General features: G+C 70.2%; 53 protein-coding genes and 1 tRNA gene (2 of these 54 cut by a window edge). 20 read left to right on the plus strand and 34 right to left on the minus strand.

The features are described from left to right. Nucleotides 1-84 carry the 5' end (the start) of a D-alanyl-D-alanine carboxypeptidase/D-alanyl-D-alanine-endopeptidase gene (gene dacB / locus JYK18_RS09340; RefSeq protein ID WP_307795838.1) on the minus strand. 2,046 nt of this gene lie to the left of the window's left edge, so the window shows 84 of its 2,130 coding nt (coding positions 1-84); its start codon is at nt 82-84; the stop codon falls past the left edge of the window. A 154-nt stretch (nt 85-238) separates the two neighbouring features. Between dacB and JYK18_RS09345 the strand changes: the two genes are divergently transcribed. Then, a complete protein-coding gene (locus tag JYK18_RS09345; RefSeq protein WP_206801704.1) occupies nt 239-757 on the plus strand; it encodes an inorganic diphosphatase in 519 nt (172 codons plus the stop codon). Between the two features lie 50 nt (nt 758-807). Here JYK18_RS09345 and JYK18_RS09350 read toward each other — a convergent pair whose 3' ends face one another. After that, on the minus strand, nt 808-2,466 hold the full coding sequence (locus JYK18_RS09350) for an MDR family MFS transporter (protein WP_206801705.1): 1,659 nt from the start codon (nt 2,464-2,466) through the stop codon (nt 808-810). Between the two features lie 119 nt (nt 2,467-2,585). Continuing rightward, the gene (locus JYK18_RS09355) at nt 2,586-3,365 is read right to left on the minus strand and encodes a hypothetical protein (protein WP_206801706.1); all 780 of its coding nucleotides are present in this window, start codon (nt 3,363-3,365) and stop codon (nt 2,586-2,588) included. An 87-nt stretch (nt 3,366-3,452) separates the two neighbouring features. Between JYK18_RS09355 and JYK18_RS09360 the strand changes: the two genes are divergently transcribed. Further along, nucleotides 3,453-3,773: a helix-turn-helix transcriptional regulator gene (locus JYK18_RS09360; RefSeq protein WP_206801707.1), complete on the plus strand. Its 321-nt coding sequence runs from the start codon at nt 3,453-3,455 to the stop codon at nt 3,771-3,773. A 63-nt stretch (nt 3,774-3,836) separates the two neighbouring features. Next, nucleotides 3,837-5,045, plus strand: coding sequence for a pentapeptide repeat-containing protein (locus JYK18_RS09365; RefSeq protein ID WP_206801708.1), 1,209 nt, complete (start codon nt 3,837-3,839; stop codon nt 5,043-5,045). A 21-nt stretch (nt 5,046-5,066) separates the two neighbouring features. On the opposite strand, the gene glyA is transcribed toward JYK18_RS09365, so the two are convergent. The 6 genes from glyA to JYK18_RS09395 all read right to left on the minus strand — a co-directional run bounded on the left by glyA (nt 5,067) and on the right by JYK18_RS09395 (nt 9,707). Then, entirely contained in the window at nt 5,067-6,335 is a 1,269-nt protein-coding gene (gene glyA, locus JYK18_RS09370) for a serine hydroxymethyltransferase (RefSeq protein ID WP_206801709.1), read from the minus strand. Between the two features lie 116 nt (nt 6,336-6,451). Beyond that, a complete protein-coding gene (locus tag JYK18_RS09375) occupies nt 6,452-7,021 on the minus strand; it encodes a dihydrofolate reductase family protein (protein WP_206801710.1) in 570 nt (189 codons plus the stop codon). A gap of 64 nt (nt 7,022-7,085) precedes the next feature. Continuing rightward, on the minus strand, nt 7,086-7,520 hold the full coding sequence (locus tag JYK18_RS09380) for an uL11 family ribosomal protein (RefSeq protein ID WP_206801711.1): 435 nt from the start codon (nt 7,518-7,520) through the stop codon (nt 7,086-7,088). A 34-nt stretch (nt 7,521-7,554) separates the two neighbouring features. Then, complete coding sequence (locus tag JYK18_RS09385; RefSeq protein ID WP_206801712.1) at nt 7,555-8,079, minus strand: gamma carbonic anhydrase family protein; 525 nt, start codon at nt 8,077-8,079, stop codon at nt 7,555-7,557. A gap of 20 nt (nt 8,080-8,099) precedes the next feature. Further along, nucleotides 8,100-9,365: a M14 family metallopeptidase gene (locus JYK18_RS09390; RefSeq protein ID WP_206801713.1), complete on the minus strand. Its 1,266-nt coding sequence runs from the start codon at nt 9,363-9,365 to the stop codon at nt 8,100-8,102. 265 nt (nt 9,366-9,630) lie between these two features. Further along, a tRNA-Thr gene (locus tag JYK18_RS09395) sits at nt 9,631-9,707 on the minus strand. Nucleotides 9,708-9,809: 102 nt separating this feature from the next. Between JYK18_RS09395 and JYK18_RS09400 the strand changes: the two genes are divergently transcribed. After that, complete coding sequence (locus JYK18_RS09400; RefSeq protein ID WP_206801714.1) at nt 9,810-11,453, plus strand: hypothetical protein; 1,644 nt, start codon at nt 9,810-9,812, stop codon at nt 11,451-11,453. Between the two features lie 22 nt (nt 11,454-11,475). Here the strand turns inward: JYK18_RS09400 and JYK18_RS09405 are convergent, their stop codons facing one another. From JYK18_RS09405 to topA, 4 genes are all read right to left on the minus strand, one after another. Continuing rightward, nucleotides 11,476-12,669 (minus strand): DNA polymerase III subunit delta', encoded by a 1,194-nt coding sequence (locus JYK18_RS09405; RefSeq protein WP_206801715.1) that lies wholly within the window; start codon nt 12,667-12,669, stop codon nt 11,476-11,478. After that, nucleotides 12,666-14,720: a dTMP kinase gene (locus tag JYK18_RS09410; RefSeq protein ID WP_307795839.1), complete on the minus strand. Its 2,055-nt coding sequence runs from the start codon at nt 14,718-14,720 to the stop codon at nt 12,666-12,668. The genes JYK18_RS09405 and JYK18_RS09410 overlap by 4 nt, the downstream gene beginning before the upstream one ends. A gap of 97 nt (nt 14,721-14,817) precedes the next feature. After that, nucleotides 14,818-15,369 carry a hypothetical protein gene (locus JYK18_RS09415; RefSeq protein WP_206801716.1) on the minus strand — a complete coding sequence of 184 codons (552 nt, stop codon included), beginning with the start codon at nt 15,367-15,369 and terminating at the stop codon, nt 14,818-14,820. Nucleotides 15,370-15,490: 121 nt separating this feature from the next. Next, the gene (topA, locus tag JYK18_RS09420) at nt 15,491-18,340 is read right to left on the minus strand and encodes a type I DNA topoisomerase (protein WP_242579039.1); all 2,850 of its coding nucleotides are present in this window, start codon (nt 18,338-18,340) and stop codon (nt 15,491-15,493) included. 244 nt (nt 18,341-18,584) lie between these two features. Here topA and JYK18_RS09425 point away from each other — a divergent pair, with 244 nt between their 5' ends. Next, nucleotides 18,585-19,433 (plus strand): serine protease, encoded by an 849-nt coding sequence (locus JYK18_RS09425; RefSeq protein WP_206801718.1) that lies wholly within the window; start codon nt 18,585-18,587, stop codon nt 19,431-19,433. Nucleotides 19,434-19,664: 231 nt separating this feature from the next. On the opposite strand, the gene JYK18_RS09430 is transcribed toward JYK18_RS09425, so the two are convergent. From JYK18_RS09430 to JYK18_RS09445, 4 genes are all read right to left on the minus strand, one after another. After that, nucleotides 19,665-20,294 (minus strand): hypothetical protein, encoded by a 630-nt coding sequence (locus tag JYK18_RS09430; RefSeq protein ID WP_206801719.1) that lies wholly within the window; start codon nt 20,292-20,294, stop codon nt 19,665-19,667. A gap of 65 nt (nt 20,295-20,359) precedes the next feature. Beyond that, a complete protein-coding gene (locus JYK18_RS09435; RefSeq protein ID WP_206801720.1) occupies nt 20,360-20,986 on the minus strand; it encodes a hypothetical protein in 627 nt (208 codons plus the stop codon). 126 nt (nt 20,987-21,112) lie between these two features. Further along, nucleotides 21,113-21,721, minus strand: a complete 609-nt coding sequence (locus tag JYK18_RS09440; protein ID WP_206801721.1) for a hypothetical protein — start codon at nt 21,719-21,721, stop codon at nt 21,113-21,115. A 134-nt stretch (nt 21,722-21,855) separates the two neighbouring features. After that, entirely contained in the window at nt 21,856-24,150 is a 2,295-nt protein-coding gene (locus JYK18_RS09445) for a sodium-translocating pyrophosphatase (RefSeq protein ID WP_206801722.1), read from the minus strand. 297 nt (nt 24,151-24,447) lie between these two features. On the opposite strand from JYK18_RS09445, the gene JYK18_RS09450 reads away from it, so the two are divergent. Beyond that, on the plus strand, nt 24,448-27,201 hold the full coding sequence (locus tag JYK18_RS09450; protein WP_206804131.1) for a DEAD/DEAH box helicase: 2,754 nt from the start codon (nt 24,448-24,450) through the stop codon (nt 27,199-27,201). Here the strand turns inward: JYK18_RS09450 and JYK18_RS09455 are convergent. The 8 genes from JYK18_RS09455 to ssd all read right to left on the minus strand — a co-directional run bounded on the left by JYK18_RS09455 (nt 27,168) and on the right by ssd (nt 33,311). Continuing rightward, complete coding sequence (locus tag JYK18_RS09455) at nt 27,168-27,806, minus strand: bifunctional DNA primase/polymerase (RefSeq protein ID WP_206801723.1); 639 nt, start codon at nt 27,804-27,806, stop codon at nt 27,168-27,170. The genes JYK18_RS09450 and JYK18_RS09455 overlap by 34 nt on opposite strands. A gap of 382 nt (nt 27,807-28,188) precedes the next feature. Then, a complete protein-coding gene (locus JYK18_RS09460) occupies nt 28,189-28,542 on the minus strand; it encodes an Rv3654c family TadE-like protein (RefSeq protein ID WP_206801724.1) in 354 nt (117 codons plus the stop codon). After that, nucleotides 28,529-28,873, minus strand: coding sequence for a TadE family type IV pilus minor pilin (locus JYK18_RS09465; RefSeq protein ID WP_206801725.1), 345 nt, complete (start codon nt 28,871-28,873; stop codon nt 28,529-28,531). Before JYK18_RS09465 ends, JYK18_RS09460 begins: the two co-directional genes overlap by 14 nt. Further along, nucleotides 28,870-29,040 carry a DUF4244 domain-containing protein gene (locus tag JYK18_RS09470; RefSeq protein WP_206801726.1) on the minus strand — a complete coding sequence of 57 codons (171 nt, stop codon included), beginning with the start codon at nt 29,038-29,040 and terminating at the stop codon, nt 28,870-28,872. The genes JYK18_RS09465 and JYK18_RS09470 overlap by 4 nt, the downstream gene beginning before the upstream one ends. 24 nt (nt 29,041-29,064) lie before the next feature. Beyond that, the gene (locus JYK18_RS09475) at nt 29,065-29,718 is read right to left on the minus strand and encodes a type II secretion system F family protein (protein WP_206801727.1); all 654 of its coding nucleotides are present in this window, start codon (nt 29,716-29,718) and stop codon (nt 29,065-29,067) included. Next, nucleotides 29,715-30,446 carry a type II secretion system F family protein gene (locus JYK18_RS09480; protein ID WP_206801728.1) on the minus strand — a complete coding sequence of 244 codons (732 nt, stop codon included), beginning with the start codon at nt 30,444-30,446 and terminating at the stop codon, nt 29,715-29,717. Before JYK18_RS09480 ends, JYK18_RS09475 begins: the two co-directional genes overlap by 4 nt. Then, a complete protein-coding gene (locus tag JYK18_RS09485) occupies nt 30,440-31,591 on the minus strand; it encodes a TadA family conjugal transfer-associated ATPase (RefSeq protein WP_206801729.1) in 1,152 nt (383 codons plus the stop codon). Before JYK18_RS09485 ends, JYK18_RS09480 begins: the two co-directional genes overlap by 7 nt. A 214-nt stretch (nt 31,592-31,805) precedes the next feature. Further along, on the minus strand, nt 31,806-33,311 hold the full coding sequence (ssd, locus tag JYK18_RS47485; RefSeq protein ID WP_206801730.1) for a septum site-determining protein Ssd: 1,506 nt from the start codon (nt 33,309-33,311) through the stop codon (nt 31,806-31,808). A gap of 713 nt (nt 33,312-34,024) precedes the next feature. Between ssd and JYK18_RS09495 the strand changes: the two genes are divergently transcribed. The 6 genes from JYK18_RS09495 to JYK18_RS09520 all read left to right on the plus strand — a co-directional run bounded on the left by JYK18_RS09495 (nt 34,025) and on the right by JYK18_RS09520 (nt 42,457). Continuing rightward, nucleotides 34,025-34,834 carry an HAD family phosphatase gene (locus JYK18_RS09495; RefSeq protein WP_206801731.1) on the plus strand — a complete coding sequence of 270 codons (810 nt, stop codon included), beginning with the start codon at nt 34,025-34,027 and terminating at the stop codon, nt 34,832-34,834. Between the two features lie 561 nt (nt 34,835-35,395). After that, nucleotides 35,396-37,246 (plus strand): glycoside hydrolase family 3 protein, encoded by a 1,851-nt coding sequence (locus JYK18_RS09500; protein WP_374195047.1) that lies wholly within the window; start codon nt 35,396-35,398, stop codon nt 37,244-37,246. Nucleotides 37,247-37,250: 4 nt separating this feature from the next. Next, nucleotides 37,251-38,507, plus strand: coding sequence for an exo-beta-N-acetylmuramidase NamZ domain-containing protein (locus tag JYK18_RS09505; protein ID WP_206801732.1), 1,257 nt, complete (start codon nt 37,251-37,253; stop codon nt 38,505-38,507). 12 nt (nt 38,508-38,519) lie between these two features. Next, entirely contained in the window at nt 38,520-40,256 is a 1,737-nt protein-coding gene (locus tag JYK18_RS09510; protein ID WP_206801733.1) for a serine hydrolase, read from the plus strand. A 279-nt stretch (nt 40,257-40,535) separates the two neighbouring features. Beyond that, complete coding sequence (locus JYK18_RS09515) at nt 40,536-41,495, plus strand: MurR/RpiR family transcriptional regulator (protein WP_374195001.1); 960 nt, start codon at nt 40,536-40,538, stop codon at nt 41,493-41,495. Next, on the plus strand, nt 41,492-42,457 hold the full coding sequence (locus JYK18_RS09520; protein ID WP_374195002.1) for an N-acetylmuramic acid 6-phosphate etherase: 966 nt from the start codon (nt 41,492-41,494) through the stop codon (nt 42,455-42,457). Before JYK18_RS09515 ends, JYK18_RS09520 begins: the two co-directional genes overlap by 4 nt. Before the next feature lie 19 nt (nt 42,458-42,476). On the opposite strand, the gene JYK18_RS09525 is transcribed toward JYK18_RS09520, so the two are convergent. Then, the gene (locus JYK18_RS09525) at nt 42,477-43,202 is read right to left on the minus strand and encodes an oxidoreductase (RefSeq protein ID WP_206801734.1); all 726 of its coding nucleotides are present in this window, start codon (nt 43,200-43,202) and stop codon (nt 42,477-42,479) included. Then, nucleotides 43,199-43,693 (minus strand): phosphoribosyltransferase, encoded by a 495-nt coding sequence (locus JYK18_RS09530; RefSeq protein WP_206801735.1) that lies wholly within the window; start codon nt 43,691-43,693, stop codon nt 43,199-43,201. Before JYK18_RS09530 ends, JYK18_RS09525 begins: the two co-directional genes overlap by 4 nt. A 91-nt stretch (nt 43,694-43,784) precedes the next feature. On the opposite strand from JYK18_RS09530, the gene JYK18_RS09535 reads away from it, so the two are divergent. Next, a complete protein-coding gene (locus tag JYK18_RS09535) occupies nt 43,785-44,366 on the plus strand; it encodes a GNAT family N-acetyltransferase (RefSeq protein WP_206801736.1) in 582 nt (193 codons plus the stop codon). Nucleotides 44,367-44,519: 153 nt separating this feature from the next. Then, entirely contained in the window at nt 44,520-46,511 is a 1,992-nt protein-coding gene (acs, locus tag JYK18_RS09540; RefSeq protein ID WP_206801737.1) for an acetate--CoA ligase, read from the plus strand. Between the two features lie 21 nt (nt 46,512-46,532). On the opposite strand, the gene JYK18_RS09545 is transcribed toward acs, so the two are convergent. Together JYK18_RS09545 and JYK18_RS09550 are read right to left on the minus strand one after the other, a co-directional pair. Next, complete coding sequence (locus tag JYK18_RS09545; protein WP_206801738.1) at nt 46,533-46,982, minus strand: nitroreductase/quinone reductase family protein; 450 nt, start codon at nt 46,980-46,982, stop codon at nt 46,533-46,535. After that, the gene (locus JYK18_RS09550; protein ID WP_206801739.1) at nt 46,979-47,545 is read right to left on the minus strand and encodes a PadR family transcriptional regulator; all 567 of its coding nucleotides are present in this window, start codon (nt 47,543-47,545) and stop codon (nt 46,979-46,981) included. Before JYK18_RS09550 ends, JYK18_RS09545 begins: the two co-directional genes overlap by 4 nt. A gap of 152 nt (nt 47,546-47,697) precedes the next feature. On the opposite strand from JYK18_RS09550, the gene JYK18_RS09555 reads away from it, so the two are divergent. After that, nucleotides 47,698-48,129 (plus strand): DUF6319 family protein, encoded by a 432-nt coding sequence (locus JYK18_RS09555; RefSeq protein WP_206801740.1) that lies wholly within the window; start codon nt 47,698-47,700, stop codon nt 48,127-48,129. Between the two features lie 63 nt (nt 48,130-48,192). Here JYK18_RS09555 and JYK18_RS09560 read toward each other — a convergent pair whose 3' ends face one another. Next, nucleotides 48,193-48,531, minus strand: coding sequence for a cupin domain-containing protein (locus JYK18_RS09560; protein WP_206801741.1), 339 nt, complete (start codon nt 48,529-48,531; stop codon nt 48,193-48,195). After that, nucleotides 48,528-48,992: an OsmC family protein gene (locus tag JYK18_RS09565; RefSeq protein WP_206801742.1), complete on the minus strand. Its 465-nt coding sequence runs from the start codon at nt 48,990-48,992 to the stop codon at nt 48,528-48,530. Before JYK18_RS09565 ends, JYK18_RS09560 begins: the two co-directional genes overlap by 4 nt. Nucleotides 48,993-49,064: 72 nt before the next feature. Here JYK18_RS09565 and JYK18_RS09570 point away from each other — a divergent pair, with 72 nt between their 5' ends. Then, nucleotides 49,065-49,697 (plus strand): GntR family transcriptional regulator, encoded by a 633-nt coding sequence (locus JYK18_RS09570; protein WP_206801743.1) that lies wholly within the window; start codon nt 49,065-49,067, stop codon nt 49,695-49,697. On the opposite strand, the gene JYK18_RS09575 is transcribed toward JYK18_RS09570, so the two are convergent. Beyond that, complete coding sequence (locus JYK18_RS09575; protein WP_206801744.1) at nt 49,682-51,001, minus strand: MFS transporter; 1,320 nt, start codon at nt 50,999-51,001, stop codon at nt 49,682-49,684. The genes JYK18_RS09570 and JYK18_RS09575 overlap by 16 nt on opposite strands. Before the next feature lie 103 nt (nt 51,002-51,104). Here JYK18_RS09575 and JYK18_RS09580 point away from each other — a divergent pair, with 103 nt between their 5' ends. Beyond that, nucleotides 51,105-51,794, plus strand: a complete 690-nt coding sequence (locus tag JYK18_RS09580; protein WP_206801745.1) for a DUF2848 domain-containing protein — start codon at nt 51,105-51,107, stop codon at nt 51,792-51,794. Nucleotides 51,795-51,854: 60 nt separating this feature from the next. Here the strand turns inward: JYK18_RS09580 and JYK18_RS09585 are convergent, their stop codons facing one another. Beyond that, nucleotides 51,855-52,439 carry a hypothetical protein gene (locus JYK18_RS09585; protein ID WP_206801746.1) on the minus strand — a complete coding sequence of 195 codons (585 nt, stop codon included), beginning with the start codon at nt 52,437-52,439 and terminating at the stop codon, nt 51,855-51,857. 43 nt (nt 52,440-52,482) lie between these two features. Further along, a complete protein-coding gene (locus tag JYK18_RS09590; protein WP_307795840.1) occupies nt 52,483-53,943 on the minus strand; it encodes a peptide MFS transporter in 1,461 nt (486 codons plus the stop codon). Between the two features lie 231 nt (nt 53,944-54,174). Between JYK18_RS09590 and nhaA the strand changes: the two genes are divergently transcribed. The 3 genes in view from nhaA to JYK18_RS09605 are tightly spaced (at most 40 nt apart) and all read left to right on the plus strand, a layout consistent with a single transcriptional unit that may run on beyond the window. Next, nucleotides 54,175-55,386 (plus strand): Na+/H+ antiporter NhaA, encoded by a 1,212-nt coding sequence (nhaA, locus tag JYK18_RS09595; RefSeq protein WP_206801748.1) that lies wholly within the window; start codon nt 54,175-54,177, stop codon nt 55,384-55,386. Between the two features lie 40 nt (nt 55,387-55,426). Beyond that, nucleotides 55,427-55,927 carry a phage holin family protein gene (locus JYK18_RS09600; RefSeq protein WP_206801749.1) on the plus strand — a complete coding sequence of 167 codons (501 nt, stop codon included), beginning with the start codon at nt 55,427-55,429 and terminating at the stop codon, nt 55,925-55,927. Between the two features lie 8 nt (nt 55,928-55,935). After that, a protein-coding gene (locus JYK18_RS09605; RefSeq protein ID WP_206801750.1) for an alpha/beta fold hydrolase crosses the window boundary here: on the plus strand, nt 55,936-56,710 show its 5' portion. Its footprint extends 167 nt past the window's final position; only the first 775 of its 942 coding nucleotides appear in the window; it begins with the start codon at nt 55,936-55,938; the stop codon falls past the right edge of the window.

Here is a 56,710-nt window from a genome sequence, read left to right on the forward strand (position 1 = left end):
CCCCGGCGAGTCGTCGTGATCGGCCGAGGGCCACTGCTCCTCGGCGGGCCATCCCGGCTCGTCCGGCCTGGTTCTGTCCGGCACGCACCCCTCCTCCGGTGTCCCCCAGCTCACACCAAGAACCCATCGGTGCGGGTCCGTGGTCACGCGTGGTCCACACTAGTGGTGTCAAGCCAACGAACCGGTGAGCCGCCCGCCTTTGCTCGGGCTTGCCCAAACAAGATCAGCGAGGATCGGCGTGGAGTTCGACGTCACGATCGAAATCCCCAAGGGGGAGCGCAACAAGTACGAGGTGGACCACAAGACCGGGCGCATCAAGCTGGACCGCACCCTGTTCACGGCCACCCAGTACCCGGCCGACTACGGCTTCATCGACGACACCCTGGGCCAGGACGGCGACCCCCTGGACGTGCTGGTGCTCGTGCAGGAACCGACCTTCCCCGGCTGCCTGATCCGCTGCCGCGCGATCGGCATGTTCCGGATGACCGACGAGAAGGGCCCGGACGACAAGGTCCTCGCGGTCCCGTCGGACGACCCGCGCCTGGAGCACCTGCGGGACATCCACCACCTGAACGAGTTCCACAAGCTGGAGATCGAGCACTTCTTCCAGGTCTACAAGGACCTCGAACCGGCCAAGAGCGTCGAGGGCTCGACCTGGGCCGGCCGCGTCGAGGCCGAGGCGGAGATCCAGCGCTCCTACGAGCGCGAGAAGGACCACCTCGCCAAGCTCGAAGCCGAGGGCGGCGAGCAGCACTAGTACCACCCGGAAGCGGGGCGTCACCGACAACGGTGGCGCCCCGCTTTCCGTCAGTGGGCCAGTGCGGGCACCGGCCGCGACTCTTCCTCTTCCTGCCGCAGCTCCAGCGCCGACTTGTCGGCCAGCGGCGTCTCCCGCAGGAACCACAGCAGCGCGAACCCGGCCGCCAGCAGGACCCCGCCGACCACGAAGACCGTGCTCATCGCGCTGGAGAAGCCTTCGAGGATCGGCCGCGCGAGCACCGGGTCCAGTCCATTCAGGAACGACGTGTCGTTCAGGTCCAGCTGCCCGCTCGACAGCTTCGCCGCGAACTCCGCGTTCGCCGGGTTGGCCAGCGCCGCCGCATAGGCCGGGCTCGACATCACCTGGGCCACCGCCGCCACGATCCGGTCCCCCACCGACCCGAACAGGATCGACAGGAACACCGCGGTCCCGGCCGTCCCGCCGATCTGCCGGAAGAACGTGGTCGACGAGGTCGCCACGCCCAGGTCCGACGGCGCGACGTCGTTCTGCGCGGCCAGCTGCAGGGTCTGGAAGGCCCCGCCGAGGCCAAGACCCATCAGGAACGCCATCGCCATCACGATCGCCAGCGGGGTGTCCACGCCGATCGTGCTGAACAGGAACATCGCCACCGACATCAGCCCGAGGCCGAGCACGCCGAAGATCTTGTAGCGCCCGGTCGAGGCCACGATCCGGCCGGAGAGCAGGCTCGCCACCATGATCCCGGCGGTCAGCGGCAGCAGCTGCAGCCCGGCTTCGGTGGGCGTCGCGCCCTTGACGATCTGCAGGTACAGCGGCAGCGACATCATCGCGCCGAACATCCCGGCGCCCTGCACGAAGGTGACCACCGTGCTCAGCGCGAACGCCGAGCGCCGGAACAACCGCAGCGGCAGCAGCGCCGCGTCCCCCATCCGGCGTTCGTTCCACACGAACGCGACCAGCCCGGCGACGCCGACCAGGTACATCAGCACCGAGGTGGCCGAGCCCCAGCCCCACTCGCGGCCCTGCTCGGCGACGATCAGCAACGGCACCAGCCCGACGGTCAGCGTGGCCGCGCCGAGGTAGTCGACGCGCTGCTCGACCCGGGTGTGCGGGATGTTCAGCACCTTGGTGACCACCACCAGCGCGATCAGCGCCACCGGCACGTTGATCAGGAACACCCAGCGCCACCCGGCCAGCCCGGCGAACGAGTCCAGGCCGGCGAAGGCCCCGCCGACCACCGGCCCGAGCACGCTGGAGATGCCGAACACCGCCATGAAGTAACCCTGGTAGCGACCGCGTTCCCGCGGTGCGGTGATGTCGGCGACGATGGCCAGCGCCAGCGACATCAGGCCACCGGCGCCCAGGCCCTGGAACGCGCGGAAGGCGGCGAGTTCGTACATCGAGCCCGCCATGCCGCTGGCCAGCGAGCCGACCAGGAACAGCGAGATCGCGGTCAGGTACATCGGCTTGCGGCCGTAGAGGTCGGACAGCTTGCCGTAGAGCGGGGTGGAGATGGTCGCGGTGATCAGGTAGGCGGTGGTCGCCCACGCCTGCAGGGTCTGCCCGTGCAGTTCGTCGGCGATGGTTTTCATCGCCGAGGACACGATCGTCTGGTCGAGCGCGGCGAGGAACATGCCCATCATCAGCCCGGAGAGCACGGTGAGGATCTGCCGGTGCGACAGCCCTCCCCGAGCCCCGGGCCCGGTTTCTTCGACGGAATCGGCCATGTCTCGCTCCTCGGATCGTGCCCCCAGCGGGCCTACTTGCTTGCATCATTCAACTACATGCCTGACGCAAGTATTCCGAGATCCTGTTGTAGCGTGCAACTAAATTTCTGTGCGCTCCGTCACCAGGGGCGGATCGTCCGATCCTCCGGCAGCGCCACCTGCCCGGTGACAAAGTGGCTCCACAGCCCGAAATCAAGCGGTTTGCCCGGTTTCGCGCTGGTTTCGGCAAAGCTGTGCGTGCGACCACCCTCCGTGATCGTCGCGCCGAAGGACACCTGGAAGCGCGTGGTCGCGGCCCGGTCCTGCGGAGGCACGGTGGACGGGTTGGCCAGTTCGTCGGAGCCCCAGCGGTAGTCGGCGCGGTACTTCCCGACCACCGGCTCGAAGGTGTTCTCCAGCACCAGCCCGCCCGCGGGCACGGTGATCAGCACGCCGCGCCGGCCGTTGGCGTACTTCGTGTTGAACACGGCGACCTCGGCGACGGTCGACGGGTACAGGTCGGCCTGGCCGGAGCCGACCTTCGAACCCGGCGGGCAGGCGGCCGGCCCGCCGGCCTCGAAGGTGGCGCGGTCGCAGGTCGGGAACGCCTCCGGGGTGAACCGGATGGACTTGTCGAAGAGGAACACGAACTGGCGCATCGCGGCGGGCTTCTCGCCGCTCGCGGTGTGGCTGGTGCGGTCGTAGAAGATCTCGATCCCGTCGCGCGTGCCACCGTCGGGGCGCACGGTGACGTCGAGGTGGTCGATGTTCTCCGGACCCGCGACGTCGGGCTCGGCGACGGGCGCGGGCCCGCCGGGGGTCGGGTGCGGGAACTTCGGCTGAGCGGCTTCCGCGGGCAGAAGACTGCCCGCGGCGGTGGCGAGGGTGGCGAGAACGAACAGCTTGATCGTGGATCGCATGACGCCTCCTGTCGTCTTTTCGAGACCTCTCGAATAGAACACGGCGCCGGTAGAGTCTTCGTGAACCGTCGAAAAGAAGGAGCCCGCTTGCCGCTCGGACGCTGGACGCCGCTCACCCACCCGGAGATCGACGAGGTGGTGCTGGACGACGTGCTGCAAGCCCTCGCCGACCCCACGCGGCGCCGGATCGTGCGCATGCTGCTGGAGGACGGCGACCGGGCGTGCGGCACGTTCGGGCTGAAGGTGGCGCCGTCGACGCTGAGCCACCACTTCCGGAGCCTGCGGAAGGCGGGCCTGATCCGGCAGGAGGACGTGGGGCGGCAGCGGATGAACACGCTGCGCCTGGCCGAACTGGACCAGCGCTTCCCCGGCCTGGTGGACCGGATCCTCGCCGCGGCAGGCGAATGAAAACGGCCGCCGCGGCTGAGTGAACGATGTGACCTTCAGGCGCGAGTCCGCGACTGATCGACCATGAACGACAGAAAGTCACGCGCGCCGCTCCCGGTTTGGCTGGTGCCGCTGGCCACCGTTCTGGTGCTCGCGGTCGCCGCGGTGGTGTTGTTGTGGTTGTGGCGGTGGATCGACGGCCTGGCCATGGCCAACTCGAAGGACCGGGCCACGGCTCAGCTGGACGCGGTGAAGATCGCGGCGTCGATCGTGGTCGCCGGTGGCGGGGTGTTCGCCCTGTACTTGGCAGCGCGGCGGCAGCGGACCCAGGAAGAGGAGTTGCGCGTCCGCCACACCGAACTGGCCCAGCGCGACCGCACGCAGCTCCACGCCGAACAGGACGCCAGGGCGCGTCAGGTGACCGAGCAGTACACCAAGGCAGTAGAGCAACTCGGCCACGAGCGGGCCGCCGTCCGGTTGGGCGGGCTGTACGCGCTGGAGCGACTGGCCCAAGAACACCACGACCAGCGACGGCCGGTGGTGAGCGTGCTGTGCGCTTACCTGCGCATGCCCTACCTGGATCCCGAGGAGGCCGGCGCTGATCTCGATACGCGGCTGCGGGAGCGCGAGGTTCGGTTGACCATCCAGCGCCTCCTGCGAGAGCACGCTCACAACGTCCCGGAACTGGGCAGTGACCCGGACCCGGCGTACTGGGGGAACGACATCGACGTGGACCTCACGGGCGCCACCCTCATCAACTTCGATCTCGCAGAGCGGCGCGTGCACCCCTCGACCAAATTTACTCGCGCGAAGTTCCTCGGCGACGCCCACTTCAGAGAGACGACCTTCACCAGCGACGCCGATATCGATGAGGCCGAGTTCACTCACCTAGCGTTCTTCCAGGAAGCGAAATTTCTCAGGCTAGCCGACTTCTACCGCACCAAGTTTCGCGGGGACACCAGCTTCGGCGGCACCAGATTCAACGAGAGCAGTTACTTCGTCGAAGCAACGTTCGAGGGAACGGCTAGCTTCAGCAAGGCGGAGTTCGTCTTCCTAGCCGATTTCCACGATGCGGTCTTCGAGGATGGGGCCTGGTTTGACTACGCAGCGTTCGTGAATGGCGCCGGGTTCAGCAACACGGCATTCGCCCAACATCCCGACTTCAACGACGCGAAGGTCAAGGCAGCGGACGACGCTCTCCACATCTGGCCGAAAGGATGGGCACCCGGCGCGCCGGCTCCGGACGAGGAGCGAGATGGTGAGTGGGCCACCCTCGCCGCCGCGGGTGGGTGATCGCGGCGGCGAGGTGAAGGCTCAGGCGGTGTAACCCGGAATCGGGTAGTCCGCGAGGAATTCGCGGATTTCCGCGGCGACTGAATCCACAGTAGACGGTTCATCGGCGGCCGCCGCGGTGATGGTGCGGTCGATCCACTCGGCCACCCGCACCTGGTGCTCCGGCCGCAGGCCGCGGGTGGTGATCGCGCCGGTGCCCAGCCGGATGCCCGACGGGTCGAACGGCTTGCGCGGGTCGAACGGCACCGTGTTGTAGTTCAGTTCGACGCCCGCCCGGTCCAGCGCCTGCGCGGCCGGCTTGCCGCCGATCTTCTTGTTCGTCAGGTCCACCAGCAGCAGGTGGTTGTCGGTGCCGCCGGACACCAGGTCGTAGCCGCGCTCCACCAGCGCTTCGGCGAGCGCCTTGGCGTTGTCCACGATCGCGTGCGCGTACGCACCGAACTCCGGCGTCGAGGCCTCGCCCAGCGCCACCGCGATCGCCGCCGTGGTGTGGTTGTGCGGGCCGCCCTGCAGACCGGGGAACACCGCCTTGTCCACGGCCTTCGCGTGGTCGGCGTCGGACAGGATCATCGCGCCGCGCGGGCCGCGCAGCGTCTTGTGCGTGGTCGTGGTGATCACCTGCGCGTGGCCGACCGGCGACGGGTGCGCACCACCGGCCACCAGCCCGGCGATGTGCGCGATGTCGGCGACCAGCACCGCGTCCACCTCGCGCGCGATCTCGGCGAACGCCGGGAAGTCGATCGTGCGCGGGATCGCCGTGCCACCGCAGAAGATCAGCTTCGGCCGGTGCTCCCGCGCCAGCTCGCGCACCTGGTCGAGGTCCACCCGGCCGGTCTCCTTGCGCACGCCGTAGCGCACCGCGTTGAACCACTTGCCGGTGGCGGACACGCTCCAGCCGTGGGTCAGGTGGCCGCCGTCGGGCAGCGCCATGCCGAGCACGGTGTCGCCGGGCGAGGCGAAGGCGAGGTAGGCGGCCAGGTTCGCCGGGGAACCGGAGTAGGGCTGCACGTTCGCGTGGTCCACGCCGAACAGCGCCTTCGCCCGCTCGATCGCCAGCAACTCCACCGGGTCGACGTTCTGCTGGCCCTCGTAGTAGCGCTTGCCGGCGTAGCCCTCGGAGTACTTGTTGGTCAGCACGGTGCCGGTGGCTTCGAGCACCGCCTGCGAGACGTAGTTCTCCGAGGCGATCAGGCGGATCTTCTCGTGCTGGCGGCGGGCCTCGGCCTCGACCAGACCGGCGATCTCGGGATCCGCGGCGGCGAGCGTGGGCAGGGCGGGCTGGTGCGTCATGGTCTCTCCAGACGGTGCTCGACCCGACCCAGGCGCGCGGTGCGGGCCTTCACGTTTCGCTTCCCGGTGGTGCTCCACCTCAAGGCGCCAGTCGCTGCTGCGCCGCGAACTCTATCTCAGCGGCGCAGCACCGGCCGGTAGACCAGTTCCTGGGTGCGGCCGTCCAGCGTCCGGCTCTCCAGCAGGTCGAGGTCGAAGTCCGCGGCCCGCTCGAAGACCGGGTCCACCCCGCTCCGGCCGGTCAGCGCCGGGAAGATGGTCACCTGGACGCGGTCGACCAGCCCGGCGGCCATCAGCACCCGGTTCAGCGACAGGCTGCCGTGCGAGCGCAACGGCACGTCGGACTCCTCCTTGAGCCGGGTGACGATCTCGACCGCGTCACCGCGCGCGATGGTCGCGTCCGGCCAGTCGAAGGTCTCCCGAAGCGTGTTCGACACCACCGTGGCCGGCAGGTCGCGCATCCGCTCGACCCAGGGGTCCATGGTCTCCTCGCCGTCAGCCAGCATCCGCGCGGTCGACCGGAACGTGGTGGCCCCGAAGACCATGCGCTGCTCCTCGCGGTACAGGCCGAGGCGGTGGTCGAGCAGCTCGGGGCCCTGCTTGCCCCAGTAACCGCCCCAGCTGCCGGTGTTGGCCCCGAAGCCGTCGAGGCTGGAGAAGACGTCGAAGGTGTAGGTCGCGGTCATGGTGCGCTCCTCGCGTGGGGTGGTCTCTCACCATGGCTACGAACAGCCTGGCCCCCGTTCGACATCACCGCGAAGGGAATTCCTCGACCTTCACCCCCATGGACCGCGCGGTGCCGGCGATCGTGCGGATCGCCGCCGCCACGTCACCGGTGTTGAGGTCCGGGAGCTTGCGCAGCGCGATCTCCTTCGCCTGCTGGTGGCTCAGGATTCCGGCGGTCTCGTGCCCCGGTCGCGCGGAACCCTTGCCGCCCAGTGCTTTCCGGATCAGGAAGGCGGTCGGCGGGGTCTTGTAGACCAGTTCGAACGAGCGGTCGTCGAACACCGAGACCACCACCGGCACCACGTCGCCGCGCTGGGCCGCGGTGGCCGCGTCGTAGGCGCGCTTGACCTCGACCAGGTTGACGCCGGTCTGCCCGAGCATCTTGCCGAGGTCGACCACCGGCGCCTCACCGGCCGGGAGCTGCAAAGTGGTGCTGAACTGGAGTTTCTTCGGTGCCATTCACCGGACGCTAAGGGCTCCGGTCACTGGAGGGTCAACCCTCGACGGGCTCGATCCCGTCGGCGTGGCGGCGGGCCAGCTGCCGGTAGATCTCGGCGTTGTACTCGACCCAGCCGCGCGCGGAGTCCGAGAGCGGCACGAACTTCTTCGCCGGGCTGCCCATCGCGATCACCTCGGGCGGGACCACGGTGTTCGGCGTGACGGTGGAACCCGCCGCGATCAGCGCGCGCTCGCCGATCTGGGACTGGTCGAGAATGGTCGCGCCGTTGCCGATCAGCGCCTGCTCGCCGACCGTGCAGTCGTGGACGAGGCACATGTGCCCGACGGTGACGTTGCGGCCGATCTCGCACACGCCGTCGTTGACGTGCACGACGGAGTTGTCCTGGATGTTGGCGCCCTCGCGGATGATGATCTTCCCGAAGTCGGCGCGGATGACCGCGCCGTACCAGATCGACACGTCCTTCTCGACGGTCACCGCGCCGATCAACGTGGCGGTGGGGGCGATCCAGGCGTCGGGGTGCACGGTGGGGCTCACGCCCTCGAAGGAGAACAGCGGCATGAGCCCCACCATATGTGCGATCAGACCGAGGCGTTGATCAGGATGTCAACGGCCTTGTCGTTGCGGGCGGTCTGCGCCGGGATCACCTCGTCGGGCGGGTAGAACCCCGGGTTCGAGCCCTTCGGGTACATCTCGAAGGTGTAGCTCAGGATCTTGTGGGCGTACCACATCCAGTCGTCCACCGAGCCGTCGGTGATGTACAGGTCGCTCGCCTGCTGCGGGGTGTACCCGTTCGTCGCGGCCATCTGCTGGCCGAGGCTCTTGAACTTCTGCGCCTCGGCCGCGGTCATGCCCGGCGCGGTGTCGGCGTAGGTGTAGCCGAACGGCCACAGGACCAGCTCCGAATAGGTGTGGAAGTCGATGTGCGACTTGATCTGCTGCACCCCACCGACCCGGCGGGTGCCGACGAAGTCCGCCACGGCCTTGACCTCCGGCGCGGAGAACGCCGCCGTGCCGCGGTAGGTCTCGCTGGACGGGCTGCCCGAGGAACCACCGCAGCAGCCCCACTTGTGACCCCAGTTGCGGTTCGGGTCGGTGCCCTGGCCCTGGCGGTTCTTGCGCCACATCTTGTAGCTGCCGCCGGCGATGTCGTACTCGGAGCCGTCCGGGTTCACCGTCGGGACGACCCAGATCTCCTTGCTGTCCACCATGTTCTTGACGTTGGTGTCGGTGGCGTAGTTGTCGGTGAACCGCTTGACGATGTGCAGGCACATCTCCGTGGTGAGGTGCTCGCGCGCGTGCTGGTTGCAGGTGAACAGCACCTCGGGCTCGGCCTCGTCGCTGCCGACGTTGTCGCTGATCTTGATCACCGGCAGGGTGCGTCCCTGGTACGAGGTGCCGATGCTGGACACCTTCGCCAGGCTCGCGTGGTCGGTGACCGTCTGCTGCAGTTCCGAGACCACCTCGGCGTAGGTGTGGTACTTCTCGTCGCCCGCCGGGAAGTCGGCGGCCGCGGTGGTCACGTCGGCGCTGCGGTTGGCCCGGTACTGCTCGAACCCTGGCCGCTTCTCGACCTTGAAGCCGAGCCCGCGCAACTGCTGCGCGTCGGCGCCGGTGCCGATGATGGTGGTGGTCTCGCCCGCGGTGACCACGTCCACGCCGGTGGCGGAGACCTTCGTCCGCAGTTGCGGGGAGTTCGTGCCGAGTACCTCGTAGAAGTCCATCTGCGTCGCGGCTTCGGCCGCGGCGGTGTCCGGTGCCGCGCCCACCGAGGGGCTCGCCGCAACCGCTGCCGCGATCAGTGCGGCCGCCGACAGGGCGGCTGCCACGCTTCTTCTCTTGCGCATCTGCTCTCCTCGTCGTCAAGCCCGGAACGGGGCCTGTCGACCCACCTTGCTCACCCTGGGGGGTCGGCACAATCCGTAGCGCTACGGATCAAAAGGCCGTAACTACCCGTAGCCCGGATGAGATTGCCAGTGATTAACCAAGTCCTGGCACCTACGGAAGACGGTTGACTTCGCCCCCTCGATCGGGTGAACCTCAGGCGGGCGCGGAAAGGAGCGCGAACGCAACCAGGGCCTCTCCGGATTCCGGAAAGACCCTGGTCAACGGTGGAGCCGCCTAGGGGAATCGAACCCCTGACCTATTCATTACGAGTGAATCGCTCTGGCCGACTGAGCTAAGGCGGCAGGACCGGTTCCCAGTGTAACGGTAACCTCCGGCGTCACTTCACCACCCCGCCGTCGTTATCCCGGGCACCAGCGCCTGCCCAGCTCAGGAGGACCCCGCCGATGCGGTCGAGTCTGCCCCGGACGCTCGCCCTGCCCCTGACGGCAGCGGTGCTCGTCCTGTCCGCCGTGCCCGCCATGGCCCAGACCACCATCCCCACCACGCCGATCCCCCAGCCGAACGACCCAGGCCAGGCGCCGATCACACAGCCGCCGAACCCGGCACCGCTCGGCCACGCGGTCGGCGACGCCGGCACCGGGCTGGGCGTGCTGCGCCTGCTGCCGAACGCGGTGACGACCAACGCCATCCTGCCCGGCGTCGGCGAGCAACTGCCCAAGCAGGCGGCGCTCGAAGCCGGCATGGGGCTGGCCAGCGCGCAGGCGAACTCCGAGTCCTACCTGTCCTACGAGCGGTCGGTCGCGCAGTCGTCGCCGTTCGGCATCTCAATCGCGGGCAACTCGCCGCAGGCGCCCGGCACGCTGGTCCAGACCGCGCTCCCGGACAACCCGGAACCCCGCACCGGCGGCTTCAACGCCCCGAAGAACCCGCTCCTCAACGTCGGCCTGCTCAACGGCAGCGCGCACGCGCGCTGGAGCGCCACCAAGGGCCCGTGCGTCGGCACCATCGCGGACGCGGCCACCGAGGTGGCCAGCCTGTCCGTGCTGAACGTGATCCCGTCCCTGCCCAGCGTCGGCCTGCCCGACCTGAAGCTGCCCGACGGCGCCAAGCTCGCGGAGGGCTTCGAACCGGGCAAGGGCCTGCAGGCGCTCGGCGGGCTGCTCTCCGGCGGCGGGCAGACCAACGCCGACGGCACCAACGCGCTGCTGAGCCTGCCGAACACGCTGTCCGCGCGGTCCACCGTGCGGCTGGTGGACATGCCGGGCTCGAAGAACAAGGCGGTCGAGTCCACCTCGACCATGCAGGCGGCCAACATCAACCTGCTCAAGGGCACCCCGCTGGAGCTGACCATCAAGGTGGCCAGCCAGCCGACGCTGCGGGTCACCTCGACCGGCAAGCGCGAGACCTCGAAGGTGGAGTACACCGCGCCGGTGCTCACCGTGGAGCGCCAGGGCAAGGTGCTGTTCACCCTCGACGCGGCCAACCCGACCAAGGACCTCCCGATCGGCCTGCCGCTGGAGGCGCTGACCCAGCAGTTCGGCCCGGTGGAGAGCGTGCCGGTGGTCGGCGGGCTGGTGTCCACGCTGACCAAGGGCGTGCAGCCGGTCGGCGACACCGCGGGCAAGGTGCTCGACCTCGGCGTGCTGCGGCTGGGCATCGCGCAGCTCGACGACAAGAAGCTCGACATGACCGACCCGTTCAAGGGCTTCCAGCTCGGCGCCGCGGCCCGGCTGCTGGACCTCCAGGTGCTGCCGACCAAGGCGCTGAAGCAGTCGCTCGGGGAGGCCGGTGGCGCGCTGCCGTCGTCGCTGGCGCAGCTGACCCTCGGCGAGCAGGTGGCGCGGGCCTACGCGCCGGAGAACGGCGTGGAGTGCGGGAGCACCTCGACCCAGCCGCCCGCCGGCGGCGAGGCGCCCGGTGTGCCGAAGAAGCTCGCGCAGACCAGCGCCGCGTACGCCACCGTGCCGCTGTTCTGGAGCGGGACGGCGTTGCTGCTGATCGGGGTGGTCATGGTCGCCGCGATCCCGCGCCGCACGCGGAAGGCCGCACCGGCCGCGTTCAAGCCCTCACCGCGACCGCGGAAGTGAGCACGCGCCCTGCGCCGGGGCCTCAGCCCTGGCGCAGGGTGGTGACCATGGCCTCGATGGCGATGCGCGGCTTCACGTTCCACTCGATCGCGTCGCGGCACTCCAGCACGGCTTCGAGCCGCCGCAGGGTCGACTCCGGGGACCACTGGCGCGCGGCGGCGGTGATGTCGTTGGCCCGGTCGGGATGGGTCAGCGAGGCGCCGGACCGGCTCAGCGTCACCAGCACGTCCCGGTAGAACCCGGCCAGGTCGATCAGCGCCAGGTCGAGCGTGTTGCGCTGGGTACGGGTGGCCCGCGACTTCTGCTTCTTCTCCAGCGCCTTCACCGCGGCCTCCGCGGCCCGCTTCGCCCCGGCCACACCACGGCCGGTCGCGTCGCCGCCCATCGCGGTGCGCAGCTCGGACTTCTCCGACTCGTCGCGGACCTTGCTCTCCTCGGTCGCGTCGGCCTCGGCGACCTTGATCAGCCCGTCGGCGCAGGTGAACACGTCCGACGGGGTCCGGAGGCCGAGCGGGATGCGCAACACGGACTCACGCCGCTCGCGCGCGTTCTCGTCGGTGGCCAGCCGCCGGGCGCGGCCGACGTGCCCACCGCACACCGAAGCCGCCCACTCCGCGCGGTCCGGCGGCACGCCGTCGCGTTCGGCCAGCACCCGCGCGATGGCCGCCGCGGTGGGCGTCCGCAGGTTCACCAGACGGCACCGCGAGCGAATGGTCACCGACACGTCTTCGGGGTGGTCGGACGGCGCGCACAGCAGGAACACCGTGCGCTCCGGCGGTTCCTCGACCGCCTTCAGCAACGCGTTCGCCGCGCCCTCGGTCAGCCGGTCGGCGTCCTCGATGATCACCACCTGCCAGCGCCCGGTGGTCGGCCGGCGCGCGGCCGCCTGCACCAGGGCCCGCATCTCGGCCACCGAGATCGACAGGCCCTCCGGCACCACCAGCCGCACGTCGGCGTGCGTGCCCGACAACGCCGTCCGGCACCCGGGGCACTCCCCGCAGCCGACCCCGGCGATGCACTGCAACGCGGCGGCGAAGGTGCGCGCGGACACCGACCGGCCCGAGCCGGGCGGTCCGGTGAACAACCACGCGTGCGTCATCGCACCCGCCGCGGCCGTCTCGCCGTCGACGATCTTCGCGGCCGCGGCGGCCGCCGCGGACAACACCTCGACCGCGGGCTCCTGGCCCACCAACTGCGACCAGACGCCGGAAGTCACGGCGCGCCCTCCTCCTGCAACGCGGGCGCCAGCCCCGCGTACGGCCCCACCAGCACCGCGCGCACAGCGGTCTGCACGCGCTCGCCGACCTCTTCCTCGCTGCCTTCGGCGTCGACCACCACGTACTGCTCCGGGTTGGCCGAGGCCAGCTCGGTCAGCACGTGCTGCACCCGCCACTGCTGATCGGTCACGTGCTGCGGCGCCGGCTCGGTGACCACGTCGGGAGCCGCGTCCAGCAACACCGTCACGTCCGGGCGCAGCTGCCCGGTCGCCCAGTCGGCCAGCCCTTCGAACTCCTCCGCGTCCAGCCCGGCCACCGCGGACAGGTGCGCGAGCGGCGAGTCGACGAACCGCTCCATCACCACCACCGAACCGGCGTCGAGCGCGGGCTGCACGTCCCGTTCGACGATGTCCGCGCGGACCGCCGCCGCGGCCAGTGCCTGCGCCCGTGCCCCGGACAGCGACGCCCCGGACAGCAGGGCTTCGAGCCGCTTCTCGTCCAGCGCCGGGTCCGCTGCGAGCACCACCGTGCGCGGGCCCTTGCCCAGCCACTCGGCCAGTTTCGCCGCGTGGCGGGCGGTGTCGGTGGCGGTGGTGCCCTCGACCGCGATGAGCAGGCCGTTCACCCGGCGCGGACGGCGGCGCAGCGCGTTGCGCAGGTCGGACAGGATCGGCTCGCTGCGGCGCGAGTCCATCTGGCGGTAGGCGATCACGCCGACCAGCGCGGCCAGCAGGCCACCGCCGAGCATCACCGGGCGCGTGCCGTCGACGATGATCTCGCCGCCCCACACCGGCACCTTGCGCGGCTGCACCAGGCCGACCAGCAGTGGCACCAGCGCGATCGAACCGCCGAGCACCACCTTGAGCATGGACTGGTAGATCGCGTTGATCCGGCCGCGGATGGCGTCGTCGATCTGCGAGCCGATGATCGTCACGCCGGTCAGGAACGCCGCACCGGCGCAGGCGCCGACCACCGCCACCACGATCATCGACACGGCCAGGTGCGGGGACAGCGCGACCAGGATCAGCGCCAGCCCGGCGAGCACGATGGCGATGCCGAACAGCCGGTCGTGCGGCAGCCGCCGCGCCAGCTTCGGCGCGCCGACCATGCCGGCGATCAGGCCGAGGAACACCGAGATGAGCAGCAGGCCCCAGGCGGACTCACCGCCGAGCAGGCTCAGCGCGTAGGTCTGCGCGGACCCGACCACGGCCCCACCGGCGGCGAACGCGCCCATCATGCCGATCAGCAGCCCGCGCACCAGCGGCGTGGTGCGGATGTAGCCACCGGCTTCCTTGATCATCTGGAAGAAGCCGGGCTGGTCGTCGGCGGGCTTGGCCAGTTCGCTGCGCCGGGGCGCGGCGTGCACGTTCCGCAGGGACAGCTCGGGGATCCGCGTGGCGATGCTCAGGCTGCTGATCAGGTAGAACAACGCGGCGATGATGATGCCGAGCTTGATCACGCCGTTCGCGCCGAACAGGTCGTCCGGCAGGTGGAAGGTGGTGCGCACACCGGTGATCACGGTGAAGATCCCGGCGCCGAAGAGCACCGAGACGCCGTAGGTCATCACCAGGCCGAGCTGGTTGGCCGTCTCCACCTGCTCCGGGCGGCGCAGCAGGTTCGGCACCGCCGCGTCCTTCGACGGGATCCACATGCTCGCCGCGCAGTTCAGCAGGAAGATCGCGGCGTAGATCCACCACAGCGTGTCCACCAGCACGATGGACAGCAGCAGCCCGGCGCGGAAGATGTCGGCGACCACCATCACCTTGCGGCGGTCGAACCGGTCCGCGAGCAGCCCGCCCAGCGGCGCGAACAGCAGACCGGGGATCAGGCTGGTGAAGATCACGCTGCTGAAGGCGAAGTTCTTCGCGATGTACCCGCTGGCCATGTTGCTGGCCAGTGCGGAGACCGCGAGCAGTTGCAGCCAGTCCGCGGTGCTGCAGAACCCGGTCACGCCCCAAAGCCGGCGGAACGGCTTGATCGCGAGCACCCGGCGCGCGCGATAGATCGTCGACGAGTTCGTCGACGGTTTCGCGTCCGCCTCCGCGGTCACGCCCGTTCCCTCACTGTTTGCCCCACCTCGCACAACGGATCCCCCGGCCTCGCGGGCCAGGGTATCCCCAATCGGCTGAGAGGGAGCCAGCGAGGGGTTAGCTGAAGATGCCGCTGATCCCGCTGACCAGGCTGGAAACCAGCTGGATCGCGATCACCACGAACAGGATCAGCAGCACCACGGCGATGGCCACCCCTGCCGAACCGCGGGAAGCGGGTGTCCTGGGCACGGCCGAGCGCGGCACCCGGGCCTTGGCCGACTGGCGAGCGCCGCGCAGGCGCTGGCGGAGCAGCTGCTGCGGCCGGGCGGGCCAGGTCCGCTGGCGCGGGATCACGCCCATCGGGGCCGGCGCGCCGCTGGGTGGCGTGGGCGCTTCCTTCGCCGCCGGTGGTGCTTCCGGTTCGGGTTCCGCCTGCTCGGGCGCGGCCTCCGGGGAGGTGCGCGGGCCGAACAGCTCGGGCTCGTTGGCCATCGCCGCCCGCACCATCTCCTGGACGGCGTCGGCGTCCGGCTGGATCGGCTTGGCGATCTCCACCTGGTACACGTCGTCGCGCACGGCACCGGCCAGCCCGGTCATCGGATCGGCGAACGCCGAAGGCGGTGCCGGGGGTTGCGTCCCGTCGCCGTCGTACAGCCTGTCGTCGCCCAACGCGCGCTCCTCGTGGTCCCTGGAAAGCGGTCCTTTCCAGGGTATCCACGAACGAGCAAGCTGAATCCGCCCAATGGCTGAGGCTTGTCGTCACGCTGCGCTGTCTTGCCCGGGGGCTACCTCAGCTCTTGGACTTCGCGGTGGTCTTCTTCGCCGGCGCCTTGCGCTTGGCCGGTGCCTTCTTCTTCGGCGCCGGACCCTTCGCCCGCTTCTCGGCGAGCAGCTCCGAAGCCCGCTCGGCGGTCAGCGACTCGATGCTGTCCGTCTTGCGCAGGGTCGCGTTGTACTCGCCGTCGGTCACGTACGGGCCGAACCGGCCGTCCTTGACCACCATCGGCTTCTTCGAGATCGGGTCCTCGCCGAGTTCCTTCAGCGGCGGCTTCGCGGCGGCCTGGCGTCCCCGGCGCTTCGGCTCCGAGTAGATCTTCAGCGCCTCTTCCAGGGTGATCGAGAAGAGCTGCTCCTCGGTCTCCAGCGACCGCGAGTCGGTGCCCTTCTTCAGGTACGGCCCGTAGCGCCCGTTCTGCGCGGTGATCTCGTCCCCGGACTCCGGGTCCTTGCCCACCACCCTCGGCAGCGACAGCAGCTTGAGCGCGTCCTCCAGGGTCATCGACTCGATCGCCATCGACTTGAACAGCGAACCCGTGCGCGGCTTCGGCTGCTTCGCCTTGGCCGCCTTCTTCTGGGCCGCGGTGGCGCCCTCCGGCAGCGGCTCCGGCTCCGGCAGCACCTCGGTCACGTACGGGCCGAAGCGGCCCTCCTTGGCCACGATCTCGTGCCCGCTGACCGGGTCGACACCCAGCGAACGCCCCTCCTGCGGGGTGGCGAACAACTTCTCCGCGATCTCCGCGGTCAGCTCGTCCGGCGGCAGGTCCTCGGGCAGGTTCGCGCGCTGCGACTCGCCTTCGACCTCGCGCTCCAGGTACGGCCCGTAGCGGCCGACGCGGACCACCACGGTCCGGCCGTCGGCGTCGCTGAACAGCGGGATCGAGTTGATCTCGCGGGCGTCGATGTCCTCGACGCTGCCCTCGACCAGCTTCTTCAGCCCGCCGAGCCGGCCGATCGAGCCGTCCACGCCCATGTCGCCGCCGAAGTAGAACTTCGACAGCCACTGCGTGCGCTGCTCGTCACCGGCGGCGATGCGGTCGAGCTCGTCCTCCATGCCGGCCGTGAAGTCGTAGTCGACCAGCCGCTCGAAGTGCCGTTCCATCAGGCCGATCACCGCGAAGGCCACCCACGAGGGCACCAGCGCGGAGCCCTTCTTCCAGACGTACCCGCGGTCCTGGATGGTCTTGATGATCGAGGCGTAGGTGGACGGGCGGCCGATGCCCAGCTCTTCGAGCTTGCTGACCAGGCTCGGCTCCGAGTACCGCGCCGGCGGCGAGGTGGTGTGGCCGTCCGGGCTCAGCTCGGTGGCGGTCAGCGCCTGGTCCTTGACCAGCTGCGGCAGCCTGCTCTGCTTGTCGTCGGCCTCGCCACCGGTCTCGGTGTCGACCGCCTCGACGTAGGCCTTGAGGAACCCGGCGAAGGTGATCGTGCGGCCCGACGCGGAGAACACGCACTCCTCGCCGGAGGTCGCGTTGCCGGTGATCCGGACCGAGATGGTGGTGCCCTTGGCGTCGGCCATCTGCGAGGCGATGGTGCGCTGCCAGATCAGCTCGTAGAGCCGGAACTCGTCGGCCTCCAGCTCCCCGGCGACCTGCCCCGGCGTGCGGAACACCTCGCCGGCGGGCCGGATCGCCTCGTGGGCCTCCTGCGCGTTCTTCACCTTGCGCGTGTACTGCCGCGGCTTGTCGGCCACGTGGTCCTTGCCGTACAGCTGCGCCGCCTGGCTGCGGGCCGCCTGGATCGCCGTCTCCGACAGCGTCGTGGAGTCGGTACGCATGTAGGTGATGTAGCCGTTCTCGTACAGCCGCTGGGCGGTGCGCATGGTGCGCTCCGAGGAGAACCGCAGCTTGCGCCCGGCCTCCTGCTGCAGCGTCGAGGTCATGAACGGCGCGTAGGGCCGCCGGGTGTACGGCTTCTCCTCCACGCTGGACACGGAGAACGCCTGGTCGCGCAGGGCCTGCGCGAGCTGGTTCGCCCCGGTCTCGTCGAGGATGCGCACGTCGGCGGCGGCGGACTTGAGCTGCCCGTCCGGGCCGAAGTCGCGGCCGGTGGCCAGGCGCGAGCCGTCCACCGAGAGCAGGCGCGCCGGGAAGGTCTGCGGCGAGGCGTCCGGGCCGGCGTCCATGGTCGCCGAGATGTCCCAGTAGGACGCCGAGGTGAAGCGCATCCGCTCGCGTTCGCGCTCCACCACGATCCGGGTGGCCACCGACTGCACGCGGCCCGCCGAGAGCTTCGGCATGACCTTCTTCCACAGCACGGGCGAGACCTCGTAGCCGTAGAGCCGGTCCAGGATGCGGCGGGTCTCCTGGGCGTCGACCAGGTCGGCATCCAGTTCGCGGGTGCTGTCCGCGGCGGCGCGGATGGCCTGCTCGGTGACCTCGTGGAAGACCATGCGCCGGACCGGCACCTTGGGCTTGAGCGTCTCCAGCAGGTGCCAGGCGATGGCCTCGCCCTCGCGGTCGGGGTCCGTCGCGAGGTAGAGCTCGTCGACGTCCTTGAGCAGGCCCTTGAGCTCGGTCACCTTGGACTTCTTGTCCGGGGTGACCACGTAGAGGGCCTTGAAGTCGTTGTCCACGTCCACGCCGAGGCGGGCCCACGACTCGCCCTTGAACTGGGCGGGCACGTCGGCGGCACCACGGGGGAGGTCACGGATGTGCCCGACCGAGGATTCGACGACGTAGCCGCCGCCGAGGTAGGGGGCGATCTTGCGGGCCTTGGTCGGCGACTCGACGATCACCAGGCGCCGCACGGCCCCGTTGCTTCCGGCGCCGCGCCCCGTCGCCCGGCCGCCCGCGGAGCCACCAGTGCCCGCAGTCTTCTTCGTCCGTGTCGATCCAGCCACGCTGTTCCGCTCTCCGCTCATCCCTCGTCGCCGTCACCGCGACGCCTGTTCGACCCGCCAGTGTGCACGCCGATGCCCGTTCGTGTCCGCACAGGTGGCGCAACACGCCGTTGACCGCACGTCCAGCGCATCGGCGCCGGGGTCGATGACGTTTCTCTTTCCAGAGCTAACACACCTCGTCCACCGGAATATTCATCGGCCCCCTGCGTAACCGATCGCCTACCCTCTGCGGTGACCACCTCACCGATCCGGAAAGGCCGCCAAGATGATCCGACGCCTGCTGGGCGCCACCCTCACCGCCACAGCCGGGTTCGCGCTGGTCAGCGCCGTGCCCGCGGCCGCGACGACCGCGGTGGACTTCGCCGGGACGGTCGCGCTGTCGAACTGCTCCGGCTCGGTCGTGAAGACCGCCTCGGCGGCCGCGGACGATCCGGCGCTCGTCCTGACCAACGGCCACTGCCTGGAAGAGGGCTTTCCCCAGGCCGGCGAGGTGATCGTCGACCAGCCGTCCTCCCGTACCTTCTCCCTGCTCAGCCCGGACGGCGCCAGTTCGGTCGGCGAGTTGCGGGCCAACCGGCTGGAGTACGCCACGATGACCGGGACGGACGCCGCGCTCTACCGGCTCGACGTCAGTTACACCCAGATAGAGCAGTCCTACGGGATCAGCGCGCTCGAGCTGGCGGGGCGGACGGCGGAGGGTACGCCGATCAACGTGGTGTCCGGCTATTGGAAGAAGGTGTACAGCTGTTCGGTGGATGCCTTCGTGCCCGAACTGAGGGAAGCGGACTGGTCCTGGCGCGACTCCATCCGGTACACCCCGGAGTGCGACACGATCGGCGGGACCTCGGGCTCCCCGATCGTGGACGCGGGTACGGGGAAGGTCATCGGCGTGAACAACACCGGCAACGAGTCGGGTGAGCGGTGCACCATGAACAACCCCTGCGAGGTGGACGAACAGGGGAACGTGACGGTGCGGCAGGGGCGGAACTACGGGCAGCAGACGCACCAGATCCCGGGCTGCCTGACCGCGGGGAGCCGGATCGACCTGAACCAGGCGGGGTGTGAGCTGCCGAGCCCGTCCTCGCTGCTCAAGTCCTCGCTGCTCAAGCCATAGCGACCCGCGCGGCAGCGGCCCGCTGCCAAGCCACGACTCGCCCACGCGCGACAGTTCGCTCACGCCATGACCTCGCCCGGGCGCAGCAGCCCGCTCACGCCATGACCTCGCCCAGGCGCAGCAGCCCGCTCCTCGAGCCATGACCTCGCCTCGGTGCGGCTGCCCGCTCCTCGAGCCATGGCTTCGCCGGGCGACGCTCGACCCAACCATCGCGGGCCGGGCGATCGCGCCTCAAGCCATGACTGACCGCGCGTAGTCCTCGGGAGGCGCGCCGCCCGGCCACAGCGCTTCCGCGCCGGGCGGCGGGTCGCCGATCAGCTCGGTCAGCGTGTCCAGCCGCCGCCTGCCGGTGACCCGGACGGCCGGTCCGCCCCCGCGCGGCCCGACCACCGGGCCCGGCACACCCGCCGCGGCCAGCGCGGCGGTCAGCGGAGCGTGCGTCTGCGGCGCTTCGACGTCCATCGGCAGGAAGTACCCGCGCTGCTCGGCCCGCCCGCCCGCGAGCGCCCACAGCCGCAGCATGCCGCCATCGAGCCGGAACCCCGGCGGCACCACCTTCTCGTCCCCGTCCAGCCAGGCGTTGGCCATCGGCAGCAGGTCGACCTGGAAGGCCGTGCGGACCAGCGGACTCCCGCAGTCGGCCGTGGTCAGCGTCACCCGGACACCCCGCCAGGCGAACTCGGCGGCCAGCAACCGCGCCCGCCACGCCTGTTCGACCACCACCTGCAACCGCGCCGCCGTCCGCCCGAACGCGGTCGCCTGCCCCTGCGCGCACAGCACCCCGGCCAGGTCGGACAACCTGGGCCCACTCGCTTCCACCGAGAAGAACGAGATCTGCCGCACCGCGACAGCGTAGAACATCCGTTCGAATATGAACAGTAACCGTGTGTTCGGCCGCGCCTCCGGCACGGCGGCGATCTCGTGCGTCAGGCGGTCGGCGGAGCCGGCGTCGCCAGGCTCGGCGAAGTGCCTTCCTCGGTCAGCGAACTGCAGGTCGGCGCGCGACGGCTGGCGTCGAGCAGGCGTGGCGCCGAAGAAAGCCCGCTGAGCAGGTCGGCGTTGGCGATCTCGTCGAGCGCGTTGCCCGCGGAGCTGATCGCCTCCTGCCCCTGCCGGGTACCCGGCCCGGAGCTGTCCAGCTCCTGCTTGGCCTGCACCACGCGCTCACGGATCCCGGTGTAGCTGTCGACCGCCGCGCGCTTCGCCTCGTCGCCACCGGGCGCGGGCGAAACGGGCAGGCCGTTGAGGTTGAGCAGCGTGCGGTCGAGGCCGCCGACCAGGGTGCCGAGCATCTCGCTGGCCGTGCTGGCGGCCGACTGCGGACTCGTCGGATCCACCCTCGGCATGCCCGCCATCGTCTCCAGCAGGCCGACCACGGCCCCGCAGTACTGGTTGGCCCAGGTCACCTCCGGGTCACCCTCCGGCGCCGACTGCGGCTGCGCGCCCGGCCCGACCTGGCTCCCCGTCCCGATCTCACCCGCCGGCTGCCCACAGGCGCCCAGCAGCACACCAACACCCACCACCGCGGCGAAAACACCCATCCGGGGCCGCAACGCCTACACCTCCTGTGACACCGGGGGCAAAGCCGTGTTCGACGGTACAGCGCCCGGGGGCATGCGCAACCCATTGGGGGCTCGGTTGGCAATTTTCTGCCTGACCGAGCCCCCGGTAACGACCGCTCAGCCGTTGAGCTTCTGGCAGTTCGGCTGGTTCTTGCCTGCCGCCTCGACCTCGGCGGTGCCCTTCGCCGAGGACATGCCGGTGCTGGCCTTCTGCAAGCCCTTGCCGACGTTCTGCAGGCTGGTCGCCGCTTCCTTCACCGCGCTCGCGTCGTCGGCGGGCGCCGCGTCGAGCTTCTCCTTGGCCGCCTTGGCCTCGTCGCGCACCGGCTTGAACAGCTCCAGCACCGAGGTCTTGGCGTCCTCACCGGCCTGCATCGGCGCCTTGTCGAGCTTTTCCAGGTCGTCGACCACCGGGCCGACGCTGCCCTCGATCTTGCCGAGGAAGTCCCCCACCGCGCTGCGCGCACCGGCCAGGTCACCCGGCTGCATGTCCGGCGGCTTCAACTGGCCGAGGTCGGCCAGCGGCCCGAGCGCACCGCAGAACTCGTTGACCCAGGCACCGGTGTCCCCGTCCGCCGCGGCGGGGGACGACGGCGCGGCCGACGGCGGCGCGGCGGGCGGGGCCGCCGCGTTGTCGGCGGGCTTGTCGTTGCCGCAGGCGGTAAGCGTCAGCGCGCACGCCAGTCCGGCGGCGGCCACGGCGAGGCGTGAAGCCTTCAGCCCCATCTGTGCTCCTTCGTTCGTGTGCGGACGAGCGCGCCGAGCGTACTCCGTTCAGCACAACGCATTGCTCCGCATCACCCAACGAAAACGGGCCCGCCCACACGCCGTTGTGTGGGCGGGCCCGTGACCGGGTTGCGTCAGGACGCGTTCGCGGCCTCGGCGCTGGCGGGCGTGTCGGCGATGGAGGTGCTCCGCCGCTTCGACACCACGATCGCCACCACGATGATCGCCACCGCGACCAGCGAGATGGCGATCCGGATGCCCATCGACGCGTCCTCGCCGATGGAGAACTGCACGACCGCGGGCGCGATCAGCAGCGACACCAGGTTCATCACCTTGATCAGCGGGTTGATCGCCGGGCCGGCGGTGTCCTTGAACGGGTCACCGACGGTGTCACCGATGACGGTGGCGGAGTGGGCCTCGGAGCCCTTGCCGCCGTGGTTGCCGTCCTCGACCAGCTTCTTCGCGTTGTCCCAGGCCCCACCGGAGTTGGCCAGGAACACCGCCATCAGCGTGCCGGTGGCGATGGCGCCACCCAGGTAGCCGGCGAGCGCGCCGGTGCCGAGGCCGAAGCCGACGGCGATCGGGGCGAACACCGCGAGCAGACCGGGCGTGGCCAGCTCCCGCAGCGAGTCGCGGGTGACGATGTCGACCACGCGGCCGTACTCGGGACGGGTGGTGCCCTCCATGATCCCCGGGATGTCGCGGAACTGGCGGCGCACCTCGTAGACCACCGCACCGGCCGCGCGGGAGACCGCGTTGATGGCCAGCCCGGAGAACAGGAACACCACCGCGGCGCCGAGCAGCACGCCGACCAGCGTGTTCGGCTGGACGATGTCGCTGATGAACCACTTCATCGCGTCCGCGCTCGCGCCGGAAACGCCTTCCAGCGCCTGGCGGATCGAGTCCTGGTACGAACCGAACAGCGCGGTCGCCGCGAGCACCGCGGTGGCGATCGCGATGCCCTTGGTGATCGCCTTGGTGGTGTTGCCGACCGCGTCCAGCTCGGTCAGGATGCCCGCGGCCTTCTCATCCACGTCACCGGACATCTCGGCGATGCCCTGCGCGTTGTCCGAGACCGGGCCGAAGGTGTCCATCGCGACGATGACGCCGACCGTGGTCAGCAGGCCGGTACCGGCCAGCGCGACCGCGAACAGCGCGACCGAGCCACCCAGCAGGTAGGCGCCGAACACCGCGCCGCCGATCACGATGGCGGTGTAGACGGCCGACTCGAACCCGACCGACAGACCGGACAGGATCACCGTGGCCGCACCGGTTTCCGAGGTCTGGCCGACGTCCTTGACCGGCTTGTACTCGGTGCCGGTGAAGTAGCCGGTCAGCCACAGGATGACGCCGGCCAGCACGATGCCGATGATCACCGCAACGGTGGCGATCACCGCGGGGTTGCCGGTGTTGCCGGCGAACTCGGTGCCGAAGTCGGCGAAGCTGCCGGGCAGGAAGACGAACGCGGCGATGGTGGAGAGCACCGCGGAGATCACCGCGGAGATGTAGAACGCCTTGTTGATCGTGGTCAGCCCGCTCTCGCCGACCTTCGCCTTGGTGATGTAGACACCGATCACCGCGGTGATCACGCCGATGGCGGGCACGATCAGCGGGAACAGCAGCCCGTCCACCCCGAAGGCGACACTGCCCAGGATGAGCGCGGCGACCAGGGTCACCGCGTAGGACTCGAACAGGTCCGCGGCCATCCCGGCGCAGTCGCCCACGTTGTCACCGACGTTGTCGGCGATGGTGGCAGCGTTGCGGGGGTCGTCCTCGGGGATGTTCTGCTCCACCTTGCCGACCAGGTCCGCGCCCACGTCGGCGGCCTTGGTGAAGATGCCGCCGCCGACGCGCATGAACATGGCGATCAGCGCGGCACCGAAGCCGAAACCTTCGAGCACCTTCGGCGCCTGGCCCGCGTACACCAGCACGACGACCGCGGCGCCGAACAGGCCGAGGCCGACCGTCGCCATGCCGACCGCACCACCGGTGCGGAAGGCGACGCGCATGGCCTTCTCCCTGCCGCCGTCCTCGCGCGACGCGGCCGCGACCCGGAGGTTCGCCTGCGTGGCGAGCCACATGCCGAGATAACCGATCGCGAACGAGAACCCCGCACCCACGAGGAAGAAGATGGAGCGCCCGATGCGCTCACCGATGTCCTCCGCGGGCAACGCGAACAGCAGCAAGAACACGACCACGCCGAAGATGGCGAGTGTGTTGCGCTGGCGCTTGAGGTAGGCGGCCGCGCCTTCCTGCACCGCCTTGGCGATCTCCTGCATCTTCTCGGTGCCCTGGCCGGCGGCCAGCACCTCCTTGAGCAGGAAATAGCCAACGACCAGTGCGGCAAGGGCGACCACGGCGACCACAGCCACGATGCTGTAGTCACCTCCGGAGAGCGTTAAGCCCTCCGCGAGGAACTGCCGGGACATTCGTCCTCCTGGAAATGTCGCCTGTAATCGGCGGTGACCAGGCTCGAAGAAAGCCGTGTCGACGCCGACATGGGATCTACACCACAAGTGGTGTGCTGCGCCGGAGTGTATTGGTACTGAGAGAGGCGTCGGCAAGGCGTCCCGGCGAGAACACGCTGCGTGAAGGCCGTGAGCTTGATCACTTGACCGTTCTTGTTGCCCCCCAACGGAGTCGCGAAAGCTGTCGGTGGCCTGTGCGAAGCTCGTCGAGTGCGACCAGCGACGAGCGGTGACCGAGGGCGACACCTGCTGCGCCGGATCACCGCGGGCATTCCCGAGTCCAGGAACCCGGTCACGCACGTCGCCGAGCTCCCGGCGCGGCCGCCGGGCTACCGCGACTGGCCGTCGTGGGCGCCGGAGGCGGTCACCGGGCGGTTCGTCGCGGCCGGGGTCGAGCGCCCGTGGGCGCACCAGGTCGACGCCGCCGACGCGGCGTGGTCGGGGCGGCACGTGGTGCTCGCGACCGGGACCGCGTCCGGCAAGTCGCTGGCCTACCAGCTGCCGGTGCTCTCCGCGCTGACCGCCGACGAGAAGGCGTGCGCGCTGTACCTGTCCCCCACCAAGGCGCTGGGCGCCGACCAGCTCCGCACTGTGTCCTCTTTGGACATTCCGGGGGTGCGCGCGGCGTCGTTCGACGGCGACACCCCGATGGCCGAGCGCGACTGGGTGCGGGCGCACGCGCGCTGGGTGTTCTCCAATCCGGACATGCTGCACCGCGGCATCCTGTCGGCGCACACGCGCTGGTCGCGGTTCTTCCGCAAGCTGTCCTACGTGGTCGTCGACGAATGCCACACGTACCGCGGGGTGTTCGGCTCGCACGTCGCGCTGCTGCTGCGGCGGCTGCAGCGCGTGGCGCGGCACTACGGCAGTTCGCCGGTTTTCGTGCTCGCCTCGGCGACCACGGCTGAGCCCGCCGGCTTCGCCGAACGGCTCACTGGCGTCGAATGCGTGCCGGTCACCGAAGACGCGTCCCCGCGCGGCGCGCGTACGGTCGCGCTGTGGGAGCCGCCGCTGCTCGATGAGCTGGCCGGGGAGAACGGGGCCCCGGTCCGCCGCTCGGCCGGCGCGGAGGCTTCGCGCATCCTCGCGGAGATGGTCGTCGAAGGCGCCCGTTCGCTCGCTTTCGTGCGGTCGCGGCGTGGCGCGGAGCTGACCTCGCTCGGCGCGCGGCGCATCCTCGCCGAGGTCGACCCGATGCTGCCGGAGAAGGTGGCCGCGTACCGCGCGGGTTATCTGCCGGAGGAGCGGCGCGCGCTGGAGAAGGCCCTGATGTCGGGTGAGCTCCTCGGGGTCGCCACGACGAACGCGCTGGAGCTGGGCGTCGACATCGCGGGGCTGGACGCCGTGGTGCTGGCCGGTTATCCCGGCACGCTCGCTTCGTTCTGGCAGCAGGCCGGACGAGCGGGGCGCTCGGGTGACCAGGCGCTGGTGGTCTTCGTCGCCCGCGACGATCCGCTCGACACGTACTTGGTACACCACCCCGCCGCCGTGCTGGACCGACCGGTCGAGACGGCGGTGCTCGACCCGGGCAATCCGTACGTGCTGGCTCCGCAGCTGGCGTGCGCCGCCGCCGAGCTGCCGCTGACCACCGACGAACTACCCGCCTTCGGCGGCGAGGGCGCCCGCGCGGTGCTCGACGAACTGGTCGCCGACCGGGTGCTGCGGCGCCGCTCGAGCGGTTGGTACTGGACTTCGCGGGACCGGCCCCAGCACCAGGTGGACATCCGCGGTTCCGGCGGCGAGCCGGTCGCCGTGGTGGAAGGCGACACCGGCCGCCTGCTCGGCACGGTCGACGCCGGCTCGGCGTGCAGCACGGTGCACCCGGGGGCGTTGTACCTGCACCAGGGCTCGTCGTACGTGGTGGACGAGCTGGACCTGGAGTCGGGGTTGGCGATGGTGCACGCCGAGGAGCCGGAGTGGAGCACGTCGGCCAGGGAGGTCGTGGACATCGCCGTGCTGGAAACCCACGAACGGCAGAAGTTCGGCGGGGTGACGGTCTGCCTGGGTGAGGTCGCGGTGACCTCGCAGGTGGTTGGGTACCTGCGCCGCCTACCGTCGGGTGGGGTGCTGGACCAGGTGGCGCTGGACCTGCCTGAGCAGGTGCTGCGCACCCGAGCCGTCTGGTACACCATCGCCGAGGACCTACTGACGGGTGGCTCGGCACGGACCTCCGCTCGATCTCCGCAGGACGCCGGATCGCCGCAGCTCTCTGATGAGTCGCCGCGCGCCTCCGCCGAGCCGCAGGTCTCCGCCGGGCCGCGGGTCTCCGCCAAGCCGCAGGTCTCCGCTGGATCGCCGCAGGTCTCCGGTAAGTCGCCGCGAGGCGCCGGTGAGGACCAGGAGTTCCCCGGCGGTGACCGGGAAGTCAGTGGTGGGGACGCGAAGCCTTCCGGCGAGGGCCAGAAGCTGTCCAGCGGGGACTGGGAACTCCCGAGTGGGGACCAGGAACTTTCCGGTGGGGACTCGGAGCGTTCCGGTGGGGACCCTTCCGGCGGGGGCCAGTCGAAGCCTTCCGGCGGGGACCGGGTGGAGTCTTCCGGTGGGGACGGGGAAGTTGAGTGCAGGGCACCGGGTCGCGCCGGGGTCGAACCGGCGCGGGTCCCCGGTGCCCTGCACGCCGCCGAGCACGCGGCGATCGGCCTGCTACCGCTGTTCGCTACGTGCGACCGATGGGACATCGGCGGTGTGTCAACCGCGCTGCACGCTGACACCGGGGAGGCGACGGTGTTCGTGCACGATGGCCATCCCGGGGGTGCGGGATTCGCCGATCGCGGTTTTGCCGCGTTGGTCCCATGGCTGGCCGCTACGCGGGAGGCGATCGTCTCCTGCGAGTGCCCGGCGGGATGCCCGTCCTGTGTTCAGTCGCCCAAGTGCGGGAATGGGAACGAACCACTGGACAAGGCGGGGGCGGTGACCGTGCTGGATCTCGTGTTAGGGGCTGTTGGTCGTCACGAGTTCCCGCGTGGTCACGGGGTCGATCAGGCCGCCGACGGTTCGGCGACGGCCAGCTGAACACGCGCGCCCTCGAGCGCGCGGGAAAGCACGTCGTGCACGACCGCCGCGTCCGGCAGTCGCCAGCCCCAGACCTCGGGCTTGACCCGCCAGTGCACGACACCGTGCTGGAACGGGGTCGGCGGGAGCGGGATCCAGCTGCCCTCGCCGTGGTACCGGACCGACTCGCGACCGGCCAGTTCAGCCGGGCACCCGGTGGCCGAGGCGGTGGTGAGGAACAGCCACCGCCCGTTCGGCATGGCCACGATCGGTGCCGGCTGGCCGAGCGCGCGGAGCAGGCAGGCCGCGCGGCGGCCCAGCTCGTCGTCCACCTCGACCGCGTCGACCACGGTGCCGGTGGCGACCAGGAGGCTGTACGGCGCCTCGGTCCACCAGGCGGCGACCCGGTGCGGATGGGCGCCGACCTCGTCACGCCAGTTCTGGTGCACCGGAACCGGCGTCTGCCACTCGGCGTCGGCCCCGGCCTGGTCGGTCGCCGACTCGGGAACGGCCGGGTAAGTGCCCGGCAGCACCGGCCAGCCACGCCCGGCGAGTCCGATCGCCTCGGCGCGCAGTTCGATGCGGAAAGCGCCGCGCCAGCTGTCCGACCAGTCTGTGTCCAACATTTCCTGCCTGCTCTCCTAGCTGCTTCAACCGCGTGAGCGGCTCTGCAATCAAATAAACGGCAAGTTGCAGAACGCCGGAAGTACTCACGCGACGGCCGGTGCGAATCGGACGACGAATGAATCCCAGGCCACCGGAGAACCGAAGATCTCCCGATTCGGGACCTCCGCGACGCCCGCTGTTCACCTGAAGCGGACATTTCCACGCTCTACCAACGGTTTTCGCGAACCAGACGACGATCCGGCAGCACACAGTGATACGTGCGCGCAACAGAACGTGATACCGCTCACCGCGCCTGGCCGACCGTTGCTCGTGGCTGCGGGTGACCGTTCGCCGTACGCGCGAGCAGTGGGACCGTTCATCCCTGCCGTTCGTCGCAGGAGCTCACGACGAGCTGTCGATCGGCCCAGCCCGCGCCCTGGCCGAAGCGGCCGGGAACCGGGCCAGCGGACCGGGCAGCACGGCCCGCGTCTCGACCAGTGCGTCCCACCGGTCGAGCCGGCATCCGACCAGCTCGACCCGCATTTCCGTGACCACCTGCCCGGCCTTCGCGCAGGCGATCTCCACCCCGTCCACGGCCGCTCCGGCTGCCGCCAGCGCCGCCAGATCAGCGGCAGCCGCCGCCCGCTGCCGGGCGAGCACCGCGGCCCCGAGGCCGTACAGCGCGGTCGCCACCAGCACCAGCGCGGCGACCGCGGACGCCGCCCAGACGGTGGCGGCACCGTCATCCCGGCGCACTGGCCACCGCCGGTTCGTACAGCGCGTAGGCGCGACCGTTCAGCCGGAGCCCCGGTAGGAACCTGGCCCCGGCCGCCACCTCGACGGTGACGGCGTCCCCCTCCAGTCGCACGGCGAACTCGGCACCGGCGGGCCCGATCTCCCGGACCGCCCGCTCGACCGTCTCCGGCTGCCCGCGGGCGACCAGCCGGGCCGCTTCCCTGGCCGCGTCCGCGCACCGCAGCTGGTCGGCCATGGCCACCAGTCCCCCGATGAGCAGGAAGAAGAAGGCGGTCAGCGCACCGATCGCGATGGCGGCCTCGACGGTCACCGCGCCGCGGTCGACGCTCATGTCCGTTCCTCCAGCGAATCTTCGACCACGGAAGTCAGCAGGCCCTCGACCGTCCCGTTGGTGAGCACCACGTACAACAGCCCGGCCAGCGCGATGAGGGCCACGGTCACCAACGCGAGCTCGATGGTCACCGAGCCGGCGTCCGGATGCGCCTCGTTCAAGATCATTGGTTGGCTCCTTTCTTCTGAAGTTCAGGGAAGGGTCAGTTGCCCGGCGAGGCCCGCGAGCACGGGCAGCACGCCCCAGCAGAGAAAGGCGGGCAGGAAGCACAGGCCGAGAGGAGCGGTGACGAGCACTCCGGCGCGTTGCGCCCTCGCCTCGGCCTGGTCCTTCATCGCCGCTCGGACGCGCTCGGCCATCACCTCGGCAACCCCGGCCAGTGCCGAGCCCGACCGAGCCGTGCGACGAGCGGCCCTCGCCAGTTCGGCGGTTTCGGGGCACGCACCGGCCGCCGACCAGGCCTCGGCCGGATCCGCACCGAGCGCGAGCAGCTCGGCCGTCGATCGCAGCGTCGCGGCCACTTCACCGGGCGCGCCGACGGCGACCGCCCGGATCGCGACCGGCACCGGCAGCCCGGCTCGCAACGCCGCGGCGAGCAGATCCCAGCCGGCAGCGAGCCGACGAGCGTCAGCGGCCGAAGGTGCGCGTGGCCGTCTGGCGAGCAGTCGTGTGACCACCACCAGCACGGTCACCAACACCGCGCCCCAAAATCCGGCCACCGCCACTCCCAAGCCCACCACGGCGAGTTCGGGCACCAACCGGGGCAGCGGCTTGGCCTTGCGCGGCATCCCGCTCGGCCACAGCGCGACGGCTCCGGCCATCAGCGCCACCGCGGCGGCCGTCATGACGCGATCCTGGTCAGCCGAGCTGTCCAGACCACGCCCGCGGCGAGCAGACCCGCGCCGAACAGCAGCAGCAACTGCCCCAGGCCGGTGCTCGCGAGCAGGTGCAGCGGTCGCGCACCGAGTGCCTCGCCGAGCAGGATCCCGAGCACCGGCAACGCGGCGAGCACCACCGCGCTCATCCTCGGTCCAGACATCGCGGCGTGGGCCTGCCGGGCGAACCGCAGGCTCGAGTCGATGTCCCGGCGAACCGCGCTGAGCACGCCGGCCATCGGCAGACCGTGACGGTGGGCGAGCCGCCAACTGTGGGCCAACTGCCCGACGTCGTCGTTTGCCGGGGCCGTGTCGTCACCGAAATGCACGGCGCCGGCTACGGCTCGCACGGCCTTGGCCACCTCGGGCGGTGAGTCCACGGCGGCCACTTCGGCTGCGGTGGCGGGGTCGGCTCCGGCGTTGAGTTCGGCGGCCATCGTGCGCATGGCCTCGGCCATGCCTTCGGCTTCCGCGATCTGCGTTCGGCCCGTTCTGGTCGAGCGCCAGAAGTACCGGCCCGCCGCGGCGAGCACGACCACTGCCACCGGCCCGGCCGGACCCAGTGCGAGAAAGGCGGTCAGCAATGCGATCACGCAACCGATGACTGTCGCGAGTAGACGGTTGCGGGGTCGGTCGGTGGCCCGCCCGGGCCAGGTGAGCAACGCGGCCGCGGCGAGCAGCAGGACAAGGGTCAGCATCGTCGGCCTCCGGGTCTGGGGAGGAGGGAACGCAGAGCCGGTCCGTGCTCGGTCCACATGCCGTCCTGCCAGGCGGTGTCCACCTGGAGGCCGTCGACACTTCGGCGCACCACCGCGATCTCGGTGAGGCGGCGGGTGTTGTCCCGGCCGCGGACCATGTGCAGCACCACCCGGATCGCGGCGGCGACCTGGCTGTGCACGGCGTCGCGGGAAAGTCCGCCCAGCGCTGCCAGTGCTTCGAGACGCGCCGGGACTTCGCTCGGCGAGTTGGCGTGTAGCGTGCCGGAACCGCCTTCGTGACCGGTGTTCAGGGCGGCGAGCAGCTCGCAGACTTCGCGGCCGCGCACTTCGCCGACGACCAGCCGGTCCGGTCGCATGCGGAGGGCTTGGCGGACCAGCTCGCGCAGGGTGACCTCACCGACGCCCTCCACATTGGGCGGACGCGCGACGAGGCGGACGAACTGGGGGTGGGAGGGCTGCAGTTCGCCGGCGTCCTCGACGCAGACGATGCGTTCGGTCGGCGGAATGGTGGCGAGGAGGGCGGACAGCAGCGTGCTCTTGCCCGCTCCGGTGCCGCCGGTGACCAAAAAGGCCAGTCGGGCGGCGACGATCTCGCGGAGTACCGCGGCGCCTGTCGCGCTGAAGGTGCCGAGGCGTTGCAGTTCGGCGAGGTCGTGTTTGGCCGGGCGGAGCACGCGGAGGGAAAGGCAGGTGCCGTCCGGCGCCAGGGGCGGGAGCACGGCGTGCAGGCGGACGCGCCCGTGTGGACCGGGGATCCAGCCGTCGACGAACGGCTGCGCGTCGTCCAGTCGACGTCCGGCGGTCATCGCCAGACGCTGGGCGAGGCGCCGGACGGCGTCCTCGTCGACGAAGGTGACCTCGGTTCTGTGGAGGCCGTCGGCGGCCTCGACCCAGACTTCGCTGGGGTGGGTGACGAGGACGTCGGTCACGTCGGGGTCTTTGAGGAGTGGTTCGAGTGGGCCGGCGCCGATGAACTCGTGGCGGACCAGGCGCAGGGTCTCGAGCAGTTCCTCGTGACCGGCGATGCCGGTGGCTTCGGCACGCACGGCCTCGGCGAGCGCGGTCGTGCTGGTGCCCTCACGAGCGAGGCGACGGCGGACGCGGTCTACGAGTTCGGTTGTCATGACGGCGCTCCCGTGTCGGGTGGGGCGGGGATCGCGTTCGGGTGGGTGGGTTTTGTGGGCGGCGGTTTGGGGGTCGGTGGCGGTTTGGGGATGGGGGGTGGTTTGGGGATTCGGGGTGGCATGGGGACGGGCGGGCGGAGGGGGTCGGGAGTGGTGAGGGGCTTGGTGATGGGGTGCTTGCTGGGGGCGGGTGGGTTGGGGCGGGATGGGGTGGTCATGGGGTGAACTCCTGGCGTGGGAGAGCGGCTAGTGCGGAAGCGGCGACGGTGAGCAGGGGGCCGCGGGGTCTGGGGTGGAATGCGCCGCGGTTAAGGCGGAATTCCTGGCGGTATTCGGCTAGGAGCGGGATGTCGAGGGCGGCGGCGACCTGTTTGGCGGAGGGGCCGGAGCGAGCGGGGCCTCGGGCGACGAGGCGGATTTCGGCGCCGGTGCCGCGGAGGAGGGCGACCACGCGTTTGGCGGCGATGCAGGCTCGGAAATTCAGCGGGACGACCACGAGCGCCAGGTCAGCACGGGCGGCGGCTTCGGCGGAGCCGTTGCCGAGGTGGCGCGGGAGGTCGCAGATGACGAACCGGCCGGCGCGGCGGGCGGCTTCGATCACGGTGGCGATTGCCTCGCCGTTGAGGGGTGGGATGTGGAGATCGGGGTTGTGAGAGGGGCGGGCCGCGCTGTGTGGATGGGGGCTGTGGTGGTCGGCGGTGGAAGGGCTGGCGCGTCTGGCGCCCGGTGGAGAGGCGCGACGGTCCGCGCCGAGGGACGAGGGCGGGCGGGCCGCGCTGAGAGACGAAGTGGAGTGCGGCGCGCCGAGAGACGAGGTGGGGCGGGTCGCGCCGACAGATGAGGTGGGGTGGGTCGCGCTGAGAGACGAGGTGGGGCGGGGCGGGCTAAGTGAAGGGGGATGGTGGGACGAGTTGGGCGGTGGGGTGGAGTGATCCGGGTCGGAGGGCGTGGTGCGGTGGGTGGTGCGGGAGGGAGCGGGCGGGCGGTTGCCGGTGTTGGGGGTGTGGCGGGTGGACGGTGGGCTGCTGGAGAGAAAGGCGAAGTGGGTGCGGCGGGGCGCCGTTGTGGTGGGGAGCGGGCGGAATCGGGTGAGGAGGGTGGACGCGGGTGGGGTGCAGTCGTGGTGTGGGAGGGAGTCTTCTAGGGCGGACAGCAGGATGCGCCCCGAGTTCACCCGGAGGTCCGGCCAGCGGGCGTGCTGGTGGTTTTCCGCGCCCAGCAAGACGTCCAGGCCGCCGCTGAGCGGGTCGCAGTCGAGGAGCAGGGTGTGTTCGCCGGAGCGGGCGGCGGCGGTCGCGAGGCCGGCCGCCAGGACCGTCGCACCGGCGCCGCCGCAGCCGCCGACGACGGTGAGGACGCGGCCGCCGGGGCGCGGCGGGCCGTCGACGATTTCGGCGAAGGCTTTCAGTACGGCGGTTTCGTCGTCCGGGAGGGAAAGCACCTGTTGCGCGCCGACGGCGAAGGCGCATTGCCAGGTGCGCGGCTCCGGTGGCCCTTTGCAGATCACCAGCACGTCTTTTCGCGGCGGCAGTGTCACGGGGTCGTGCTCGATGACGGCAGCTTCGTCGATCAGCACCAGCGGTGCGTCTTTCCAGCGCACCCGCGCGTCGTAGAGGTCGGGAACCCGCTCGATTTCGCAATTCGCGACCGCGGCGAGGCGGAGTACTTCGTCGAGTACGACCGGGTCGGTCGCGACGACGAGGGCACGTTTTCCGGTCACAGTTGTCCCCCTGTTCCGCTGGGCGGGCCTGGGGTGGCCCGGTTTCCACGGTCACCGGGGTGGGTGGGGTGAGACAAGGTGGGAATGAGTCGCCTGTGGACAAGTGGTTGGTTGTGGACAACTCGGGCGGCGGGCGGGATGGCCGAGTAACGGCACGGAAAGCAACTAGGAAGTCACGAGATGAGGGGATTTCGGGACACGAAGTCGCTAGAGGAACGGCAGAGCACGGAGGGAACGAGCGTCAGGAACGCCGGGTCATGAGCGATAGGCGCCAGAATTTGAGGTCGGGAGTGAGAGTGCCGCAGCCGGGGCACGAGGGCGCGGGCGAGAGCCGGAACACCAGATGCGGGCGAGAGGAACGCCAGGGCTTGGGGGCGCGAGTGGGGCGCCGGACTTCAAGGGGATGAAGGAGTGCCGTGATTGGAAGGCGTGGTGGTGGGAAAGCGCGGGGGCGGGAAGGCGCGGGGCGCAAATAGAGCGACCCCCGCCAGGGGGGAGGGGCGGGGGTCGCTGGAGGTCCAGCCCCGGGGGGTCGGACTGAACCGGCCCGGGTGACACCGGGCACCACCACTGTAACCACCCGATCAGCGCGTTATCGCTGTTCAAGACGCCCACAATTCGGTAACGGAACTCCGGATCGCCCACCCTCCCCTGTCGTGGATTTTCCGCCCGCACCGGGGAACAGTGCCGCGGCCACGCCTATTGTTGAACACGTGGCAGACCCCCGCTTCACGCCGCCGGGCTCGCCGGTGGCCGCGTTCTTCGACCTCGACAAGACGATCATCGCCTCCTCCAGCGCGCTGGCCTTCAGCAAACCCCTGCTCAGCCGGGGACTGATCAACCGCAGGGCCGCCTTGAAAAGCGCCTACGCCCAGCTCGTCTTCTCCCTTTCCGGCGCGGACGCCAGCAAGACCGAGCGGATGCGCGCCGAGATCTCCGCGCTGTGCCGTGGCTGGGACGTCTCGCAGGTCCGCGCGATCGTCGCCGAGACCCTGCACGACGTGGTCGACCCGCTGGTCTACGCCGAGGCCGCCGAGCTGATCGCCGAGCACCGCGCCCGGGGCCATGACGTGATCGTGCTTTCAGCCACCGGGGAAGAGGTGGTGGCACCGATCGCGGAAATGCTCGGGGCCACCCACAGCGTGGCCACCCGCATGCAGATCGTCGACGGCCGGTACTCCGGCGAGGTGGACTTCTACTGCTACGGCGAGAACAAGGCGGTCGCGGCGAAGCGGCTCGCCGCCGAACGCGGGTACGACCTCGCCGACTGCGCCGCCTACACCGACTCCAGCACGGACATCCCGCTCCTCGAAGTGGTCGGCCGCCCGCACGTGGTCAACCCGGACCGGATGCTGCGCCGGCTCGCCACCGAGCGCGACTGGCCGGTGCTCGCCTTCACCCACCCCGTGCCGCTGCGGAGCCGCCTCGCGGGGCCGGCGATCGCGGTCGGTATCGGGATGGGCGCGGTGGCCGCCGGAGCCACCTGGTACGGGCTCGCCAAGCGCCGCAAAGGCAAGTCCTGAAACCTCACCCGGTTGACATAACCGCAGGTAGAACAGGGTGCAAGCGGTTCTGAATCGTGTCTCTGTACCGGTGCACCCGATCGCGCCCTTGTAGTGACCGGCATCACTGGCGTACAAAGTGAGTGCGGACCTCTTGTCGGCCAGGGACGAGGCGAAGAGAAGCCTTACTCCACCCCGAAAGGGCTCCGTGCGCGGACTCCGGGCACCCACGCGCAGCACGCCGCGGGAGGCTTGTCGTCTAGGGATTGCGTACCGGGACGCCGGACGCCGAGTCCAGGTAGGTACGACTGGAGTTGCACGCTTGGTAACCCAGCAGTCCGCGCGAGCAGGCGGCGCCGATTCGTCGGCGCCGCCTGCAGCATGTTCGGGGTGCGCACGAACGTTTGGGACACGCCGGAATCACGGTGTGAGCGCTGCGTACTCCGAACGGCACAGCGGGTCGTTGACCGGCACAGTTTCGGTGAGTAGCTTCCCGATGCCGGTCCAAACAGGTGAGTCCCCAACTCCATACCGGCTATACCTGTCAGCCGAGCAGAACCGAACAGGGAGGCCGAAGTGAGCATCGGGCGCACGCGCAATCACCCACGGAGGAACCATGCGCTCGCCGCGTCGGTGGCCGCGTTGCTGGCCACCACCGGGGTGGCGGGGGCCGTGCCCGCGTCCGCGATGAACCCGGCCGACACCCCGGCGAAGCGCCAGCAGGCCGCCCAGCGGCAGGACGACGCCGAGACCGCCGAGGCGCAGCAGTCGCTGGCGCGGATGACGCTGGAGCAGAAGGTCGGCCAGTTGTTCGTCGCCGACGTCTTCGGCAAGTCGGCCACCGAGGTCCACCAGAGCAACCAGAACAAGTACGGCGTCGGCACGCCCGCCGAGGTGGTCGAGAAGTTCGGCGTCGGCGGGGTCATCTACTTCAACAACCCCGGCACCGACAACATCGACGACCCGGTCCAGCTCGCGAAGTTCTCCAACGGCCTGCAGCAGGCCGCGTTGAACTCGGGCGCGAAGCTGCCGCTGATCCTGTCGGTCGACCAGGAGGGCGGCCGGGTCACCCGGCTCGGCAAGCCGGCCACCGAGTACCCCAGCAACATGGCGGTCGGCGCGGGCCGCAGCACCGAGGACGCCCAGCGCCTGGCCACCATCAACGGCCACGAGCTGCGGGCCGTCGGCATCGCGCAGAACTTCGCGCCGGACGCCGACATCAACTCCAACCACCTCAACCCGGTGATCGGCTCGCGCTCCTTCTCCTCCGACCCGGCGCTGGCCAGTTCGCTGGTCACCGCGGAGATCGAGGGCTACCAGCGGTCCGGCCGCGCGACCGAGACGGTGTCCACCGCCGCCAAGCACTTCCCCGGCCACGGTGACGCCGCCGAGGACAGCCACACCGGCCTCCCCGAGATCAAGCGGACCGAGGCGGAGTGGCGCGCGATCGACCTGCCGCCGTTCCAGGCCGCCATCGACGCGGGCGCCGACTCGATCATGACCGCGCACATCACCGTGCCGAGCCTGGACCCGTCGGGCAACCCGGCCACGCTGTCCAAGCCGATCATGGGCGACCTGCTCCGCGGTGAACTCGGCTACCGCGGCGTGGTGGTCACCGACTCCCTCCAGATGGCGGGCGTGCGCAAGCTGCACCCGGACCACGAGATCCCGGTGCTCGCGCTGGAGGCGGGCGTCGACCAGATGCTCATGCCGCCGCACCTGGACGTGGCGATCAACGGCGTGCTCGACGCGGTGAAGAGCGGCCGGATCACCGAGGACCGGATCAACGAGAGCGTGATCCGCATCCTCAAGCTGAAGCTCAAGCGCGGCATCTTCGCCAAGCCGATGGCGGACGTGGGCGCGGTCAAGAACAAGGTCGGCACCCCGCAGCACCTCGCCGACGTGCAGGCGCTGACCGACCGCACCACCACCGTGCTGCGCAACGACGCGAACCTGCTGCCGCTGCCAAACCCGGGCAAGACGCTGGTCACCGGGTACCACCGGCCGGACTACCCCGGCTATCCGGCCGCGCCGGTCCCCGTGCTGGCCAACGCGCTGGGCGCCACCGGGCTGCCCACCGGCACCAGCCCGAACGCGGACACCGTGGCGAAGGCGGTCGAGGCGGCCAAGGGCGCGGACACCGTGGTCGTGCTGACCAACGGCCTGCGCACCAGCGCGAACCAGGTCAACCTGGTCAAGGCGCTGCAGGCGACCGGCAAGCCGGTGGTCGCGGTGGCCGTGCAGGAGCCGTACGACCCCGGTTACGCGGACGTGCCGACCTGGGTCGCCACCTACGACTGGCGTGAGGTCACGATGAACTCGCTGGCGAAGGTGCTCAAGGGCGAGGCCTCGCCCCAGGGCAAGCTGCCGGTGAACATCCCGGCCGCCGACGGCAAGATCCTGTTCCCCTTCGGCCACGGACTGAGCTGGTAATCCCATGAGCTTCACACGACGGCGACTGCTCGGCGGCGCGGCCGCGGCCTCCCTGCTCACCGTGGGCAGCGCGAGCGCGCAGGAGAACGACACCCAGCACCACGGCTCGGTGGTCACCGGCGCCGACCAGCTGGCGAAGCAGGGCTGGCAGCCGCTCGCCGGGCGCAAGCTCGGCGTGCTGTCCAATCCGACCGGCGTGGTGGCGGACTTCGACCACACCGTCGACTCGATGGTGGCGGCCGGTGTTCGGCCGGTGGCCGTCTTCGGGCCGGAGCACGGGTTCCGCGGCAGCGCGCAGGCCGGTGGCTCCGAAGGCGACTACGTCGACCCGCGCACCGGCATCCCGGTGTACGACGCGTACGGCGCCGACGCCACCAAGCTGGCCGGGATGCTGACCAAGGCGGGCGTGGACACCGTGGTGTTCGACATCGCCGACGTCGGCGCCCGCTTCTACACCTACATCTGGTCCATGTACACCGCGATGGTGGCCGCCGCGAAGACCGGCGCCGCCTTTGTCGTGCTGGACCGGCCGAACCCGCTCGGCGGCCGGGCGTACGGCCCGATGCTGGACCCGGCGTTCGCCTCCGGCATCGGCCGCAAGCCGATCGTGCAGCAGCACGGCATGACCGTGGGCGAGCTGGCCAGGTACTTCGCCGGTGAGTTCCTGCCAGCCGACGGCGTCGAACCGCCGAAGCTGGAGATCATCCAGGTCAAGGGCTGGCGGCGGGACACCTTCTTCGCCGGTACCGGTCTGCTGTGGACCCCGCCGAGCCCGAACATGCCGACGCCGGACACCGCGCTGGCCTACCCGGGCACCGGGATGTTCGAGGGCACGGTGTTCTCCGAGGGCCGCGGCACCACGCGGCCGTTCGAGATCATCGGCGCGCCGAAGCTGGACTGGCGGTGGCGGGAGGCGCTCGACGAGCTGAACCTGCCGGGCGCGCGGTTCCGCGAGAACTACTTCGTGCCGACGTTCCACAAGTTCGTCGGCGAGACGTGCGGTGGGGTGCAGCTGACCGTCACCGATCCGCGGGCCTTCGACGCGGTCCGCACCGGGGTGGCCATGCTGGTCACCGCGAAGAAGGTGCACCCGGACCTGTTCGGCTGGCGGCCGGACAACTTCATCGACAAGCTCTCGGGATCGGCCCGGTTGCGGACCATGGTCGACGCCGGGGCCGGCGTGGACGAGATCGTCGGTTCGTGGCAGGGCGAGCTGGCGGACTTCGATCGCAGACGGCGGCAGTACCTGCTCTACAAGTAGGGGGACGGACGGATGAGGCTCGGCGCGCTGATCGCGATCGCGGCGGTCACCATGGCGGGTATGACCTCGAGCGTGGTCGCCGCCGAGGGGGAGGCGGTGACGGGCCGGTTCGACCGGCCGCAGCAGGGGTTCGCCCCGCCGGGCACCGTGCTGCGCCCGGCCACGCCCGAGGAGGCCGGGCTCGATCCCGCCCCGCTGCTGGCCGCCGAGCAGAAGATCGACGCCTGGACCAAACCGGACAGCACCGGGCACCCGCTGTTCGCCGGCGCGGTGGGCCTGCAGATCCACGACGGCATGGTGGTGAACACGCACACCGCCGGGTTCGCGCTGCGGTACGCCGACGGCGCCGGGACCGAACTGCCGCCGGAGCAGCAGGTGCCGATGCGCCTCGACACCATCTTCGACCTGGCCTCGATCTCGAAGCTGTTCACCTCGCTCGCGGTGATGCAGGTGGTCGAGACCGGGCAGGTCGACGTCGACGAGCCGGTGGCCACCTACCTGCCGGAGTTCGGGGTGAACGGCAAGGAGGGCATCTCCGTTCGCCAGCTGCTCACGCACACCTCCGGGCTGGAGCCGTTCCTGCCGCTGTGGCGCGACTGGCCGGACAAGGCCGCGCGCATCAAGGCGGTCATGGACGTCAAGCCGATGTACGTGCCGGGCAGCACCTACAAGTACTCCGACCTGAACCTGATCACGCTGGGCGTGCTGGTGGAGCGGATCACCGGGCAGCCGCTGGACGTGCGCGTGCGCGAGGGCATCACCGAACCGCTCGGCATGGTGGACACCGGGTACAACCCGCCCGCCGAGAAGCTCGACCGGATCGCCGCGACCGAGTTCATGGCCGTGCCGGACCGCGGCATGGTCCGCGGCCAGGTGCACGACGAGAACGCGTGGTCGCTGGGCGGGGTCGCCGGGCACGCCGGGGTGTTCTCCACCGCCGCCGACCTGTCCGTGCTCGGGCAGGCCATGCTCAACGGCGGTTCGTACGGCGGTCAGCGGATCCTGCGCCAGGACAGCGTCCGGCAGATGCTGACCGACTACAACCAGGCCTTCCCCGGTAACGCGCATGGACTCGGCTTCGAGCTCGACCAGCTCTGGTACATGGGCGGGCTGACCTCGCCGGCCACCGCCGGGCACACCGGCTTCACCGGCACCTCGCTGGTCATCGACCCGACCTCGCGCTCGGTCGCCATCCTGCTGACCAACCGCGTGCACCCGACCCGGACCTGGGGCTCGATCAACGTGGCCAGGGAGGCCTGGGCGACCGCGCTCTCGCGGGCGCTCGCGGTGCCGCCGAAGCACGGACCCGACGCGTGGTTCTCGGAAATCGGTAACCAGACGTCGGCCACGCTCACCACGGCGCCGCTCACCGTGGGTGACCGGCCGCTGAGAGTGACCTTCGACACCTTCGTCGACAGCGAAAGCACCGATCAGCTGGTGCTGGAGTCCTCGGTGGACGGGACGTCGTGGCAGCCGGTGTCACTCCGGGCCGCCGGTCCCGGCGCGCCCGGCGGGGAGGTCCCGGCGCTCTCCGGCACCGGGCACCGATCTTGGTGGACGGTCAGCGCGATGGTGCCCGCCGCGCCGAATGTGGCCCTGCGCTGGCGTTACACCACGGACAAGCAGTACACCGCCCGCGGCGTGCTGTTGGACGGCGTTAAGGCCGTTGTGTCCGGTAACGCGGTACTGGACCTGGAACGCACGCCGGAAGCTGTAACGCCGCAGGGATGGCAGTTGCGTAATCGGTGAGTCACGCCGCGCTGATTGAACGGCCGCAAAGATGTTGAATCTTCTACGACAAGTCACAACATCGTTACCCATTTGGGCCAATCGGCGCAGATAGTTTCACTGGGTGTAGCAAGTTGCGAAGTTGTTAACAAGTGAACGTTAACATCTTCGACCTGGTTAGCGACTTTCACAGCAACCAAGCATGAGCTGCCCGACCAGGAGACACCGTCGGGTGGCACTCTCCTCCGAAGGGTGTGGGTTGCCTTGTCGCAGATTCCTACGGTTAGTAAGTTTCCCACGGTGACCAGCCCTGAGTCCGTCACCGACTCCGCCCCGGAACCCGCCCCCGTGCGGGAGTCCGAGGCCAGCCCGCTGGTCCGGATCCGCTCCCTGCTGCCCGGCCTGGCCAGAGCGGAGCAGCGCGTGGCCAAGGTCGTGCTCGACGACCCGTCCAGCGTCGCCAGACGCAGCATCACCGAGGTGGCGCTGGCCGCGAACACCAGCGAGACCACGGTGACCCGGTTCTGCAAGGCCATCGGCGTCGGCGGCTACCCGCAGCTGCGCATCGCGCTGGCCGCGGACACCGCGCGCACCGAGGCCCGCTCCAGCCGCAACCTCGGCGGCGAGATCGGCCCCGACGACGACCTGGCCGCGGTGATCGGCAAGGTCAGCTTCGCCGACGCCCGTGCCGTCGAGGAGACCGCCGACCAGCTCGACGTGGCCGCGCTGCAGCGGGTCATCGACCTGATCGCCGGCGCCGGCCGGGTGGACGTCTACGGCGTGGGCGCCAGCGCCTTCGTCGCCGCCGACCTGCAGCAGAAGCTGCACCGCATCGGCCGGGTCAGCTTCGCCTGGTCCGACACGCACATCATGCTGACCTCCGCGGCCGTGCTGAAGCCCGGCGACGTCGCGGTCGGCATCTCGCACACCGGGGCCACCACCGACACCGTGGAAGCGCTCCGCGTGGCCCGTGAGCACGGCGCCATCACCGTCGCGCTGACCAACTTCCCCCGCTCCCCGATCACCGAGGTGGCCGACCACGTGCTGACCACCGCGGCTCGGGAGACCACGTTCCGCTCGGGGGCGACGGCCAGCCGGATCGCCCAGCTCACCGTCATCGACTGCATGTTCATCGGCGTGGCGCAGCGGCACATGGATGCCGCCGTGTCCGCGCTGGACGCCACCCGCGACGCCGTCGGCCACCACCGGCTCGGCGTCCGGCCGGACGGCCGCCGCCGGCCGAGGGAGACCGGGAAATGAGTGATGTGAAGGTGAAGGACACAGTTCGGCCGCTGGTAGGCCTGCGTCGCCAGGTGGTCCACGTGGATTCCCCGACGGAGCAGCGGAACCCCCGCACCATGGACATCGACCTGATGTCCACCGTGGGCATCCTCGGCGCGCTGAACGCCGAGGACAAGCTGGTCCCCGACGCGGTCAACGCGGTGCTCCCGCAGCTGGCCCGCGCGGTGGACTTCGCGGTGGAGGCCCTGCGAGCGGGCCACCGCGTGCACTACGTCGGTGCCGGTACCTCCGGCAGACTGGCCACGCTCGACGCGGCCGAACTGGTTCCGACCTTCAACGTGCCCGACGACTGGTTCGTCGCGCACCACGCCGGTGGGCCCCGTGCCCTGCGGCAGGCCGTGGAGAACGCCGAGGACGACGACACCGCCGGTGCCGCCGAACTCCGCGAGTCGGTGGAGCCGGGCGACTTCGTGCTCGGCCTCACCGCCTCCGGGCGCACCCCGTACGTGCTCGGCGCGCTCGCGGCCGCTTCGGAGGCGGGGTGCCGGACGGCACTGGTCTCCGGCAACCCGCGCACGCAGTCCGTGCCGGGCGTGGACGTGCTGATCGCGGTGGACACCGGTCCCGAGGCGATCGCCGGCTCCACCCGGATGAAGGCGGGCAGCGCGCAGAAGATCATCCTGACCGCGTTCTCCACCGCCACGATGATCAAGCTCGGCCGGACCTACTCGAACCTGATGGTCAGCATGCGGGCGACCAACGCGAAGCTGCGCGGCCGCAACGTGCGCATCCTGCGCGAGGCCACCGGGATGAGCGAGCAGGACTGCTCGGAGGCGCTGGCCGAGTCCGGGGACGACCTCAAGGTCGCGCTGGTGCACCTGCTGTCCGGAGTGGACACCTCCACCGCCGGGAAGGCGCTGGAGGCCAACCAGGGGCACGTGCGCAACGCGTTGGCGTCGCTGCACATGCGCGCTAGTTGAGGCAGCGCCCCGTCGAGGACTAGCCGGCTGAATCGGCGATGCCGGTCGCCTCGCGGGCACCGGTTTCGTAGCTCTGGCAGCAGAACAGCAACCACTCGCGGACACCGTCCGGCTCGCCCGAGGCGAACGCCTCGGCGGCCGCGGTATACCGCCGCACGTGCCGGAAGCAGGCGACCTCCGGCACGGTGAGCGCCTTCGGGTCCAGTCCGGTGGCCACCATCGACAGCCGCGCGGCGGCCCGTGCCAGCACGCCGTCCGCGGTGCCGAACGGCCGCAGGGTGAGCAGTTCGCCGTGCACCACCGCGGTGAGCACCGGACCCGGCACCGAGGTCGCGCCGGTGACCAGCTGGCCGAGCAGTTCGAGGCGTTCGGCGGTGCCCTCGCGCGGCCTGCCAAGCGCGTCGGCGTCGGCGGCCAGGTCCGCGGCGGCGAGCACGTGCAGTTTCGCCAGCGCCTGCAACGGCGCCCGGCGCCACACCGGCAGCAGCGACTCCACCGCTTCGGCCACGCGCAGCGATCCGGCGAGCACCGGGTCGGTGACCGAACCGGCCGCGGGGATGTCGGGATCGCCGCCGTCGATCCCGGCCGACGCGCGGGCCGCGCGCACCGAGGCTTCCGCGGCCGTCGCGGCGCCCGCGCGCAGGTTGGCCGGGTGGCGGTGCACGGCGAACACGGCGTCCTGCGCGGACTTCACCGCGGCGGCCACCCTGTCGAGGTCGAGCAGCGGCGCGAGCGGATCGGTCATGCGTCCAGCACCTGCTCGGCCCGCTGGACCACCGGCGGCTGCGACGACCACGGGAAGTTGATCCACTTGTCGGTGCGCCGCCAGACGTACTCGCTGTCGACCGACGAGTGCGGCTTCTGGTAGACGACCGCGCAGCGCACCTCGGCCACGTGGTCGGCGCAGAAGTCGCGGACCAGTTTGAGCGTGGCGCCGGTGTCCGCCACGTCGTCGGCGATCAGCACCTTCTTCTGCGTCAGGTCGACCACGTTCGGCACCGGCGGCAGCATCACCGGCAGGTCCAGGCGCTGGTCGACGCCGGTGTAGAACTCCACGTTCATCACGTGCAGGTTCTTCACGTCGAGCGCGTACCCGAGCGCGCCCGCGACGAACAGCCCACCGCGCGCGATGGACAGGATCAGGTCGGGGTCGTACCCGCTGCCGGCGACCTCTTCGGCCAGCGCCCGGCTCGCCTCGCCGAACAGTTCCCAGGTCAGCTCTTCGCGTTCTGCCACTTCCCGAGCATAAGCACGACCAAGTGGACTGCTGAACCTGGGTGAAAATGGCCCTGTGCAGCGTCCACTTGGGCTTCGTAGATTGAGCGGCGTGAACGACTGGACCCGCCGCCCGACCCTCGTCGGCAAGCACGTGCGCCTCGAACCCCTGACCGCCGACCACGCACCCGGACTGCTGGCCGCCGGGTCCGATCCAGTGGTCTGGACCTGGCTGAGCGGGTTCCGGCCGGAGACCGGGACCGAAGCCGAAGCGATGGTCACCGACATCCTCGGCGATCCGGACCGGCTGGCCTTCGCGCAGGTCGACGTGCGTACCGGTGCGGTCGCCGGCACGACCTCCTTCTACGGGATCGTGCCCAAGCACCGGATCCTGAGCATCGGCCACACCTGGATCGGCAAGCCCTGGCAGCGCACGGCGTTGAACACCGAGGCCAAACTCCTGTTGCTGCACCACGCTTTCGACGAGCTCGACGCGAACAGGGTGTCGTGGGAGACCGACATCAACAACACCCAGTCGCAGCGCGCGATCGAACGGCTCGGCGCGACCAGGGAGGGCGTGCTGCGCGGGCACCGCGTCCGCAAGGACGGCTCGATCCGGGACACCGTGCTCTACTCCGTCACCAAACCGGAATGGCCATTCGTACGCGATTCCTTGGCCGCTCGGCTGGGCTGAACCGCCGTTCGACCCCGCCCGGCCGCCATTCGTCGGACCAGCCGATCCACCTGCTCGTGTGTAACCTCGAGGCAACCTTTTACTTCGGGTACCAACGTCGCTACGGTGCCCCCCGGGGTAGCCCAGGATTCGCGAATCAGGAGGCAGCGCACCATGACCGAGCAGTCGCCGGCGCTCGACAATCTGCTCACCGAGAGCCGGACCTTTCCTCCCAGTGACGAGTTCGCCGCGCAGGCGAACGCGAACGCGGACCTGTACGCCGAAGCGGACGCCGATCGGGAGGCGTTCTGGGCCAAGCAGGCCGAGCGGCTGCACTGGGAGACCAAGTGGACGCAGGTGCTCGACTGGTCCGACGCGCCGTTCGCCAAGTGGTTCGTCGGCGGCAAGCTGAACGTCGCCTACAACTGCGTGGACCGGCACGTCGACGACGGCCACGGCGACCAGGTCGCCATCCACTGGGTCGGCGAGCCCGGCGACACCAGGGACATCACCTACGCCGAGCTCAAGCGTGAGGTTTCCAAGGCCGCCAACGCCTTCGCCTCGCTCGGGCTGGTCGCGGGCGACCGCGTGGCGATCCAGCTGCAGATGGTGCCCGAAGCGATCTTCTCCATGCTCGCCTGCGCACGCCTCGGCCTGACGCACAGCGTGGTGTTCGGCGGTTTCTCCCCCACCGCGCTGCGGTCCAGGGTGGACGACGCGGCGGCGAAGGTGGTCATCACCTCCGACGGCCAGTTCCGCCGCGGCAAGGCCGCGCCGATGAAGGCCAACGTGGACGAAGCGCTCGAAGGCGCCGAGACGGTGGAAAAGGTCATCGTCGTCAAGCGCACCGGCGACAAGCTCGAGGGCGAAGTGCCGTGGACCGAGGGCCGCGACCTGTGGTGGCACGAACTGGTCGACGGCCAGTCCGACGAGCACACCCCGGAGGCCTTCGACGCCGAGCACCCGCTCTACATCCTCTACACCTCCGGCACCACCGGTAAGCCGAAGGGCATCCTGCACACCTCGGGCGGTTACCTGACCCAGGCCGCGTACACGCACCACAACGTGTTCGACCACAAACCGGGCGAGGACGTCTACTGGTGCACCGCCGACATCGGCTGGGTCACCGGGCACAGCTACATCGTCTACGGGCCGCTGGCGAACCGCGCCACGCAGGTGGTCTACGAGGGCACGCCGAACACCCCGCACGAGGGCAGGCACTGGGAGATCATCCAGCAGTACAAGGTCTCCATCTACTACACCGCGCCCACGCTGATCCGCACGTTCATGAAGTGGGGCAAGGAGATCCCGGAGAAGTACGACCTGTCCTCGCTGCGCGTGCTGGGCAGCGTCGGCGAGCCGATCAACCCCGAGGCGTGGATCTGGTACCGCGACAACATCGGCGCGGGCAAGGCGCCGATCGTGGACACCTGGTGGCAGACCGAGACCGGCGCGATCATGATCTCGCCGCTGCCGGGCGTCACCGCGGCGAAGCCGGGTTCGGCGCAGCGCGCGCTGCCGGGCATCTCCGCGAAGGTGGTCGACGACCAGGCCACCGAGGTCGGGCACGGCGGCGGTGGCTACCTGGTGCTCGACAAGCCGTGGCCGTCGATGCTGCGCGGGATCTGGGGCGACAACGACCGCTACCGCGAGACCTACTGGTCGCGGTTCGCCGACCAGGGCTTCTACTTCGCCGGTGACGGCGCGAAGTACGACGGCGACGGCGACATCTGGCTGCTGGGCCGGGTGGACGACGTGATGAACGTGTCCGGGCACCGGATCTCCACCACCGAGGTGGAGTCGGCGCTGGTGTCGCACCCGACGGTGGCCGAGGCGGCCGTGGTCGGCGCGTCCGACCCGACCACCGGGCAGGGCATCGTCGCCTTTGTCATCCTGCGCGGCAACGTGGCGCAGGACGAGGCGAAGGGCGAGGAGGCGATCACCGCGCTGCGCAACCACGTGGCGAAGGAGATCGGCCCGATCGCCAAGCCGCGTCAGATCATGGTCGTGCCGGAGCTGCCGAAGACCCGCTCGGGCAAGATCATGCGCCGCCTGCTGCGTGACGTGGCCGAGAACCGCCAGGTCGGCGACGTCACCACGCTGGCCGACTCGTCGGTGATGGACCTGATCTCCTCGGGCCTGAACTCCGGCAAGTCCGACGAATGACGCCCGCTTCCGGGTCGTGGGCTAGGCGTCCACGACCCGGAAGACGGTGCAGCGCCCGGCGAGCGCCTCGAACTCGTCCGGGCTGCCGCCGGTGACCACCCCGGCCTTCACCATCATCTCCACGCCGTTGGGCACCTGCTCCGGGAACGCCCGCAGCATCGGCCCCTGCTCCGCCGTCGGCACCTCGATCAGCCGCACCCGCTTCTTGCGACGGCCGTGCGCGAGCACGCCCTCCCCGGCCGCGCGGGCGTTGCGCACCCAGTCCGCGCCGGGAATGCCCGCCAGCACGTAACACGCACCGTCCACTTCGTACGGTGTGACCGGGGTGCTGCGCGGTTGCCCGCTCGTGCGCCCCCGCACGGTCAGTACCCGGATGCCACCAACCCGGATTCCCGTGCCCAGCACGGCTTTCAGCACGCGGTTGAAAGTGCGCAACCCGCGCGGCAGCGCGACTCTGTTCTTCTTGGTCATGTACAACCCCCAGTCCAGCCCATTCCGGGCAGATCCGTCAGAACTTCCCGCAGCCAGGCCAGTTCCGCCTGCCGCATCGCCTGCGCGTACTCGACTTCCAGCAACACCGCCCGCGGCAACCCGCTCGCCAGCGCGTCCCGCAGGCCGTTCGCCCAGAACTCGGTCAGCCCGGCGAGCTCCCGCTCCCGCTTGCGCAGCAGTTCTTCCGCCTCGGCAAGGGAAAGCTGGCCGAGGTGCGCCAGTCCGGCGCCGAACACCGGGTACTCCTCCGCCCGCTCCCCCACGTACTCGCGCAGCAGCGAGAACATCTCCTCGCGGCCTTCGTCGGTGATCGCGTAGACCGTGCGTTCGGGACGCGCTCCTTCGCGTGCGGTACCGGAAACCTCGATCAGGCCGAGCTTCAGCAGCCGCCCGATCGCGTCGTAGAGCGAACCGCCGCGCAGGCGCACCACGTCGGCGATGTGGCGTTCCCTGATCAGCGACTGCATCTCGTACGGGTGCCGCGGCTGCTCGTTGAGCAGGCTCAGCACCGCGAGGTGCAGCGGGGTCCGGCGAGCACGCATCCGGGCTCCAGATAGTCGAAGTCGGCTAGTCGAACTCGACTATAGCGAGGCACGCTACGCTTGCCCACCCCCGGCGTGCGATGATCGAACGCATGTTCTAGGCTGTCGCGCTGGGAGAACCCATCGATTGCGGCAAGGAGACAAGACCTGCGATGACCGTGGATTCCTTGACAGAACCCGAGGCCCCGGCCGCCGCGCCGGCGCCGGTCTCCGAGAACGGCCAGGCGGAAGCTCCCGAGACGACCGAGACGCCCTCGGCCGAGGAGGCCAAGCCCAAGCGCGGCCGGCCGAAGGGCCAGACCACCGCCAAGAAGACCCGCACCGTCGAGCTGACGCTGACCGTCACCGGCACGGCCGACGGCGAATGGCAGGCTGAACTGAAGCACGGCAGCAAGTGGATCGCCCGGGGCATCGAGATCCCGGCGGCCGCCGTCTCCCGTGCGGCCAAGGAGCTGCACGAGGAGCTGTCCGGTCCGATCGACGAGGTCATCAACGCCGCTCGCGAACAGCAGCAGCAGAAGGTGGCCCAGCTCGAAGCTGAGCTCGAAGAGGCCAAGAAGGCCCTCGCGGAACTCGAGCAGTAAACCTGCTCACAACGGAAATCGGGGCTGTCGCGACCAAACGCGGCAGCCCCGATTTCGTTTCGCTCAGGTGCTCAGCGGTGAACGGCCGGGCAGCGGGGACTTGAACTCCAGCCAGTGGCTGTCCTCGACCGCCTCCACCGTGTGCGGCACACCGCGCGGGTGCACCACCGTCTCCCCCGCGGCGAGCCGGACCTCGCGACCGTCGATGGTGCCGCGCAGTTCGCCCGACAGCAGGTAGATGACACTGTCGTGATCGTGCGTGTGCTCCGGTGAGCCGACCCCGGCCGGATACCGGATTTCGTACAGCAGCCCGGAAACCGCGGTCTCGCGGGTGCGGAAGGTACCGGTGCCGCCGAGCAGCGCCAGACCCTCCACAGTGGACAAGGTTTGCCAGTCGCTCATGCCAGCGTCCGCGCCTCGTGCTTGACCGGGAAGTTCACCGACCGCGCGATGAAGCACTTCGAATGCGCGACGGCGTGCAGTTTCTCCGCCGCCGCCACCATTTCCGGCTCGGCCACGGTGACCACCGGCCGCAGCGTCACCTCGCGGAACTGACCGCCGCCGTCGGCCTCCTCGACCATCACGCCGTCCGCTTCGTCGGTGTAGCCGGTGATCACCACCTTCTGCGCCGACGCGAGCGCGAGCACCCACAGCATGTGGCACTCCGACAGCGAGGCGACCAGCAGTTCCTCCGGATTCCAGCGGGTGCGGTCACCGAGGAAGGCCGGATCGGCCGAACCGGCCAGCACCGGCTTGCCCGGGATGTAGATGTCGTGCGCCCGCGAGTAGTCCCGGTAGCGCGCGGTGCCGTTGCCCTCGTTGCCCGTCCAGGTGACGGTCATGGCGTAGCGGTGTTCCTTCATCTGACGCACGTCCTCCAGTTCCGTGGCATGTACTATTCGTATACAGGTCGTATACAAAACCTAGGGGGATGGATGGCCGCCCGGTCCGGCCGCGAGAAGGCCTACGAGTTCCTCAAGGGTGCCGTGCTGCCCGATCCCGCCGCACAGGGCCAGTTCATCAGCGAACAGGACCTGGCGAGCCGGATCGGTGTCTCGCGCACGCCGATCCGGGAGGCGCTGCTCATGCTCGCCGCCGAGGACCTGGTGCAGCTCGTGCCCAACCGCGGTGCCTACATCGCCCCGCTCACCGGCCGCGACCTCGCCGAGCTGATCGAACTGCGCGGCATGATGGAGCGCTTCGCCGCGGAGAAGACCATCGCCGGTGACGGCGCCCCGGTCGACCGGATGCGCGCCACCCTCCGGCAGCAGGCCGAACTGGCGGATCCCAGTCAGGCCAAGGAGTTCATCGAGCTGGACACGGTGTTCCACACGCACCTGATCGAGGCCGCGGGCAACGCCATGCTCAGCAAGGCCTACGCCGGACTGCGTGACCGGCAGCTGCGGGCCGGGCTGGTCGCGTTGTTCGCCTGCCCGAACCGCCAGCACGCCGTCTGCGAGGAGCACCAGGCGATCGTCGACGGCCTGGCGGCGCGGGACCTCGCCGCCACGCACGCCGCCATCGACCACCACCTCGGCACCACCCTCAAACTTCAGTTGACCAGCTGACCGGCGTTGTCGTGGGCCTCGTACTCGGCCGGGTCGGGGTCGCGCCCGATCAGCACGCCGATGATCGTCACGATCGCGGTCACCAGCACGTAGGCGGCGATCGCCAGCCAGGTGCCGAACCCGGCGAACAACGCGGTGAACAGCAGTGGCGCCAGCGCCCCGCCGACCACCCCGGCGAGCGTGTAGCCGAGTGAGCTGCCGGTGTAGCGCAGGCGCGGCGAGAACTGCTCGGTGACCAGCGCGGCCTGCGGGCCGTACAGCAGCGCGTGGATCACCAGCGCGAGCACGATGCCGACCACCACGGCGAGGAACGAGCCGGTGCTGACCATCGGGAAGAAGATGAACGGCCAGATCCCGGCGGCGATCGTGCCCGCCAGGTAGAGCTTGCGCCGGTTGACCCGGTCCGAGAGCGCGCCTGCCGCCGGGATGAGCACCAGCTGGAAGGCCGAGCCGATCATCACCGCGGTCAGCCCTTCGCTGCGCGACATGTCGAGTTCCTGCGTCATGTAGGTCAGCACGAAAACGGTGAACAGCGCGTAGAGCACGTCGGGGCAGACGCGGATCAGCACGGCCGCGACCAGGCCGCGGCGCTCGTCGCGGAACACCTCGGAGATCGGCGCCTCCGGCCGGTCGCCCTTCTCCGCGATCTTCTTGAACACCGGGGTTTCTTCCAGCTTCAGGCGAATCCACAGTCCGAAGAGGACGAGCACGCCGGAGAGCAGGAAGGCGATCCGCCAGCCCCACGAGTTGAACTGGGCTTCGGTGAGCAGGACGGCCAGCAGCGCGAGCACGCCGTTGGCGAGCAGGTTGCCCGCGGGCGGGCCGACCTGGGCGGCCGACGCCCAGAACCCGCGTTTCCGCGGATCCCCGAACTCACTGGAGAGGAGGACCGCACCACCCCACTCGCCGCCGATGCCGACGCCCTGCGCGAACCGGAGCGTGACCAGCAGCACCGCGGCGAGGCCGCCGATGTTCTCGTAGGTCGGCAGCACCCCGATCAGGAAGGTGGCGACGCCGGTCAGGATCAGCGTGAACACCAGCACGCGCTTGCGGCCGATCACGTCGCCGAGCCTGCCGAAGACAAAACCGCCGAGCGGGCGGGCCAGGTAACCGACGGCGTAGGTGGAGAAGGCGGCCATGGTGCCGACGAGCTTGTCGCCCGCCGGGAAGAACAACTCGCCGAAGATGGTCGCCGCGGCGACCGAGTAGGCGGCGAAGTCGTACCACTCCAGCGCGGTCCCGGACAGGCTCGCCGCGAAGGCGCGCCGCAGCGAGCGGCCGTCCACCTGTTCTTGTGCAGTCATCGCTCACATCCCGTTTGGCTATGGTGCCGAGTTGCGGTAATACTGGTTGTATACATCTTGCATGCGCAAGTCCCAATTGAGTTTTCCCTGGTCAGGAGGTCACATGCCGGAGTACCCACGGCTCAGCTTCGCCCTTCCGGACGGCAGCGAAGTGCACACGGACGTGCACACGCTGCTCAACGCGGGTTACGCCGGCCGCAGTCAGGACGACGTCGCCGCGCACGTCGCGGAGCTGGCCGAGCTGGGCGTTCCGGCACCGGCGACCACGCCCGCGCTGTACCCGGTGGCGCCGTACCTGGCCAGCCAGACCGACGAGGTGCCGGTGCAGCACGACCGCACCTCGGGCGAGGCGGAGTGGGCACTGGTGATCACCGGCCCGGCGCCGGAGGACGTGCTGCTGACCGCGGCCTGCGACCACACCGACCGCGCGCTGGAGGTGCACGGGGTGGCGTGGAGCAAGAACGCCGGACCGGACGTGCTCGCGCGGAAGGCGTGGCGGCTCGTCGACGTGGCCGATCGGCTCGACGACCTGGTGCTGCGGGCGTGGGCGGGTGACGTCGAGATCCAGAACGGGAAGCTCGCGGAGTTGCTGACGCCCGCGTACTGGCTGGACGTGCTGCGGGCGCGCGGGTGGTACGAGCCGGGCGTGGTGCTGATCTCGGGCACGATCCCGATGCACCACGGGGTGGACCAGTTCACCTCGTCGTGGCGGGTGGAACTCAGCGACCCGGCGACGGGGAACGTGATCGACCTGGCCTACCGGGTGCGCCCGCTGCCGGAGCCCATCGGCTGATTGCTATGAGTGGGGCATTACTTGCGTTGAATGCAAGTAATGCCCCACTCATAGCATTGGTCAGCCGCGCGGCGGGTACTGCGGCGGCGGGTAGCCCGGCGGTTGCTGCGGCGGTTGCTGCGGCGGGTACGGCTGCTGGTACTGCTGCTGCGGATATCCCTGAGGCGGGTAGCCCGGTTGCTGGCCCTGCGGCGGGTACTGACCCTGCGGCGGGTACCCGGCTTGCTGGGCCTGCGGCGGGTGGACCGGTTGCTGGCCCTGCGGCGGGAATCCCGGCGGCGGGCCCGAGGGCGGCAGCTGCGCCGGCGGCGGGCCCGCGGGCGGGAACTGGCCGGACACCGGTCCGTCGGGGCGCTTCTTCCGGAACTGCGTGTAGGTCCAGAAAGCCCCACCGCCGAGCATCAGCACGCCGCCGCCCAGGAGGAGCCAGCCGGTCCGCGTGTTGCTCGCCTGCTGCTCCTCCATCGAGCGCTCGGTGGACGAGGAACCACCACGCCGAGACGACGAGGTCTCGTGGCAGGTGTCGCCGGCGCTCATCGTCTGGCTGCCGCACTTCACCGTGTCGTCGCTGAGGGTCACGATGCCGCCGATCAGCAGGAAAACTCCCACCACGGTGGTCAGGACGGCATAGATCTTGTCCCGCAAGACTCCCCCTCAGCGACGAGAACGGCCTTCATCTTGGCACGCCTCAGCGCACCCCGGACATCAACTTCCGGATGACCGGCGTGGCCAGCACCAGCAGCACACCGATGCCGATGCAGATCGCGCCCAGCGTGCCGAAGTACGCCCCTTCGTTCTCCGCGCTGTAGAACCGCGCCAGCCAGCCGGACAGCGCCGTGCCCAGCGCCACCGACAGGAAGTTCAGCGCGACCATCTGCGTCGGGAACGCCGCCGGCGCCAGCTTCGTCGACAACGACAGGCCGACCGGCGAGAGGCTCAGCTCGGCCAGCGTCACCACGAAGATGATCCCGACCAGCGCGAGCAGCGGCGTCGACGCCGGACCGCCCCCGGCCAGCGGCAGGAACAGCAGGAACGAAACGCCCGCGATCCCGGTGCCCAGCGCGAACTTGAGCGGTGACGACGGCTGCCGCTCGCCCAGCTTGGTCCAGACCGCCGCGACCACCGGCGCCAGCAGCAGGATGAACACCGGGTTCACCGAGTTCATCCAGGACACCGGCATCTCCCAGCCGAACAGGTTCCGGTTCAGCCGCTCGTCTGTGTACGCCGCGATCACGGTGAACTGCTGCTGGAACAACGCGAAGAAGGCGGCGCTGGCGATGAACATCGGCACGAACGAGACCACCCGCCTGCGCTCCACCGGCGTGGTCTTCTTGCTGGTCAGCAACACCGCGAAGTACGCCACCGAGGCGACGACGATGACCAGGATGGTGCGGTCGGACAGGTTCTCCGCGGTGACGAACCCGGTCAGCACGGCCACCACGATCAACGCGACCGCGGCCACCGCGATCCCCGCGACCAGCGGACGCCGGTTGGCGGGCAACGGGTTCGGCACCTCGCGCCCGCTGTCCGGCAGGTTCTTCCGGCCCAGCGTGTACTGGACCAGTCCGGCCGCCATGCCGATCGCGGCCAGCCCGAAGCCGTAGTGGAAGCCCAGTTCCTCCTGCGCCAGCCCGGTCAGCAGCGGACCGATCCAGCCACCGAGGTTGACGCCCATGTAGAACAGCGTGAAGCCGCCGTCGCGGCGTTCGTCGTGCTCGCCGTAGAGCCCGCCGACCAGCGCGGTGGCGTTGCCCTTCAGCCCGCCGCTGCCCAGCGCCACGCACACCAGGCCGACGCCGACCCCGGCGAACCCGGGCAGCAGCGCCAGGGAGATGTGCCCGATCATGATCAGCACCGCGCTGTAGAACAGCGTGCGCTCGGATCCGAGCAGGCGGTCGGCGATCCAGGCGCCGACGACGGTGGAGAGGTAGACCAGGCCGCCGTACGCGCCGACGATGCCGAGCGCGGTCGGCTTCTCCAGGCCGAGGCCGCCGTCCGTGGTCGAGTAGTAGAGGTAGATGGCGAGAATGCCCTGCATCCCGTAGAAGGAGAAGCGTTCCCACATCTCGACGCCGAAGAGGTTCGCCAGCCCTCGTGGGTGCCCGAAGAACCCCTTGTCCTTGCCGACCTCGGTAGAGGTAGTACTCACGATGTGTCCATCCTGTCGAGACATCGTTGTCAGACACTGTCAACGCGCATGGTAGGACTGCCGGTTAACAACGAACAGGTCCGGTCGTATTGACGGTGGTGTCTGCCAAGTCACCCGTGGGGAAGGCCACCTTCGCCACCGCGGCCACCCGTTCGAGCGCTAAAATCGCGTAAAGGTGTGCCGGGAAGTCTGGTCGGCGAAGCTGGACCCGACCCCGGAAACGGAGCCCGCGTGAGCACACCCGAATCCCGCCTTCCCGCGAAAGCCGCCGAATTCGCGCGTTACCTGCGCACCGAGACCACCGGCGGGATGATCCTGCTGGCCGCCACCGCGCTCGCCCTGCTGGTGGCCAACTCCCCGCTCGGCGACATCTACCGCGGCCTCCGGGATTTCCAGCTGGGGCCGGAGTTCCTGCACCTGAACCTGTCCATTGGGGACTGGGCGAAGGACGGCCTCCTGGCGCTGTTCTTCTTCGTCGCCGGGCTGGAGCTCAAGCGCGAGCTGGTGGTCGGCGAGCTGTCCAAGTTCAAGCAGGCCATCCTGCCGATCTTCGCCGCGCTCGGCGGCATGGTCGTGCCCGCGGTGGTGGCGCTCGGCGTCGGCTGGGGCGAGCCGGGCATCGATCGCGCGTGGGCCGTGCCGGTGGCCACCGACATCGCCTTCGCGCTCGGCGTGCTCGCGCTGACCGGCTCCAACCTGCCCAGCAGCGCGCGGGTTTTCCTGCTCTCCCTGGCCGTGGTGGACGACCTCGGCGCGATCATCGTGATCGCGGTGCTGTTCACCACCGGGTTCAACCTGCTCGCCGCGGGCATCGCGGTGGTGGCGCTGGCGCTCTACGCCTGGCTGCAGCACCGGCGGGTGCGGGCGTGGTGGTTGTACGTGCCGCTGGCGGTGATCACCTGGGTGGCGGTGCATTCGGCGGGCATCCACGCCACCATCGCCGGGGTCGCGCTCGGCCTGCTCACCCGGGTCCGGCCGGACAAGGACGAGGAGCACGCGCCGGCCATCCGGCTGGAGCACCGGCTGCAGCCGTGGTCGGCGGCGCTGGCCGTGCCGCTGTTCGCGTTGTTCGCCGCGGGCATCGAGATCGACGGCGACGCGCTCGGCGCGGTGTTCACCTCGGCGCTGCCGCTGGCGATCATGATCGGGCTGATCGGCGGCAAGGTGGTCGGCATCCTCGGCGCCAGCGCGCTCGCGGTGAAACTGGGCTTCGCCGAGAAACCCCGCGGCATGGGCTGGCGGGACATGACCGCGTTGTCGGTGCTCGGCGGCGTGGGGTTCACGGTCAGCCTGCTCATCGCCGACCTCGCGCTCGACGGCGCGCTGGCCGAACAGGCCAAGGCGGCGGTCCTGATCGCCTCCGCGGTGGCCTCGCTCACCGCGGCCGCGCTGCTGCTGCGGCGCAGCCGCGTCCACGCGAATACTGAGGTCACCGAGGATTAATGGCGCGCCCGCCGAGCCCGATCATCGAGCACGTGGCACGATGAAGCCCGTGAGCAGCCCCAAGCACCAACTCAACGATGCCGATGGCATGGGCGCCGTCCCCTACCTGCCGCTGTCCGACGACAGCGAGCGCAACGGGGACCAGTCGATCGGTGCGCTGGTCAAGGACGCCACACAGCACCTGTCGACACTGGTCCGGGCCGAGGTCGAACTGGCCAAATCGGAGGTCGTCGGCGAGGTCAAGAAGGGCGTCAAGGGCAGCGTTTTCTTCGTCATCGCCCTGGTCGTCGCGCTGTACAGCTCGTTCTTCTTCTTTTTCTTCCTCGGTGAACTGCTGTCCGAGTGGCTGCAGCGCTGGGCCGCCTTCGGCATCGTGTTCGCGCTGATGCTGGTGGTCGCCGCGCTGTTCGGCTTCCTCGGCTACCGCAAGGTGAAGAAGATCCGCGCGCCGGAACGCACGATCGACAGCGTCAAGGAAACCGCCGCCGCGCTGAAGACGCGCCAGCCGTCCGGGGACGAACTCCCCGCGGTGCGCGACTGAGCCTGCGCGTGCACGCCGGCCCCGATCCGTCGATCGTGCGGATCGACGGGCCCTGGACCCACCGCGACGTCTCGGCCAACGGCATCCGGCTGCACGTCGCCGAACTGGGTTCGGGGCCGCTGGTGTTGCTGCTGCACGGTTTCGGCGAGTTCTGGTGGGCCTGGCACGCCCAGCTGACCGGACTGGCCGAGGCCGGGTTCCGGGTGGTCGCCGCGGATCTGCGCGGGTACGGGGACTCCGACAAACCGCCACGCGGGTACGACGCGTGGACGCTCGCCGGTGATGTCGCGGGCCTGGTCAAGGCGCTCGGGGAGCGCCGCGCGCATCTGGTCGGGCACGCCTGGGGCGGCATGCTCGCCTGGACCGCCGCGACCCTGCACCCGCGCGTCGCCGCTTCGGTGAGCGCGCTCGGCGCCGCGCACCCGCTGGCGCTGCGGGGTTCCGTGGCCAGAACGGCGTGGCGCGGCCGGGGCGGCAACCAGGCGCGCGCGATCGGGCACCTCTTCGGCTTCCAGGTGCCGATGGCGCCGGAACGCAAACTCGTCCGGGACGACGCCGCCGAGGTGGAGCGGCTGATGCGGGGCTGGTCCGGTCCTCAGTGGACGGAGACGGCCGAGTTCACCGAAGCGGCGGCGAAGTTCCGCCAGGCGATCCAGGTGCCCGGGGTGGCGCACAGCTCGCTGGAGTACTACCGCTGGGCCTTCCGGGCGCAGTTCCGGGGTGAAGGCAGGCGGTTCACCGAAGCCGCCGACAAACCGAGCCCGGTGCCGGTGCTGCAACTGC

This window comes from Amycolatopsis sp. 195334CR, assembly GCF_017309385.1.
Lineage (GTDB): Bacteria > Actinomycetota > Actinomycetes > Mycobacteriales > Pseudonocardiaceae > Amycolatopsis.

Coding starts and splice junctions, on each gene's coding strand:
- JYK18_RS09380 (WP_206801711.1), bottom strand. CDS start 7,520: ATGGCACCGAAGAAACTCCAGTTCAGCACCACTTTGCAGCTCCCGGCC.
- JYK18_RS09550 (WP_206801739.1), bottom strand. CDS start 47,545: ATGCGTGCTCGCCGGACCCCGCTGCACCTCGCGGTGCTGAGCCTGCTC.
- JYK18_RS09440 (WP_206801721.1), bottom strand. CDS start 21,721: ATGGGGCTGAAGGCTTCACGCCTCGCCGTGGCCGCCGCCGGACTGGCG.
- JYK18_RS09425 (WP_206801718.1), top strand. CDS start 18,585: ATGATCCGACGCCTGCTGGGCGCCACCCTCACCGCCACAGCCGGGTTC.
- JYK18_RS09355 (WP_206801706.1), bottom strand. CDS start 3,365: ATGCGATCCACGATCAAGCTGTTCGTTCTCGCCACCCTCGCCACCGCC.
- acs (WP_206801737.1), top strand. CDS start 44,520: ATGACCGAGCAGTCGCCGGCGCTCGACAATCTGCTCACCGAGAGCCGG.
- JYK18_RS09485 (WP_206801729.1), bottom strand. CDS start 31,591: ATGACAACCGAACTCGTAGACCGCGTCCGCCGTCGCCTCGCTCGTGAG.
- JYK18_RS09350 (WP_206801705.1), bottom strand. CDS start 2,466: ATGGCCGATTCCGTCGAAGAAACCGGGCCCGGGGCTCGGGGAGGGCTG.
- JYK18_RS09505 (WP_206801732.1), top strand. CDS start 37,251: ATGAGCTTCACACGACGGCGACTGCTCGGCGGCGCGGCCGCGGCCTCC.
- topA (WP_242579039.1), bottom strand. CDS start 18,340: ATGAGCGGAGAGCGGAACAGCGTGGCTGGATCGACACGGACGAAGAAG.
- JYK18_RS09400 (WP_206801714.1), top strand. CDS start 9,810: ATGCGGTCGAGTCTGCCCCGGACGCTCGCCCTGCCCCTGACGGCAGCG.
- JYK18_RS09510 (WP_206801733.1), top strand. CDS start 38,520: ATGAGGCTCGGCGCGCTGATCGCGATCGCGGCGGTCACCATGGCGGGT.
- JYK18_RS09430 (WP_206801719.1), bottom strand. CDS start 20,294: ATGTTCTACGCTGTCGCGGTGCGGCAGATCTCGTTCTTCTCGGTGGAA.
- JYK18_RS09375 (WP_206801710.1), bottom strand. CDS start 7,021: ATGACCGCGACCTACACCTTCGACGTCTTCTCCAGCCTCGACGGCTTC.
- JYK18_RS09520 (WP_374195002.1), top strand. CDS start 41,492: ATGAGTGATGTGAAGGTGAAGGACACAGTTCGGCCGCTGGTAGGCCTG.
- JYK18_RS09575 (WP_206801744.1), bottom strand. CDS start 51,001: ATGACTGCACAAGAACAGGTGGACGGCCGCTCGCTGCGGCGCGCCTTC.
- JYK18_RS09475 (WP_206801727.1), bottom strand. CDS start 29,718: ATGACGGCCGCCGCGGTGGCGCTGATGGCCGGAGCCGTCGCGCTGTGG.
- JYK18_RS09445 (WP_206801722.1), bottom strand. CDS start 24,150: ATGTCCCGGCAGTTCCTCGCGGAGGGCTTAACGCTCTCCGGAGGTGAC.
- JYK18_RS09465 (WP_206801725.1), bottom strand. CDS start 28,873: ATGAGCGTCGACCGCGGCGCGGTGACCGTCGAGGCCGCCATCGCGATC.
- JYK18_RS09470 (WP_206801726.1), bottom strand. CDS start 29,040: ATGATCTTGAACGAGGCGCATCCGGACGCCGGCTCGGTGACCATCGAG.
- glyA (WP_206801709.1), bottom strand. CDS start 6,335: ATGACGCACCAGCCCGCCCTGCCCACGCTCGCCGCCGCGGATCCCGAG.
- JYK18_RS09480 (WP_206801728.1), bottom strand. CDS start 30,446: ATGCTGACCCTTGTCCTGCTGCTCGCCGCGGCCGCGTTGCTCACCTGG.
- JYK18_RS09385 (WP_206801712.1), bottom strand. CDS start 8,079: ATGCCGCTGTTCTCCTTCGAGGGCGTGAGCCCCACCGTGCACCCCGAC.
- JYK18_RS09455 (WP_206801723.1), bottom strand. CDS start 27,806: ATGTTGGACACAGACTGGTCGGACAGCTGGCGCGGCGCTTTCCGCATC.
- JYK18_RS09545 (WP_206801738.1), bottom strand. CDS start 46,982: ATGACCAAGAAGAACAGAGTCGCGCTGCCGCGCGGGTTGCGCACTTTC.
- JYK18_RS09600 (WP_206801749.1), top strand. CDS start 55,427: ATGAAGCCCGTGAGCAGCCCCAAGCACCAACTCAACGATGCCGATGGC.
- JYK18_RS09555 (WP_206801740.1), top strand. CDS start 47,698: ATGACCGTGGATTCCTTGACAGAACCCGAGGCCCCGGCCGCCGCGCCG.
- JYK18_RS09390 (WP_206801713.1), bottom strand. CDS start 9,365: ATGCGCAAGAGAAGAAGCGTGGCAGCCGCCCTGTCGGCGGCCGCACTG.
- JYK18_RS09580 (WP_206801745.1), top strand. CDS start 51,105: ATGCCGGAGTACCCACGGCTCAGCTTCGCCCTTCCGGACGGCAGCGAA.
- JYK18_RS09565 (WP_206801742.1), bottom strand. CDS start 48,992: ATGAAGGAACACCGCTACGCCATGACCGTCACCTGGACGGGCAACGAG.
- JYK18_RS09560 (WP_206801741.1), bottom strand. CDS start 48,531: ATGAGCGACTGGCAAACCTTGTCCACTGTGGAGGGTCTGGCGCTGCTC.
- JYK18_RS09525 (WP_206801734.1), bottom strand. CDS start 43,202: ATGACCGATCCGCTCGCGCCGCTGCTCGACCTCGACAGGGTGGCCGCC.
- JYK18_RS09365 (WP_206801708.1), top strand. CDS start 3,837: ATGAACGACAGAAAGTCACGCGCGCCGCTCCCGGTTTGGCTGGTGCCG.
- JYK18_RS09570 (WP_206801743.1), top strand. CDS start 49,065: ATGGCCGCCCGGTCCGGCCGCGAGAAGGCCTACGAGTTCCTCAAGGGT.